The sequence below is a fragment of the Aquimarina discodermiae genome (genome assembly GCF_040786235.1).
Classification (GTDB): Bacteria; Bacteroidota; Bacteroidia; order Flavobacteriales; family Flavobacteriaceae; genus Aquimarina.
Genome location: NZ_JBFMKP010000025.1, coordinates 1 through 57671, shown reverse-complemented (window position 1 = coordinate 57671; position 57671 = coordinate 1). Strand labels below are relative to the sequence as shown.

Below are 57671 nucleotides of genomic sequence, written 5' to 3'. Positions count from 1 at the left end.
ACAGTCAATACATATGAGAAATGTATTAGTAGTTGGTGGAAGTAAGGGTATCGGAAATGCCATTATCAAAAGTATAGTTGAAAAAGATAAAGTCATTAATATCAGTAGAACCTCTCCTGATTTTAGTCATGCTAATTTGACTCACTATGATTGTGACGTTATCCATGATGAGCTACCAGAAATTGAAAGCCTGGATAGTTTGGTATATTGTCCCGGTAGTATCAACCTAAAACCAATTTCTAGATTAAATTTAGAGGACTTTAGAAAAGATTTTGAAATTAATGTCATTGGTGCTGTAAAAACAATTCAAACGTATCTAAATGTTTTAAAAAAAGGAACTTCTCCTTCTATAGTGCTATTTAGTAGTGTCGCTTCAAAACTTGGAATGCCATTTCATGCTAGTATCGCGACATCAAAATCAGGAATAGAGGGATTGGTAAAATCCCTGGGAGCAGAATTGGCGCCCGTTATACGTATTAATGCCATAGCACCCACGGTTACCGATACAGAATTGGCTTCCAAATTATTGAGAAATGATAAAATGATACAAACTATCAAAGATAGGCACCCTTTAAAAAAAATATTAAACCCCCAGGAAGTAGCTGATATGGCAGTGTTTCTTCTATCTGATAAAACAAATGCCATCTCTGGGCAAATTTTTGAAATGGATTGTGGTATTGTAACCTTTAAAATGTAAAAAATGAAACTCATTAAAAAAGCAAAAACGATTTCTCGAGATATCAAAACAGCTCCAGCAAACAGTTCTATATATGATATAAAAATCAATAGTATAGAAGGCAATGAGATTAATTTGTCTGATTTTGAGGGGAAATTTTTATTGTTTGTTAATGTAGCCTCCAAATGTGGATTTACAAAACAATATGAAGATTTAGAAAAATTAAGTAATCAATATAAAGAAGATTTGGTGGTTATAGGAGCTCCTTGTAATCAGTTTGGAAATCAAGAACCAGGAATTCGAAACAAATACTATCTTTTTGTCAAAAAAACTACGGAGTTACTTTTTTGATCACCGAAAAAATTGAAGTTAAAGGTAAAAATCAACACCCCCTATTTAATTGGTTAACGAACAAAAAATTAAATAGAAAAAAAGACTCTTCTATACGATGGAACTTTCAAAAATATTTGATCGATAGAAACGGAGCACTGATAGACTATTATTTCTCTATTACCAATCCACTAAGTACCAAAATAACAAAGCATATCAAATGAATATAACTTAAATTCACTATTGAATCATGATTAGATTATTTAAAAAAAGAAGTCAAACGGAAATACTTAGAGATAAGTTTGAAAAATTAATGAGCCAATGGCACAAATTATCCAGTGTCAATCGCAAAGAAAGTGATAAAAAATATGCAGAAGCTCAAGAAATATTAGCAAAGTTAGAGCTACTACAAAAAAATGAATCTCTAAAACAGAACCCAACATAATGGTTGTGATGACATTAATATTCTAACCCTTTAGACGTTATTCCCAAAAGACCGTTAGCAGTTCGACATTTTGTTACGGAATTAGCTTTTGGCGCTTATCTTTAATTTTTCTTTTTCAAAGCTTTACTTTTTGGCGTGTTTGTCTTTACAAACTTGTACTTTTTATCTATACTATACTCTATAACTAAAAGTTTTTATTTGTTTAACCTGCTATGCTGTTGTTAGCACCTCATAATAAAGTTTGAAAGCATCATAAGTACAAAACAACATCGATTTTCTATCTTATAAAAGTAAACTTCATTGAACAATTCTCCTTTTATGGGTGTTTTAGACTTACCTATCTATTTTTAACCGTTAGTTTATCTATTTAACAATTGATTTACATCGTAAAATAGTTAATTTTTGTTTAATATTTTTAATTATTCATTAAACATTTTGTATTTTTATATAAAGTATTTAAAAATATAGAAATACAAGTTCTATTTGATAGCACTTATTATCTTTTTATAAAGATATCTATAAAAATAAAGTTGTAATGATTGATTGGTTAGTTTCTTAAAATGGAGAATACCCTGTTTATTTACCTTTTTAACAGGGTATTCTTTTTTTTTACTCTTATAGATGTATTACAAATAAAATACATCGCTTAATATGTAGTTTTATTAGTGTTTTTATCAAATACGTAAATACAAACAAATTCTTAAGGTTTTATACACTACGATCATCTAATCTTAGTTACCCAACTAACAGGGGTACTCTACATAGTTTCTTGGTGTTTCGTACAACGTTATTTTAATTTCCAAGTTTTGGTCTATATGTACTCTTAAAATATTATAGATCACCGTTGCTATATTTTCGGCTGTAGGATTTACTTTCTTAAATTCAGCTACATCCAAATTAAGATTCTTATGATCAAAGCGTTCTGTTATCTGGTTTTTAATAAGATCAGATAATACCTTGGCATCCATAACATACCCCGTTTCTGGCTGTATATACCCTATTACTTTCACTTCTAAGTCATAATTATGACCATGGTAGTTGGGGTTGTTACATTTTCCAAAAACACGTTTATTCTTCTCATCACTCCAATCTGGGTTATGAAGTCTATGTGCTGCATTAAAATGCTCTCTTCTAATAATAGCAGTTTTCTTTTTTATAGATCCGTCTATATTATTATTCATAAATGAAAAGTATTGTTAGCTAGGTTAAACTTTTACAAAGGTAGCACATATTATAATTTTGTTTAACAAATTACACATTTTAATTAAACAATAAATTAAATTTAAGAAAAATATAAATCCATATAACTGCTACTTAAAGGACATCATAATATCCATCATACATAACTGAGTCCTATTGAGAGTTTCGAATTTGGAAATTCGATTATTGGTATAACTTATCAATTAAGTTTTAAAATAAATCCTTATTGAATTTATCTATTTTCTAATGATTCTATTACTCCCAATGCCGCTTTTTCTCCAGAAACCATAGCTGCATTGAGCGAACCATTAAGCTGTTGATCCCCTGCAATAAATATGGTAGATGTCAATTTAGTTTCAGACGGAAGCATTTCATACTGTATATTAGTCAAGTCCGGAAGTGCTTTATTGATTGAGTATCGTTTAAGAAAACGATTCGTACTGATTTTACAGTACCTTTTTAGTTCGTCTTTGACCTGTTCAATCAAAGTTTGCTCATCCAAATTATGTTTTTTTATGATAGTGACAGAGAGTAGTTCTTTTTTCGAATGAGAAGCAGTTTGAAGCGCAGTATGGTAACAAATATTGTTGATAAGAGCTCCTTTAGCCGCAAGTAACCCTATAAGAGGTTTATTTATAACACGTGTTTCAGTTTCAAAATACAACGTGTCACAACTTTTCCAGCTTAACTGTTGATTTTTCAAGTTTGCTTTGATCAAATCAGGATTTGTAGCTATTATGGTAAAATGACTTTCTATTTTTTCCTCTTTCTCTAATACAATAACACCTTCTTCTACAGTACTTACTCTAGTGTTGTAATGAAAAGCAGTGTGATTTAACTTACTTATCAATTCATTTGGAATTCCTGCAATACCTGATTTTGGAATAGCAGCACTTCCTTCACCAAACATTTTATATACAAACTTGAACATTCTTGATGATGTCTGAAGATGTTGTTCTAAAATATTCCGCTAAAAAAAGGCCTGAAAAACTGTTCAATAATAGCATTAGAAAAACCAAATGTTTTTAAAAATGAAAGTGTAGACTCTTCTTGTTCTTCGAAAATCTCTTCGATTGCTACTTTCTTTAAAATTCGGTTTAGCTTTAGAACCTTTACTTTGTCTGAAAAACTACCAATATTGGATAAAAGCGTTGGAAATAATAAAGAAAAATTCCTTAATGGATCTCCTAAAATTTTTTGCCTTCCATTAATAAAAAATTTCCTGAAACCAACTATCCCAAGGGCAGAGCCTCAGGGGTATTTCGCTGGTTTCATTTTGACCTGAAGATCAAAAACCGAAATTTTTATTTCCCCCACACCCCAACCCTCTCCCCCAAAGGGAGATGGAGAAAATTGAAACCCCGAGGCAGAGCCTCGAGGAATTTTTAGATTAAAAACAACGGCTCCAGGTAAAAATTTTTGTAATCCTAATTTTTTAAAATTTAAATATTTTTGAGCCATTGGATAAGCTGTAAGTAACACCTGAAATCCATGATCTAATTGATTCCCCTCTACATTATCCGTTTTCACCCTTCCTCCTGCCATGTTTCCAGATTCTATAATAACAGGATGATAACCATGTTCTTCTAAAACTGTTGCTGCTATTAATCCACTTATCCCCGCCCCTACAATGTGAATTTTACAATCCTTCTTTTTCATTCTTTATTTATTAATGGATGATTGATTCATTCTTAAGTTGAATTCTAATATTTGGCGAACTTGCCTTTTGTACTTCTTAGGGCAGTTTTCGATAATTCTACGTTTTATGATATTATTTAATTCACCGGGTTTTAACCATTTTATAAAACTATAAGTAAACGTACTTTTACTATACCTATGCCTTATCATACCATTACTATAAAATATATAATCATTTAACAAATAATCCATACCTATAGTAATGGTGCAAAGTTTTTTCAAATTACTTTTCATATTATTTGATTTAGAAATTATCTATTGTCTTTTCATATATATTTACAAATTGTCAAAACACTCAGATTGTATATTTTTTTAAGTACAACTATTTTTTCGTTAACAAATTCATTAATACTTGTTTTGTAACATACTTATACTTTTTCCCAAATTTTATCACCCTTTAATCTAAAACTTCCTACATGGTTGAAGCTACATTCTGAAGGATCAATAATCGAAAGAAAAGGTCGTTCAGCTTTGTTTTTATATAAATGATAAACCTCTCCAATTACTGGCTCAAAACTATACTTTGCACTATACACTAAGTTATTGTACTCAAATTCTTTAATCAAAGTATCATACTGAATTTTAAGCTCATCATACTTAGCTTTGATTAGTTTATTTACTCTATTGATACCGTCATTTTTCCATGCAGAGGTATCATTTATAGCAATTACCGGTGCGCCAAGATTTGTTGCATATGGTTTTAAAGCAGCATCATACTTCCCCTCTTTTTCATTAAACACGACATCATCTGGCTTTTCCCCTTTTTCTCTCATCTTTTTGAAATTTTATTGTTGGTAATTTGTCTCTGCCTTGCACACTTAAACTTTCCTTTCACAAATTCACGTTTCTTTAGGTGTTTCGTTTTACGTCCTTGTACTCTTTTCCTCCATAGTCTAAAACTTGAAGCTTTTATTTCTCTGCGCATTAAGCTAATTACCTCTTGTTCCTTTAGTCCAAACTGTATGACTATTGCATCAAAAGGTGTTCGATCTTCCCATGCCATTTCGATAATTCTATCAATGTCCTTTTCAGAAATTTTTTTGTCCATATTTATTGTTTTTTTTTCCTATTAGGCAAAGTATGTTTTTTAAGTATTCGTTTACTTTCTTGCTTTACTACAGGATCTTCGGTAATCATTTTCCAAAGGGTATCACTAGCTCTTTTTCGAGTGCTTTTTAGATCTACTATTGGAAGTGGATAGTCTTCTCCTAAAACGAAATTGTTAAACTTTTGATCAAGTGCTGTCATTTTGTAAGGTTCATGAATAAACTCTACAGGAATCTTACCTAATTCTGGAATCCATCTTTTTATAAACGTTCCTTCTGGATCATGCGAAATGCTATTCTTGATAGGGTTATAAATCCTAAGCATATTAATCCCTGTCTCACCTGCTTGCATTTGCAATTGAGGAAAATGAATTCCTGGCTCAAAATCTAAAAACAAACTTGATAAATAAGCACTTGCTTCTTGCCATGGCTGCCATAAATTGTGTGTAAAAAAGGAAACAACCATCGCACGCATTCTAAAATTAAGGTATCCGGTCTCTTTCAAACAGCGCATACAGGCATCGATCAAAGGATATCCTGTTTTGCCTTCACGCCATGCTTTTTGATATTCTTTAGAAATATTCTTTTTTAATGCATGAAACCCTTTGTTTACACTTTCAAACTCCATAATATCTTCCATTTCAAATTTTTGCACAAAGTGAATTTGCCACCGAAGCCTGGAAGTAAAAGCGTCTATTTGTTTCTTATTACTCGAGACTTTTCGAAACTCTTTTGCATATTGGTATACCTCTCGAATTGACACATTGCCCCAAGCTAAATAAGGAGATAATCTACTACACGCTTTTCTTGATAAGTCGGGCTTAGAAATATGAAAACTATAATTTTTATATCTCCCTTTGTAAAAAAAGGAATGTAAATATTTCATTGCCATAATGCTACCTCCCTTCTGAAAATTACTTTTACCAAACACTCTAATATCTTGAATGGTAAAGTATTTTTCGAGCTTACTAATGGTTTCTAGCGAAATAAATTTTTTGGAAGTTGCATCAAATTCGAATTGAGGTTGGGTCAAATACCTTTCACATTCTTCATTCCATAACTGTCTGTCTTTTAAGCCTCTTTTAATTCCGTTATTATTATTCTCTGCCCAGGTAATTAAATTATTTTTACAAAATTTTCTAAACAGCTTGTCGCGCTCAAATGTTTTTCTGATTCCGGTTTCCCGGTGAGAAAAAACAGTATCTATCTTCCAGAATTGAAGGAGCATTCTGAATGCAGGAACCACTTCGGAAGATAACGTTAGGATTTTAGTGTGGTGTGGTAGTAATTTTTGGTTCAGATCTACCAGAGATTGTTTGATAAACCTCCAGTGTCTGGCACTATAATGTGGATCTCTTTTAAGGGACTTTTCAAAGATATATATCAACAAAACAGGTTTATTAGAAGAAATAGCATTATAAACTGCCTCATTATCTTGCAATCGCAAATCTCTTTTAAACCAAACAATGTTAATATGTTCTTTGTTATTAATATTCATTGGGGTTATTTATAATATGATTAGCCCTTATTTTCAGTGCTTGTAAATGTTCATTATCCATTTTATCTAATAAAGTAAGCATCATTCGCATACGTTGATTAGACTCGAAGTAACTTCTTTTATCGTCTAAAAAATTCCAGTACAAGGCATTAAAAGGGCATGCATCTTCCTCGATTTTTTTAGCTACCTTAAAATGACAAGTTTTACAATAGTTACTCATTTTATTTATATAACTCCCACTGGAGACATAGGGCTTGGTTGCTACAACTCCACCATCTGCAAACTGGCTCATTCCTCTGGTGTTAGTTATCTCTACCCATTCTATAGCATCAATATAAATACCTAGATACCATTGATCAACCTCATCTGGATGTGTTTGTGTAAGTAACGCATAATTACCAGTGATCATTAATCGTTGGATATGGTGTGCATAAGCATCATCTAAACTTTGTTTGATCGTAGCATGCAAGCAGTTCATCTTCGTGTCTGCAGTCCAATAGAAATCAGGGAGCGCATTTTTGTTATCCAAATGATTCGTTTTTCGATATTCAGGCATTTTTGCCCAATACATACCTCGCATATATTCTCGCCAACCCAAAATCTGTCTTACAAATCCTTCTACCTGCGAAATATCTATATCCTTCTGATGTTCTCGCCAATATTCTACTACAGTGTTGATCACTTCTTTTGGATGTAACATCTTACTGTTCATTGCAAAGGACAATCGGCTATGAAAAAGAAATTTTTCTTCGGTGTGCATAGCGTCTTGATAATCACCAAAATGTTTCAGTAAATGATTACAAAAATAATTGAGTAAATCTAGGGATTCTTCCCTTGTTATGGGCCAATTAAAATGGTTAGAATCAATATTACCAATAGTATCAACACCTTGATTTCTGATTAGCTCGACAATAGTTGTTACCTGGTGTTTATATGTTTTTGCCGAAAGAATTTCAGGTTTTCCCTTCCATTTTTTACGATTAGATTGATCAAAATTCCATTTACCTCCTTCTGGGTTTTTAGTATCTATCATCATGATATCATATCTTTTACGCATGTAGCGATAAAAGTATTCCATCATGTATTGCTTTTTCCCTTTAAAAAAATTGGCAAGATCAGTTCTTGATGTTAAAAAATGTTCGGTATCAAATACTTTGGTTGGAATAGTTAATTGATCACACAGCGTTCTAAGCTGCATATCTAAGCGATATTCATCGGGTAATTGGTATTCGAACTTGGTAATCCCTTTTTTTTGAATCAGATCGTTTAAATTAGCTACTAAATCTTGTTGGTTATCTGGATCGTCTAAAGTATAATATATAATGTTAAACCCTTCTTTTTTCAACCATTTTGAAAAATTACGCATGCCTAAAAAGAAAGCAACAACTTTTTGTATATGATGCTTGACATAATCCGTTTCTTGTCGCATCTCTGCCATAAAATAGCATACCTCATCATTTGCCCCCTGATACCAGGAATGTTGATGATTCAATTGATCGCCAAGTATAAGTCGTAATATCATAACTTAAAATAATGTAGGTTGAAGCCAAATAGTTTGGTATTTTTGATTAGGGTCATATCGCTCGGATTGTAATTTAATATTGAATTTTCTATCCCTGGGGTCATTACCAACTCCTGAAACATATAGCCAGTTTCCATAATTGCTATGCACATCATAATCCATCAATAAAGATTCGAAATAAGCGGCCCCTATACGCCAGTCGAGTTTTTGTTCTTTCGCAAAAAAGGAGGCTACATTTTGTCGACCTCGATTACTCATCCACCCGGTATGTTTTAACTCTAGCATATTGGCATTTACAAAAGGTTCGTGTGTCATGCCATTTATCCAATCATAAATCAAATTTTGATCCGTAGACCATGTATATTCTTTATTTAGAATTCCTTTTGTTCTAAAAATTGTGTTTCCATGTTTGAGTGAAATATATTTAAAGAAATCACGCCAAATTAATTCAAAAATCAACCAATAGGTATCATCATTTTTCAAGATTTCTTGTTCATATCTTTTGACTTCATGATAAATTGTTCTGGGAGAAATACTACCATTGGCCAGCCATGCAGAAAGTTTAGAGCTATAGTTTTTGCCAATAAGTCCGTTTCTTGTCTTTTTGTAATAAGAGAGTTTATGGGTATTCCAAAAGTACTCCTCAATTCGCTTTAGGGCTTCATTTTCTCCTCCTTCAAAAGGAAAAGCAGTTCGAGAATCCACCTCAAAACTCTCAAAACCAAGCTCCTGTAATGTAGGAGCATGCTGTTCATCATCAATTCTATTTTCGAGAGTTAAAGTCGATATGTTACATTCATATCTTACAGGCGCGTATTTTTCGCACTTTTTCCTAAAGTTGGCAAATACTTGTGGGATGTTTTCGACAGTAAAAGGTATATCTTCTGGATGAAATAAAAACTGGTCAAAAGATGATATCCAATTTAAGTGCTTACATACCTCGATTTTTTTCACATTTTGAACAACCTTAATCTCTTCGGATGTCCACTCTTTTTGAAAGTATATTGAAGTTATTGTATAGTCTTTTATAAGTAACGGCAGTATTTCTTCTGGTGTATTCTTATAAATAAAAAGCGAGATGTTGAGTTTGTTTAGATTTCTTTTCAGGTCAGTAACAGTCTCTATCAAAAATTTAGCTCGATATTTTTCCATTTTCTTAAACCCGAAACGATCTTTTTTAAAACTCCTTGGATCAAAACAGAAAAGACCAACTACTTTTTCATTTTCAGAAACTGCTCTATGCAATGAAGTATTATCGTGCACTCTAAGATTATTTCGAAACCAAACCAAACCTGTTTTACTCATGCAATTATTTTTTTATTGCTTCTACATCGTTTACTACAATATTTAACATCACTCCAAACTTTTTCCCATTTTTTTCTCCAGATGAATGGCCGTTTGCAAACAACACATATTTTTTCGGGAAGCTGTTTCTTTTTCACGAATGACATTTTGTTTAACAAATTTAGTAAATCATTAAACAAAAAAGAAATATCTAATACATCTTTAACAGATAAAAATCAAGATTCAGATTTTAATTACCTCATTTTTGGTATTTACAAATATCTGATCTTCCAAGTTTGGAATTATCATATGTTTTCTGGTAAAAACACCGGAAGAAGGTAATATCATTTGGTTAGGTCGCTTGTGAAATATTCATACATCAAAAACTGGTATAATCCATTTTCCTTATTTTATTAAGTACTTATAAAATGTTCTGCTAGTTCATTGATTTTTAATTATTCTTTTCAAAAGGTTTCTATACATGTCTTGTAGAGATCATGAATATTGCAAAAACCTGTAATTTAAATAATCAAAGGTTTTTTTATTTTAACGTGGGAGGATCAATAATCATGCAGCACTTATTTTTATATATTTATAAGCTTGAATTTTGAATCATCGAGGTCACAAAGTACTAAAAGCCAGACATTATTGTCTGGCTTTTGAAGTAACCAATGGAAAAACCACTTGTCAAAAAACAAAGATCACTCTTTATCGTACGGCTATAGGATAATTTTCACCTCTATTGTTAACCGATCCAGCAGTTCTTGGACCACTTCCTCTGGCATGCATAATTCCTGCTACGTGCGGAGAGGCCATAGACGTACCGCTAAGCGTAGCATAGCCTCCATTCAGATATGTACTTCGCACACTACTTCCTGTAGCGATCACATCAATCGGATTCATATTATAGTTAGAAAATGATGAGAATCCTCTGTTACACGTCATAGAGGCAACTGTATATATGTTATTCCCATTTACACAAGCGGGCTGATAGACATCGGCATTAGAGCTATCATTTCCTGCAGCAATAGCAACAAATGTTCCTGCATTCGCTAGTGCAAATAATGAATTGCGATATGGTGAACTATTTGCACAATCAGAACCAAAAAAACCTCTTAAACTCAAATTGGCAACATCTCCAGCAAGATCATATTGACCTACATGATCCACCCCCGCAAGTATGGTAGACGTACTACTACCACCGCTACATCCAAAAACTCTTACCGGCACTACACGCGCTCCTGCAGAAACGCCTACAACCCCGATACCATTATTAATAGCTGCGGCAGTACCGGCAACATGTGTGCCATGGCCGTTACAATCATCGGCAGAACCACCTACAAAAGATCTGGCATATCTTGTATCTGTAACTACATTAAGATCTGGATGATCTAAATCGATCCCACTATCTATAACCCAAATCCATGTATTCTTCCCAGAACCATCTGCAAAACCTCCTGCATTAGAGATTCCGCAAGGTGTTTCCTGTGCCATTTTTTGGGATGCATCACCAGAAGTCATAGCTTCTATTTCATATTTTGGCAATTCTACTACTCTATCCAATTCTATAGCTGCTACATTAGGATCATTAAATAGCTTTTGATATTCATCCCTTTCTAATTTAATAGTCATCCCAGAAATTTTGGTTGTGTAATAATCTATTACGTTGGTTTGATCTAAATCATTATCAGATAAAATAGAATTCATCTTTTTAATAGAAACTTCAGAAATACCTCTAACCGATTTGGCTTTTGATTCTCTATTGGTAAACGATGATTTTTCAAGAGCTTTTGAGGCAGGTAAAATTTTAGAATTTTTAAAAACAACTATGTACTGACCTGGAATAATTTTCCCTTCGGCACTTGTTGGTTCTACACCAGATGCTACATTGCTATCCGAAACATTTTCTTTCTGACAAGAAGTAATGAGTAATGCTGTAAGTATTGTACCTAAAGCAAGTTGATTTAGTTTTTTCATATTAGTAAAAAATTTGTGTTAAAGCCCAAAACTAAGAATTCGAACAAAAAATCTACATGTGGTAAAACCCTAACACATATTACTAAAAAACAGACATTAACAAGAATTCAAAAATGAAATAAGCGTATTTTTTGCAACACTATTGCTTTAGTAAAAAAGCCCAACAGAAACAAAATTAACAGGAAAAATCTGTCACACAAAAATTGTAGGAAAAAACCATAAATTTAACTAGTGAATTGTACGTAAGTTTTAACGTCAGTTTAACTAAAAACAGTTATAATTGTCCGTTAATCGATTCTTTTATTTATGTTTTTCTATGTAAAACTTTATTTTCATCTAATGAATAACGGAAATCCCGTACATTATGAGCATACTTCTTTATAAAGCCTCATTTCATTGAATAAAAGACCTGTCAAAGACATAAAACTTATAAACGACTTTTAGCACACCATTACAAAATACCATTATAATACATTTACAATTTTATTGAACTTCATATGAGAAAAGTTTATTTATAAAAAACAGAAGAAAGAAAAAAAAATAAAAATGATGTAACATTTTTTGATTTCTGCATCTAAAGCAAAAATTAAATACAAAAATCATGAAAAACATCATTTTATTTTTAGCCATCTTTCTTTCTTTAACAATCCAGGCACAAGAAGACCATCAACCCATTCATGTAAAAGTTACCGGTGAAGGAGCACCGGTAATGTTAATCCCCGGCTTTGCGGTACCTGGTGATAGTTGGGACACAACAGTTAATCAATTAGAAAAAAAATACGAGTGCCATGTGGTTACGATTGCAGGTTTTGGAGGTAAAGAGCCTATAAGTTTTCCCTGGCTTCCAAAAGTTAATAAAGCTCTTGAAGATTATATTAATGAACAAAAACTAGAAAATTTAACCATTATTGGTCATAGCCTAGGAGGAACTATAGCCACATGGCTCGCAAGTAAAGAAAATAATAAGCTATCAAAAATTATCCTTGTAGATGCACTACCAGCCGCTGGGGCAATTATGATTCCTAATTTTAATCCTGAACACTTAGTATATGACAGTCCTTTTAACAAACAACTATTAGCAATGAATGAAGCTGACTTCGAAAAAATTGCGGCAGGTATATCGCAAAGTATGAGTCTTAACCAAGTAAGCCAACAAAAAATAAAAAACTGGATGATTAAGGCAGATCGAAAAACCTATGCATATGGATATACCGATTATCTGAAACTAGATGTAAGGAACTATTTGAAAAAAATTACTATCCCGGTAACCATACTTGCAGCCGATAAACCTTTTGGTAAAGAAATGGTTACACAGACCTATAAAAATCAATACGCCAATTTATCACAATATGATTTGATTATTGCTGATAATGCTGCGCACTTTATTATGTTTGACCAACCCAATTGGTTCATAGAACAAGTTCAACATATTTTATTAGCAAACTAAATGAACATAGAAAAAGAATTTACTGAAATCTATAACACACATACCCCAAAAGTGTATCGATTATGTTTGGGGTATGCCTCTGGTGATGAAGATCGGGCAAAAGAGTGGCAGCAAGAAACTTTTATCAAAGTTTGGAAGCATAGAAAATCTTTTAAACAAGAATCCTCTATAGGTACCTGGATTTATAGAATAGCCGTAAATATATGTTTGGGTGATTTGAGGGAATTGAAGAAACACACCCATATTAACGAAAATATATTGGCATCGAATATAGTTGATACAGACGAAAAAAAACATGATGATCAGATTGCAAAAATGTACCATTGCATTAATCAACTTACAAAAAATAACAAGTCCATTGTTTTACTAGAACTAGAAGAAGTACCTCAAGCCACTATTGCAGAAACATTAGGTGTAGCTCACGGTGCTTTAAGAACACGCTTGAGCAGAATTAGAAAAGCACTTTTAAAATGTATTACCAATGAAAAATGATCAATTAACCCAAATATGGAATAGTCAAAAAAACGACGTACCGTATGAAAGCCCTGAGCAAATTATCAGGAAAGCCAAAAAACAACGTAATAACCAATATATATCGATCGCAGTAATGTCAACTACCGTCTTGATATTGGTTCTATACGCAGGATATTATGCATTCCATCGATGGAATAATTTTACTCTCGGATTGGTTTTAATGATCTCTAGCCTCGCATTTCGTGTAGTTTTAGAATTCATTTCTCTTTATCAAAAAGAAAGCCAGCTTATTTCATTAGATAGTACAGCATTTCAGTCTTACCTAAAAAAACATTATACATTGCGGTTAAAAATAAACTATATTATCACGCCTATATGTTTTGCTATATATGTGTTTGGTTTTACAAAGTTACTCCCCTATTTTAAGCAAGAATTTTCAGAAGGTTTTTATACGTATATCTTAATTTCTGGATTTGCATCATTTCTTGTATTGCCCATAATTATAGTTAATAGTATATTGAAAGAAAGCCGTTTCCTAAAACAATCCAGAAAAAATGATCTAAAGAAATCATCTCAAAACTAATGATAGAAGTAAAATATATAAAAGCATATCGTAGAAAATGGACAATAGCATTTATGACACTATTTATCGTATAGATTTTAAGTCCCGTTACCATGCTTATATTAAACTTTTAACAAGTAATCAATACAATCTCTTTAAAAAGAGTTATTCTCTCAACATATGCTATCAAAATTTAAACTGTAAAAATTGGTCATCATATTTAAAAGCCAGATATATAGTATTATCTGGCTTTTTTACTGGTTATTGTTACTTTTATGTTCAATAAATAGTAAATCATAGTATAATAAAGTCTCAGTCAATGAAAAAAGTGAATTGTGAACACCTCTTGAATGAAATTGGAGAAACATATACTCCATTATCTACTGCATGTCAACAAGATTTTATTGCTCATTCAAAAATTACCTCTTTCAAAAAAGGAGAAATTGTGGTTCGCGAAGGACAGTTTTCTAAAACCGCATATCTAATGGTACAAGGGTGTGCAAGGGCTTATTATATAAAAGACGGAAAAGATATTTCTGACTGGTTTACGTTCGAAAATCAGTTTATGGCGGCAATCATCAGCTTTTTTAGTGAAGAGCCAAGTCCGCATTATGTCGAATTTGTGGAAGACTCGATAGTCCTGGAGTTTTCAAAAGACACCGTAGACAAGCTTTCTGATAAACACCATGATTTTGAACGGTTCATTAGTAAAGTAGTGACCGAAACTATGTTGGGACTATGCGAAAGGTTATATACCATCCAGTTCAACAAAGCAAAAGAAAGATATAAGCACCTTATAAGCATCCACCCCACAATAACCAATAGAATTGCCCTAACCCATATTGCTTCGTATTTAGGGATTACACTCGAGACGTTGAGCAGGATACGAAGTCCTAAGCAACGAATTTGATTTATATCAAATGATTCTTCTTCCATTAACCGGAATTTTGTAAAAAAGAAATACAGCATGGAAAAAAACAACAAACAACTACAATCAATTTGGGGAACATGGTGGGAACCTATTAGAAAATGGTTTTATCCGGCATGGTTACTCTATGAAACTTTGGTACGTTTTTATGAGTATACACAATCTGTTTATCATTATTTTTTAATGGAACAAGAGTATACCACACCTTATATTGGTGAAATTGGTACTCAAACCTTAGCTATTTTTTACAGCGTCGCGACTTTCGTTATTTGTACTGCCTTTTTAACCGTACCTACTTGCTTTATTTTATACAAATTCTTCAATACTGATAATTTAACAGGTACCCGGTTTGAGTTAAAAATGAAAAGAGTGTTCTAAATACAAAACCATCAATTATAAACCTCTTACAAACAGATGAAAAAAATACTAATTATAAATGGTCATCCAGACAAAGAAAGCTTCAATTTTGGACTTTCTGAAGCTTATAAAACGGGAGCAAAAAAATCGGATGCCGAAATAAAGGAAATTCATATTAGAGAATTACATTTTAACCCCAACCTACAATTTGGATATAGAAAACGAACCGAACTAGAACCAGATTTACTAGATGCACAAGTCAAATTAAAGTGGGCAGATCATTTGGTTTGGGTATATCCTGTTTGGTGGGGTTCTGTACCAGCCATTATGAAAGGTTTTCTCGACAGAGTTTTACTTCCTGGATTTGCTTTTAACAAAAAAGAAAACTCTTTGCGGTGGAATAAATACTTTACTGGCAAAACAGCTCGAATCATTTGCACGCTGGACCAACCTGCCTGGTATTACAAATGGTTTTATGGAAACCCAAGTCATAATGCCATGAAAAAGTTAACTCTAAATTTTATTGGAGTAAAAAAAGTACGAACTACGACCGTTGGCCCAATACGACTTTCTAAGGAAGAGTTTAGAGCAAAATGGCTAAAAAAAGTTGAAAAAATGGGATTACTAAACCACTAAAAGAAAAAGACTTAAGAAACAAGCCTAAGAAAAACACCCCTCGAGAAGTAACGAAGTATAACAAATCGTCGTCTTCTAACCACAGGTAATCGCCTGTTACAAAAATCATTCAATCAATCAAAAAAATAATCAAAATGAAAAACAATCTACTAAAACAAGCGATCTATTTACCCATAGTATATTTTGGCTCTATCATCCTGGCAAGCGTTTTTGCCGAGGAGTATAGTCAAATCGGACAACATGTGAGCGAATTAGCGATTAATAAAAATGAAACTGCCGGAACCATTTTTAACATAGGAATATTTGGCACAGGGATTTCGCTAATCCTATATGGCATTGGATTATGGGCGAGCTTTAAAAGACAATTTTCTATCACAAGTTTTCTAATCATCGTATTTGGTATTACATTTTTATTTGGAGCCATCTACAAAATTGGTTCTCCATGGCACGGACTATACGGAATCGGAATTTCTGTGATGATGTTACCGTTGGCATTTTTGTACGAAATGAAAGAAAGGAATACCAACAGTTTTACCAAAAACATCTCTATTCTGGTTGCAGCACTAACGTTCATTTATTTTTGGGCGATGATTGCTGGGTTAGATCCTAGTGAACACAGAGGATTAACGCAAAGAACATTTGGTTTTATACTTTTTGGCTTTGTATCCTACACAGCTTATGTCACCAGTAAACAAAGGATAGCTTAGTAAAACCTCAACAGCTAAATTAACCGTTGCACAATTTGAAGGAAATGCTTCTACCATTGTGCAACGGTTTTTAATATCATAGTATAAAAGCCTATTCTAATTGATGTTATTGATAAATTAACAGCGCACTATTACTTTTATATATCCAATATTTGTTTAGCAACGAATACAATTATTCGGTATAATTATAAAAAATTAAGGCAGCATGAAACTAATTTTTTCGATAATCACTTGTATAGTCTTTTTTTCTTTAAGTTATGGACAAAAAGACATAAAGGATATCAAAGTGTTTAATATGTGGTCTAGTTATAATCATGGTAAATGGAGTGAATGGAAGCCGAATGATGAAGTGTTTATTCTTAATTATATTGGATCCAATAATGTTGCTCGCTGCAGGTTAAATGATAAAATAATGGTTTTAAAAATGCATCCAGATATTGCCTTACAAACAGGAAAGACTTCTGATGGGTATAGCTACAAGCTTCTCACGGTTTATGAATGGATATCTTCGATCAAAATGGAACTCAAATTTTTTGATAACAATCCAAACTACGGAATGGAATTAACGTATGGAGCGCCAATTTACGTTTCAAAAAAAATAACCATACATAAAACATCTATAGCTCATTATGGAAGAGGTATTCATAACTAAAAGTTGAATACATTCTGTTATCTTAGGCAACAACAAAATACCTGCACACTTTATTAGAAGCCATCTTACAAATATTGCATTAAAACATAGAAGCTAAATGAAGATTTTCGAAACTGAGAGACTAACAATTAATGTATTAAAAGAGAAAGACCAAGACATCTTTGTAGAATTACTTTCTGACCCCAGAATTATTGATCCAGCACCTCACCAAACCGTTGATATGGAGAACATACTAAAGAAATTCCGATCAAATTTAAAGCTTTGCACCGTTCCTATAAAAAATCAAGACAATATTTGGGGAGTATTCGAGAAAGGAAATTCGGAAATGATAGGCATAACTGCAATACTAACTAATGCTGAAGGAGATTGGGAATTAGGGTATAGATTTAGGATAAAACATTGGGGACATGGATTCGGAACCGAAGTAGCAAGTGGAACAGTAAAGTATTGTTTTGAAAAACTAAATTTTGAAAAAATAACCGCAGATGTTGATATTGAAAATATTGCATCGGTTAAAATTCTTGAAAAAACTATGTTTCCTGTAAAAGAGTTTTATAATGAAGAGGATCAATGTACCGATAGACGATACGAAATAAAAAGGAAAGATTGGCCACAATACAAATAGCTATTTGTTATACAACAGCCATACTTTGGCTAATCAAATTAGTTAAATATTCATTTTGCATCAAAAAATAAATCTTATTCATGTATTTCAAATGCAACCCTATGATGTATGAATTGTCTATGTTAAAAAAGAGTCAACCAACCAACTATTTTTTTTATAATTATGTACCATTCATGTTTTTCTAACGAATGCAACTAAATTTTTTATTTTCATATATTGATTTTAACCATCTTTCTTAATATAGCTATTTTTCAAGGGGTAGTATTAGGGACTATTATATTAAAATCCCCTATATTCAGAAACAATGCAAATAAGTACTTAGCTTACGCTATATTTTCATTGTCTGCTTCATTATTAAATCAAGTTTTTGATGATATGGAGGTGTATCACAACTTCCCATTTTTGCAGTTTGTAGATAGTATGGATCCGGGCTTGCTTTTTCCCGCTTTGATTTATATATATATAGTTTATCAGGCTAATCATCCCATTAAAAATTCAAAAAAAAAGTTCTTCTTGTTCGGGCCTTACCTGCTCTCATTGATTTTAAATATTATAGATGAGTTACTCATTAATTTACAAGAAACCGCACTACTATTTCAATTTGCCATGAATCTTATGCAAATGGTAAGCGTATTTATAGTACTCGTATATGTTTTTGGTGTTTTTATTTTTTCTTATAGAATTATTAAACATGCTAAAATCGGGCAAGAAAAAAGATGGCTCATCCAACTTTGGTACTTATCTTCCGTTTTATTTGTTTCATGGATTTTGATCATACTTTCTGCTATACCTTTCGATTATGATTTTACATCTGTTATGAAGGGAGTGATTATACTGGCTACATTTCTAATTCATTGGACTGCTTATACCGGTATTTTCAAATTTAGATTAGCCAATGACAGAAAAGAGATTAAAACCTTACTTAACAAACTAAAACCAAATCACACTACTAATCACAGCATTACTGAGATTACCACACACAAAGCTTCTAATGAACAAAAAGTAGAAACCTTTACCAAAGAAAATACTTACTTTCAAAAATTAGAAGATCTCTGTATCCATAAGCATATCTATAAAGACAGTACTCTGGATCGTGATAAAGTAGCAGTGATGTTAGGCATAAGTAATGGTTATGTTTCTCAACTTGTAAATACTGTAACGGGAGGCAATTTTAGCACCTATATTAACCGTTATCGCGTTCAAGCAGTAAAGGATATTATTTTAAATGCTGAGTTCGACAATTATAGTCTTTTGGCTATAGGACTCGAATGTGGGTTTTCTTCAAAATCTACTTTTCATACTGCTTTTAAAAAAATAACGGGGATGACGCCAAATGCGTATCGAAAAAAGCATCAATAAGTGCGGATTTATTCAATCTTAATGACTTTACCGATGGAACACCAGAAGATATTGCTTTTGTAAATCAATTTTTACAAAGAAGACCCGACGCAGGAAACATAAATGGTTCACCAGCAACAGCCGCTGCAAAGTTTCTTGTAAATAGTGATATAAATATTTTCGATAAAACAAACCTCTATTTTAATGCTGCCTATGTTTACAAAAGTATCAATAGCTTCGCGAACTATAGAACTCCTTATTGGAGAACACTAGCCGATTTTCCTTATTTATCAGATTTCTTTCCTGCAACCGGGGTTCCCAATAATTATGATGGGTATGTCCCCACATTCGATGGTATTTTAAATGATTATAACGGAACCATTGGTTTTAAATCTAACAAAAATGGATGGATATATGATCTAAGTTTCACCGTTGGTAGTAACCTTCAAAAATATACGGTTAGAAATTCACATAACAGAAACTTTGTATACTCCCCTTCTACATGGGTTGACACAAATAATAACGGCATTGTTGATGACGGAGAGATTACAGAAGGTTCTAATTTATATCGTGAAAACAGCCCCATTTCATTTGACTCGGGAGGAACTAGGTTTACACATAAAGTGGGTAATATTGATATTTCAAAAATACTGACAGATCAAATAAGTATTGCTTTTGGTACAGAGTTTAGAAGCGAAGACTATGAAGTAATTCCTGGCGAATTGGCATCCTATGATGGTGGTGGCACAGATTCTTTTGCTGGTAGCAGACCTGAAAATTCTGGAAATTTTAATCGTTATAATTTTGGAGGATACTTTGATATTTCTTACGATGTCACAGAAAATTTATTGTTTAATGGTACTGTGAGAGCAGAAACATACTCTGATTTTGGTGATGCTTTGGTTTGGAAATTAAGCTCCAGGTATAAGTTTAATGATAAAATTACCTTAAGAGGATCTGCATCGACTGGCTTTAGAGCTCCTACGCTTCATCAAATATACTCTCAAAAATTACAATATAGTTTTGTGGCTGGGCAAGGTATTCAGGTAACAGGGCTTATTAACAATGTGTCTCCCCAAGCTAAGTTTCTTGAGATACCTCAATTAGATAGTGAAAAATCAACAAATTTCACCATAGGATTAGGAGCCAAGATCACCAATAACCTTAATCTAACAGTAGACTATTACAACATTGCAATAGAAGACCGTATTATATTAAGTACCGATATTAATGGGACCAATATTAACGATCAAGGTATTAATATTGGTACAACTCCTCTTGATGATATATTAAGAAACAATAACTTAAATAGCGCTAGTTTTTTTATTAATGGTTTAGATACCAGAACATCGGGTATAGATGTCGTAATTGGATATAAGAATTTAGTTATTGGCAATGGGAAATTAGATTTTAACTTATCAGGAAATTATACGATACAAAACGAACGAGAGGGAAATGTAAAAAATCCTTCATTAGTAGAAAGTGGTGGGCAATCTGTTTTCGATTTAACTTCAGAAAGTTCTGTCTTTACCTCTAGACCAGAGACCAAATGGATATTAGGAGTTAATTATACAATCAACGACTTTAATTTTTCTGCAAACAACACTTATTTTGGGAAAGCAATTTTTAAAGATCCGGGGCTAAACGATAATTTAAGAACCGAATTTATTCCGAAAATCGTTACTGACCTAGGTATTAATTATGCAATATCAGAGAAATTTAACCTTTCTATAAATATCAATAATATATTGAATGTGTTACCCGAATGGAAATTTACTGCAGAAAATCAGGCAGGTCAAAACCTGATAAATGATACAACTCTAAATGGACTGGGTATTACCCCTATACAGGAACAATCAAATCTTGTAACGTTTAATCAACGATATCCGCAAACCACCTATTTTGGTTATCATTTTAGTCAATTAGGAACTTTATTTAATCTATCCCTTAATTACAAATTTTAATTTAGATCTGAATAAATATAGGATGTATTGAAAATAAAAAAAGCCTTAGAAAAGGCTTTTTTTATTTTATTATATGATTTCTGCGCTTAAGCCGGCATCTAATAACTTAGAACATCTCGGCACCAGTTCTTCATAGACTCCTGTTTTTACAGTACATTTTCCTTTGTAATGAACCAATAACGCACATTGTTCTGCTTGTACAGGGGTATGCTCACAAGTATATATCAAAGTTTCTATTACATGATCGAATGTATTCACATCATCATTGTACAAAACAATCTCACTATTACTTTGTTCTACTGGTTTTTCAAGAACTTCTTCTAAAACTTTTTCCCGGGTACTCATATGAGATAACTTTTTTATGCAAATATAGTAAATTAGAGCATTTGCGTTAACTATTAAAACATTATTTTAAACGATAAGACGCTGCTATCCAGTTATTTCTACTCAAATTACTAATAAACTCCAGATTTTGTTTCTCACATTCTGAAGTAATCTTATCGAGATCTTCTTCATAAAAACCACTCAAAAACAATATTCCGTTAGTGTTTAAACACTTTGCATAATACTTTATATCATTTAATAATATATTTCGATTAATATTTGCTATAACAACATCATAATTTTGTCCGGATAAAAGAGAAACATCTCCTTCATACACTGATATTTGTTTACACTTATTTCGTTCTACATTTTCTTGAGTATTTAAAAAACACCAATTATCAATATCTATTGCATCAATAGGTTGGGCACCTCTCATTTCTGATAGAATTGCCAGTACTCCTGTACCACATCCCATGTCTAGTACCGATTTATTAGTAAGGTCTGCTTTTAAAAGGTATTGAATCATCATATGAGTGGTCTCATGATGACCTGTGCCAAAAGACATTTTGGGTTCTATTATGATATCATACTTTGTATTAGCTTCGTCATGAAAAGGAGCCCTTACACTACAAATATCATCTACAAGTATAGGAGCAAAATTCTTTTCCCATTCCTTATTCCAATTTACCTGTTTTATTTCTTCAAAACTATAATCAATAGTAAACTCTCCCGATCCTAAAACATATACTCCTTCTAAAATATCATCATCCCAATCTTCTTTCTGGATGTATGCACTCACGCCGTCATCTGTTTCTACAAAACTTTCAAATCCAACATAGCCCAATTCTGCTATTAGTATTTCTGTACCTGGTTGAACTGGTGATACCTTAAAAGTATAACCAATATATTTTGTATTTGACATATTTAGTCCTTTATCTTTTATAAAAACGTTTTAATAGCTAAACAAAGTACCTCTATTAAAGAGATACTTTGTTAAGTTTTTCATAAAACATGTATCCATTTTTTATTTAAAACAAAAAATAGAATGTTTTGATTATTAAGAAATTGCGTTTGCAATAGTTGTAAAGCTTTCAGCATCTAATGAAGCACCTCCTATTAAACCTCCATCTACATCTGGTTTTGCAAAAATTTCTTCTGCATTATTGGGCTTAACGCTACCACCGTATAAAATAGAAACCTCATCTGCAATACTCTGTCCATAGTTATCGGCAATAGTCTCTCGTATAAATTCATGCATTTCTTGAGCTTGTTCTGGCGAAGCGGTTTCTCCTGTTCCTATCGCCCATACTGGTTCGTATGCCAAAACGACATTTTTCCAATCTCCTTCTTTTATATGAAAAAGACCTTTTGTAAGTTGTTTTGCTACAATAGAAAAGTGATTGCTATTTTTACGATCTTTTAATTCTTCTCCAAAACAAAAAATAATTGTCATTTTATTCTGTAAAGCTGCATTTACCTTTTGCGATAACAACTCGTCTGTTTCTCCAAAATAAGCTCGGCGCTCACTATGTCCCAAGATGACGGTATCTATCCCAATACTTTTAAGCATATTTGCCGAAATCTCTCCGGTATAAGCTCCATTTGTTGCTTGATGCATATTTTGAGCCGCTACAGTAATTTCTGAAGAATCTAATATTTCTATTGCACTTTGTAAATTGGTAAACGTAGGTGCTACAATAACTTCTGTTTGAGACGAGTTACTAAGTTTGGTTTTTAACTCAGAAAGTAATGTTCTAGTCTCTGCCAGATTGTTATTCATTTTCCAGTTTCCTGCTACGATTTTTTTTCTCATTAATTTAAAATTTTATAATTGGTTAAAAGTGTGGTTATCGAACTATCTCCTGACGAAACAATCATTGTTTTTATTCTTCACCGCAAAATTATCATTTTTAGACTGATATTTCACTTCTTTATTTTACTTATCGTATCTATTTTGGTAAAAAAAATACAATTTTAAAAGGTATCTTTTTTATACTTTTTTTCACCACAGTTTTGTACTATCCAGTATTATCATGTTCGAATTCTAGGATCAAGCCATCCATAGATAATATCCACAAGAATATTGATGACTATAAACATAGTAGCAATAATCAATACGGCTCCCATAATTACGGGAAGATCTAATGTGTTAAGTGCATCTACAATTTCTTTACCTAGTCCATTCCATCCAAAAATGTACTCTACAAAAACAGCACCTGCAAGCATGGATGCAAACCATCCAGATATTGCAGTAACAACTGGATTAAGTGAATTTTTTAAAGCGTGTCTTTTTATAACCATAAACATAGAAAGTCCTTTGGCTTTTGCGGTTCTTATATAATCTTGAGTCATCACTTCGAGCAACGAGTTACGCATTAACTGGGTAACAACCGCTAGAGGCCGTATCCCTAAAACAACTGCTGGTAACAATAAATTTTTCCATTGTATATATCTTCCCTCTCCAAAATCATCTACTTCATACAAACTACCTGACATATTCAATCCTGTAAATTCGTGCAATACATAACCAAATAACCATGCAAATATAATAGCGCTAAAAAAAGATGGTACACTCATTCCTAAAGTACTTAACAACTGAATTATTTTATCGGGCCATGCGTCTTTTGTCAATGCGCTTATAACACCCAGCAAAATACCAAACAAAATGGCTATACAAATTGCCACTATCGCCAATATAGCAGTATTGGGTAATGTCTCTTTGATTACAGCGCTTACTTTTTTTCCGTTTTTCTGAAAAGATTCTCTTAAATATGGAAGCTTGAAAATGGTAACCGTTTTCTTTGTCTTAAACAATTGAATGGCAGTATATTTCTCCTTATCATAAAAAGTAAAATCATCGTTATTGGTACTATGAAATGAGAGCGGTGAAAGATCATTAATGTAAAACAAATATTGTTTATACACGGGTTGATCAAAACCATACTTCTTTCGTACATTTTTTATCTGTTCTTCTGTTTCATTTTGGCCTAACATCATTTGCGCCGGATCTCCTGGCAAAAGAGTGAACAATAAAAAAATGACAGTAACTACTCCTATCAATGTGAGTATAGCATATCCTATTTTACCAATCAGATAACTACCCATATTACTATTTAGAACTTTCCTGTAGGTTTTCTATTTCTTTTAGTGTATATGTCTTGTAAGGGACTCCAAAAAGTCGTTCACAATATTCTTCTATACTTTCTTCGAGCCCTATTTCTTTTCTTCGTTTATTAACAGACTCTGGATTTTTAATAGGCCAGATAAACGATATCGAAGTTTTGTCAGAAGCAGTAATTGTTTTTCCTTGTGTACCATATATTTGTTCTAGTCCTTGATTCATAAGATACCTGTCTTCCATCATCGCTACTAAGTCTTTTCCTAGTTCACCTTTTTCTCCTGCCTCTTTGATCATAGGTAAATATTTCTCTATTTTATTAGAGTGTTGGATCACTAACCAAGCTGCCATACTCGTTTCTTCTCCTACCAAAGACTTGCCTGGATATCCATGTTTTTCAAGAATTTGTGTTACAAACTCGGTATTTGTACTATCAATCTTATGTTGTTCTTCCCAAGAGATTTCTTTTTTCATTCTTCCCTCCTGATCCAATTTCATAATACTATCTAATTGTGCCTTTAATTTCTTATCGATAACCGGTACCGGTGGCCCTACATTTTCAACTTTTAACTCATCTGCATCGTTCCAATGTAATTTATCGACTATTGTACCTTTTTTTAGCTGTACAATTCCTGGGTTAGAACGCAAGATTGTTTTTAAAGCAGTCTCATCGGTTGTATAAAAATCAAAGTTCAAATCAAATCTTTGTTGTACCTCTGCTATATCCTTTGGCGTAGAAGCTGTTAGACCTATAACTTCATATCCTTGGGCCAATGCCTTATCTGTTATTTCTTTTACTTTATGAAATCCTTCAGCCTCACTTTTAGATAAATTATAGGTAATTATAGCTATCAGATTTTCTTTTTCTAAAAACTCTACAGTGTAATCAACATCATTTTTTTCAATTGCAAAATCATGAATAGGCGGTTCATACCCTTTATCTATCATTTCAGTTTCAACTTCTATAAAATTACCATCAACTTTTGGATAGTCTCCACTAGTGGTAATAATTTTTTCTTCTCCGTTTACATTAAATTTCCAGTTATATGCAAATTTTGCCTTGGGTGCTCCTTCTGGAAACTCCATTCCTTTTTGAATATTAACCCCTTCTTTATAGGCTCTAAAATCAAAAACAGGTAAATGCATTAATACATGATAAGCAAAACCTAGACATGCTGTAAAAGCAGCAAAAACAACCCATTTGTGCATGGCCAAAGGCTTAATTGGCTTGATATACTTTTTTCCAAAGAATAAGAAAAGTATTAAAACTAATAAAATGACATCTTTGGTAAAGGATTCCCATGGGGTTAACGGTAATGCGTCTCCAAAACAACCACAATCTGTAACTTTATTAAAATAGGCCGAATAAAATGTTAGAAATGTAAAGAAAACTATCATTCCTAATAATGACCAAAGCGTAAATTTCTTTAAATATCCCAATAACAGTGTAATCCCTAATATGATCTCAAAAATTACTATAAACACTGCTAAAAGCAATGCATATGGTATTAAAAACTCTAAATTAAGTACACCTTCGCCAAAGTACTCCTGTAGCTTGTACGAAAACCCTAATGGGTCATTTAGTTTTATAAAACCTGAGAATAAAAAAAGTGCTGCGACAAATATTCTGGAAATGGTAACGAGAATCTTCATTTTATATCAAATTACTTTACTTAGTTGTTCACAATATACTAGGAAAAATGATAACATTTTTAATAGAACAATATTATATCTTAAATCATTTTGGATCTTGCAAATGAATCATGGCAAACACCGCATAATTTATCATATCCTGATAATTAGCATCGATTCCTTCACTCACCAACGTTTTTCCTTTATTATCTTCTATTTGTTTTACCCGTAGTAGTTTTTGGATAATCAAATCTGTAAGAGAACTTACTCTCATATCTCTCCAAGCTTCTCCATAATCATGATTCTTATTGAGCATTAACGTTTTTGTAGCATCTATATGTTTATCGTATAACTTTTCTGTTTCTTCAAAAGATAGATCTGGTTGATCTGCTACTCCTTTTTCAACCTGTATTAGAGCCATAATACAATAATTAATAATCCCAATAAATTCTGGTTCTTCTCCTTCGTCTACCTTACGTACTTCATTTTCCTGAAGACTTCTTATTCGTTGTGCTTTAATAAAAATTTGATCGGTTAACGAAGGGAGTCTCAATATTCTCCATGCCGTACCGTAATCCTTCATTTTTTTTATAAATAAATCACGACATAGTGTGATGATTTCATCATATTGTGTAGCCGTATCTTGCATAAAACTGTTGAATTTTGCGTAAATTTCGCTTTAAAATGGGAATTAAAAAAATCCTATCTCAAGTTTAGGAATAAAAACCGTGAAATATTAAAGATGACTATTAATTGTAAAGGTTCTTTAATCGACCTATCATACCCAAAAGTAATGGGTATTCTTAATTTAACCCCTGATTCTTTTTATGACGGTGGTACGTATAAAAATGAAACAGAAATACTTAAAAAAGTGGCATCTATGATTGAAGAAGGAGCTACTTTTATTGATTTAGGTGCTTATTCTTCAAGACCCGGAGCAGAGCACATTTCTATTGAAGAAGAGAAAAAAAGAATACTTCCGATCGTTTCATTATTAGTTAAAGAGTTTCCAAATATTTTACTTTCTATAGATACTTTTAGAAGTGAAATAGCAAGAGTATGTATCGAAGCAGGAGCAGCTCTTATCAATGATATTTCTGCAGGAAATTTAGACACAAATATGTTTCAAACAGTAGGAAAATTAGCTGTACCCTATATAATGATGCACATGAAGGGAAATCCGAAAACAATGAAAACCTTAGATACATATGATAATCTACTATTAGAGATCAACACCTATTTTGCACAAAAAATTGCGGAAGCCAGAAAATACGGAATTAATGATATTATCATAGACCCTGGGTTTGGATTTGCGAAGAACACAGCACAAAATTTCGAGCTGCTAAAAAATCTACAATTACTAAGTTTTCATGATACTCCGATTTTGGCAGGACTTTCAAGAAAATCAATGATCTACAAAACCTTAAACCTGACTCCCAAAGACGCTTTGAATGGCACTACTGCAATGAACACCGTTGCTTTGCTAAATGGTAGTAATATTCTTAGGGTGCACGATGTAAAAGAAGCTATAGAATGTATTCGTTTGGTAACACAAGTAAAAACAAATAATGATATTAAGAACGAAACCGTTCTATAAACAATAATCACTTTGGTATTTCAAAGAAATTGAAATCTAAGTTTCTTTAATTTTTCTATTTTTACAAAAACACCAGACATTTGGATTTAATCAACCTTAGAATATTAGACGTCCTAGATATTGTACTTGTAGCTTTCCTACTGTATTATATCTATAAGTTGGTTAAAGGAACTGCTGCTATCAACATTTTTATTGGAATTGTAATCATTTACCTGGTATGGAAACTAACTCAATTCCTTGATATGGAAATGTTAAGCAGTGTTTTGGGTGAATTTATTGGTGTTGGAATGTTTGCTTTAATTGTAGTTTTTCAACAAGAAATACGTAAATTTCTTTTAATGATCGGTTCTACTAATTTTGGGCAAAGACGTAAGTTTTTGAGACAATTAAAATTTATTAGAGATACCCCTGAAGACGACATTACAAATGTTAATGCCCTGGTTACAGCTTGCAATGAAATGGGGAAATCCAGAACGGGAGCTCTTATCATTATCAAACGAAATACGGCTTTGGATTTTGTAAAGACTTCTGGTGACAATATGAACATTCTGGTAAACACTCCTATTATTGAAAGTATTTTCTACAAAAACAGTCCGCTACACGATGGAGCTATGATTATCGAAGATAATTACATCGTAGCGACTCGTGCTATTTTACCTTTAACAAACGACAATAACATCCCTTTGCGATTTGGATTACGACATAGAGCTGCTGTGGGTATTACCGAAAAAACAGATGCTTTGGCATTAGTAGTAAGTGAGGAAACAGGTAAAGTTTCTTATATCAAAAATGGTGAGTTTGTTATTTTTAAAACAAACGAAGAATTAGTAGAAAAAATAAAAAGAGATTTAATATAACTCTTCAAAAATTGGCACTCTGAAAAATATCATTCAGAAACATCAGCAAACTGTACTTCGTAAAGGTTTTTATAGTATCCACCTGCAATCTCTAGTAACTCGTTATGACTACCATACTCTACTATATTCCCTTTATCCATTACAATAATTTTATCTGCATTTTTTATAGTTGCCAATCTATGTGCTATTACAATCGATGTTCTTCCTTTAGTTATTTTATTGGTAGCATCTTGTATTAATTGTTCGCTATGTGAATCTACAGACGAAGTTGCTTCATCAAGCACCAAAATACTTGGATTTGTTACATATGCTCTTAAAAAAGAAAGCAATTGCCTTTGTCCAGAAGAGAGCATTGCCCCTCTTTCTTTTACGTTGTACTGATACCCCCCAGGAAGACTCATAATAAAGTCATGAATTCCTATTTCTTTTGCTGCCATATGAACCTCTTCTTCGGGTATTGCGGGATTATTGAGCGTAATATTATTTAGGATCGTGTCTGCAAACAAAAATACATCTTGCAATACGGTAGCTATATGACTTCGTAAAGATTGCACATCGATTGTCTTAATATCAAAATTATCAACAGATATGGTACCGCTATCAATTTCATAAAATCTTTCTAACAAATTAATTATCGTAGATTTTCCCGCCCCTGTAGCCCCAACAATAGCGATTGTTTCTCCTGGTTTGGCTACAAAAGACACTCCTTTAAGCACTTCTTCTCCTTCTACATAACTAAATCTTACCTGATCAAAAGTGATTTTTCCTTTAACATCATTTAATTCAAGTGTCCCTTGATTCTCAATTTTAGAATCTGTATCTAAAATGGCAAAAACTCTATTTGCCGCTACCATTCCCATTTGAAGGGTATTAAACTTATCTGCTATTTGTCTAAGTGGTCTAAACAGTATTTGAGATAACTGTATAAATTCTATAACAAGCCCCAGAGAAACCCCATCATATTGAGCTGCTTTTAGTCCTCCAAACCAAACAATAAGTCCCACCGTTATAGAGCTTGACATTTCTGCAATAGGAAAAAAAATAGAGTTATACCAAACTGTTTTAATCCAAGCTTTTTTATGCCTATTATTTATTTCTTTAAACTTATCATACTCTGTTTGTTCTCTTGCAAAAAGCTGAACAATTTTCATTCCTGTAAGGCGCTCCTGCACAAAAGAATTAAGATTTGAAACCTGTGTTCTAACTTCTTCAAACGCTGCCTTCATTTTCTTTTGGAAAACTCTGGTTGCATATACCACCAAAGGCAGCACTACAAAAACCAACAAACCAAGTTGCCAGCTCTGATAGAGCATATAGCACAATATTGCCAGCATTTTTAACAAGTCACTAATAATCATAAACAGACCTTGACTAAAAATACTTGCAATTGTTTCAATATCACTAACTGCCCTAGTAACCAACCTCCCAACAGAAGAACGGTCATAATATTGTTTTTTAAAACCTAGCATATGACCAAAAAGAGCAACTCTAATATCTCGTATTACATGTTGACCCAACCAATTTGCAAAAAAGATGAATAAAAACTGAGTAACAACATCGATCACCAAAACCCCTAACATTAAGCTAACAAAATAAACTAATAGCTCAGCATCCTGAGGAATAATAGTCCTATCAATCGTTTGCCTCAAAAGATAAGGGCTCACAATCGACAATGCAGCCAACAGAATAGCCGAAAATGCTACAAAATAAAAAGTTAGCCGGTAAGGATTCGTATACGTAATCAGCCGTCTAAAAAGTTTAAAATCAAAAGCTTTACCGCTCTTATCTGCCATGAATTTATTCTACTATTTTTTGGGGATACTCTACAGCTGTCAAATACAATCCATGAGCAGGAACAGAATATCCTGCCTTACTTCGATCTTCACTTTTAATGATAGCTAGCAATCCTTCTTTATTTAACTTATTTTCACCTATTTCGATCAAGGTACCTACGATAGCCCTTACCATATTACGTAAAAAACGATTGGCCGAAATTTTAAAAACCAATTGATCTCCACAATTTTCCCAAACGGCATTCGTAATGGTACAATTATACGTTTTTACATCGGTTTTTGACTTACTAAAACATTTAAAATTCGTATAGTTTAACAGTAATTTAGCAGCTTCGTTCATTGCATCAACATTCAATGTTTTTTTATAGTAATAGGATTTATCTACACCAAAAGGATCTTTACTTAGGTTGACATAATATTCATAGGATCTGCTAATTGCATCAAATCGAGCATGCGCATCCTCTCTAACTAAATAAACTTTATGTATTGCAATATCAACAGGAAGAATTGAATTTAGTTTATACCGCAACTGTGCTGTATCTAACTCTTCAAAATGATCAAAGTGCGCCATAATTTGTTTGGCATGTACCCCAGTATCTGTTCTTCCTGCCCCAACAATAGCTACATTACCTCTTAATAAAGTAGACAAAGAATCTTCTAAAACTTCTTGAATAGAAATTGCGTTGGGTTGCCTTTGCCAACCGTGATAATTGGTTCCATCATAAGAAAGTTCTAAAAAGTATCTCATTTTAAGGTACGCTATTTATTTTCTATGTTTAAATTTAATTGGATCATGAACACCTGTTTTCTTACACACAAAACTCATCTTTTATATTGCTATGTATTAAACAGAATATCCTATTTTTACAAAATCCAGGGAACAAATATAACTCATATAAAAAGTAAGTACTATATCATATAGTTTTTATTATTATTCCCTCTCATAATTTTGTTAAAAACCACTAACCAAAGCTTTACCAAAAGCCCCTACCTATTGTGAAAAAAATACTTTTACTTAGTGATACGCATAGCTATATAGATGACCGCATACTACACTATGTTAAGGATGCCGATGAAGTCTGGCATGCAGGAGACATTGGTCACCTTAATGTAACTGATTCTATAGAAGCATTAAAACCTCTTAGAGCAGTTTATGGAAATATCGATGACGATAAAATTAGAACCACCCACCCTCTTCATCAACGTTTTGTTTGTGAAGGCGTCTCTGTATGGATTACACATATTGGAGGATATCCTCCCAAATACAATATAAATACTCGAGAAGAAATCAAAACAAACCCTCCTCAATTATTTATTTGCGGACACTCTCATATCCTAAAGGTCATCCCAGACAAAAAAAATGGAGTCTTACATATGAATCCTGGTGCCGCCGGTAAACATGGATTTCATAAAGTTCGTACAATGCTAAGATTTACTCTTGATAAAGGAAACATTGAAAACCTTGAAGTAATTGAACTAGGAAAAAAATAAAACCCGAAGTTGGCATACTTCGGGTTTTAACGCACTAATACTACTAAGATTTTAGGTTTATCGTAATCGATCTACAGATTTTACAAGATTCTCATCCCTTTTAATAGCCTTATTGGCCATCACTAATAAAACGATAGAAATAATAGGAATGATCATCCCAATACCTTTCTCAGAAACGTGAGTTTCTCCAGATACCGTTAGAGACCAATAAACAAATACTCCTAGTAAAATAAAGTTTAATAAGATATTGATACGCCCCAATACAAATTGAAGCTTTCTATTTTTGAACATAAAAATTGAAATCAACGACAAAGCCGAAGATCCCAGAAACAATCCTAAAAGAAATAATTTTTCGTTGGCGTAATGTGCTACTCCTTCAGAATCTATACCATATGGCAAATATATAGACAACACCCCAGAAACTAGAGCTACTAATAATAAATATATGGTTTGTATTCGTTGTAACATTATTATTTTTCCCTTAGAGGAAGCAAAAATAAGAGTTTCTTTTTAGAAATAAGTGTAAAAAATTAAAAATAAAGTTGTATACTTGCACCACAAAACCTGTAATCTTCTCAACCAAGGTTACTTACCTTCGAAATAAAATTTTCCTAGAATTCTTCTTTAGAAAATTTACACCTAAAACGTAAAATATACAACAATACACTTAAATGTTAGAGATTTCTGAATTAAAAGCGAAAAAGCTTCCTGAACTGCAAGATATTGCAAAAAACCTTAATGTACCGAAATACCGTACTTTAAAAAAGTTAGATCTTGTTTATCAAATCCTGGATCATCAAGCTGCAAACCCTAACAAGGTAAAAACTGTAGTTGCAGGAAATCCTGACGTTTCAGAAGAACCTAAGGCAGATAAACCCAAACCAAGCCGACAAAAAAGACCGCGTGCTAGAAAACCAGAAGCAAGTGGGACACCTGCCAGCAAAGAAGCTAACACTCCTAAAGAAAAGAAAAAGGAAGAGAGCACTTCAGGTTCAGAAAAAAAAGCCTCAAAAGACAATGAAGTAAAAACAACTTCTAACAACACCAACAGGCCTCCTCAAAACAAAAAAGAAGATACCAAAGAAAATACTCGTAATAGAAACAACGACAATAAACAACAAAACAAATCTCGAAACAATACCAATAACCATAAGAAGGAAAATGGAAATCGAGATAACAGAAATCGTTACAAAGAACCAGATTTTGAGTTTGACGCAATCATAGAAAGCGAAGGAGTTTTAGACACAATGCAAGATGGATACGGTTTTTTAAGATCTAGTGATTACAACTATCTCTCTTCTCCCGATGACATTTACGTATCTCAATCTCAAATCAGACTTTTTGGGCTTAAAACAGGGGATACTGTTTTAGGACAGGTAAGACCTCCTAAAGAAGGAGAAAAATACTTCCCTCTTATTAAGGTAAATAAAATTAATGGAATGGACCCTCAAGTGGTTCGAGACAGAGTTTCTTTTGAACACTTGACCCCTCTATTTCCTCAAGAAAAATTTAAATTAGCAGAAAGACAAAGTACCATATCAACTAGAATCATGGATCTGTTTGCCCCTATAGGTAAAGGACAAAGAGGAATGATTGTATCACAACCCAAAACTGGTAAAACAATGCTCCTTAAAGACGTTGCCAACGCCATTGCTGCCAATCATCCAGAAGTTTATCAAATGATTCTACTTATAGATGAAAGACCAGAAGAAGTAACAGACATGCAACGTAATGTTAAAGGAGAAGTAATTGCTTCTACTTTTGATAAAGAAGCTAATGAACATGTAAAAGTTGCAAATATTGTACTTGAAAAAGCTAAAAGACTTGTAGAATGTGGCCATGATGTTGTCATTTTACTTGATTCTATAACCCGCTTAGCTCGTGCTTACAATACAGTACAACCTGCAAGTGGAAAAATATTAAGTGGTGGGGTAGATGCAAATGCATTACACAAACCGAAACGATTCTTTGGTGCCGCTCGTAATATTGAAAATGGAGGATCTTTATCTATTATTGCAACCGCATTAACAGAAACAGGCTCTAAGATGGATGAAGTTATCTTTGAAGAATTTAAAGGAACGGGTAACATGGAATTACAATTAGATAGACGTATTGCTAACAAACGTATATTCCCAGCAATCGACCTTATATCTAGTAGTACTCGTCGAGATGATATATTATTAGATGATACAACCATACAACGTATGTGGATCATGCGTAAGTACTTGGCAGATATGAACCCAGTAGAAGCAATGGAATTTATCAACGACCGTTTTAAACAAACAAGGAATAATGACGAATTTCTCATTTCTATGAATGGCTAATAAACACAAAACAATATTAATTACAGGCAGTTACCTATTATAGATAACTGCCTGTTTTATTATATATTTATAAGAAAAACCAAATCTAAAACGTTTACTATTTTACCCCCATGAAAGTTTTCCTGTCATAAAAGGACTAAGCATAAAAAATTATACTATCATGAAGAACACATTCTATTTATTATCTTTTCTAATCATATCATTATCTAGTTGTCAAGGAAATAGCCAAACAACTGAAAACACAGAACACTCAGAAAAGCAAAACATAACTCCCGTAAGCGTTGCACCAGTTAATGGATTAGAAAGAGCTTATTTTGCAAGCGGATGTTTTTGGTGTGTTGAAGCCATTTATGAAAGTGTTAACGGAGTAAAAGAATCTATATCAGGTTATTCGGGAGGTCATACTTCGAATCCTACATACCAATCCAGCAATACTGGACGCACTGGTCATGCCGAAGCCGTTGAAATCATTTATGACCCAAAAGTTGTTTCTTTTGCAACATTAGTAGATGTATACTTTGGCTCACAAAACCCTACTCAAATCAATGGTCAAGGACCTGATCATGGCTCTCAGTATCGATCTATTATTTTTTACCAAAATGAGGAACAGAAAAAGATAATACAAGAAAAAAAAGAAGGACTATCCAAAAAACTTAATCGAAGAATTGCAGCAGAAATACTTCCTTTTCAAAAATTCTGGAAAGGAGAAGCATACCATCAAGATTATGAAAAAAGAAACCCAGGCAACCCATACATACGCAATATATCTATCCCTAGATTAAAAAAATTTCAAGCAAAATTCCCTCACCTGATTAAGAAAAAACATTAGTTTTCATATCCTTAAGCTCCTTTAAATAAAATAAAAAGCATTCTGCTTAGAGGGGTTGTAAAGTTAAGTTTATCGCATTAACCAATTAACAATTCATAAAATACACACAAAGCTTCATGTCCTAACATTTACCGCAAGCCTTAACATCAATATCTACATCATTACACCGGATTCTAAATCACTCGACACATTATAATAAATTCTATCTCCATAGCATTATCAAAAAACGCATTTCCAAAACCCAATCATCACTAAATAAAACAAAGAGAACAAATTAGTACTCATTTTTTGTTTTCTTTAACAAAAAAAACATCCTATAAAAAAGCGCTTAACCTCTTCAAAGAGCAGAACCGACTAATCATTTATCACGATTCTTAAAAACCAGTTATAAAACAATAAAAATCCGACGAAAAGCACAAATCAATAAAAACAATTCGTTTTTTTTATGCAAATAATATGAAAACAAGTTGTGTTTTTCATAATAAAACATTACTTTTGAGTCTGATTTAATAGTTTTCGTTTCAGCTGTTTAGTCGAAAATGTTCAAGTTTAGCTAAAGCATAAAACACCTAAAAAACTGATTACAAGCACATTAGATCAAGGAAGTTCTTTAAAAAACATGTATCAAACGTAAGTTTTACTTCCCATATGGCAAGTATAGATTTACCCCAAAAATATCTTTGGCATCTTTTTTGAAGTCCAAATTATTGACAAAAAATCTATTATTTGAATTAATTTTTACAAAAAAATAGCATTATTTAAAATTTATATTATAACCCAATCTACTTAAAACAAGCGATATGAAGTCATTTTTTACATTTATTCTGCTTTTGGTGATTACCTTCTCGTCCGCTCATGCTCAAAAAGATGGAGCATACTCTATGTCTTCTCAAAAACTAGAGGTTCGTAGTGGTCCAGGTCTTAACTTTAATACTATTGCCGAGGTTCCTCAAGGGACTCAAGTATATGTTATGAGTACTAATTACGGAGACTGGAGTGCCATACAGTACAAAAGTATGAACGGTTTTGTTATTACAAAACACCTTACAGAAGATAGTCGAATTGCAGATGCAGAAAGAGCTGCCAAAGAAGCAGCAGCAAAAAGAGAAGCAGCAAAGTTAGCTGCAGAACAAGCAATTGCTAAAGCCGAAGCAGCAAAAAGAGCTGCCGAAGAAGCTGCAAGAAAAGCAATTGCAGATGCAGAACGTCTAAAAAGAGAAGCTGAAGCAGCTGCAGCAAAAGCAATTGCAGATGCAGACGCAGCTAGAAAATCAAAAGAAGCTGCTGCCAGAAAAGCTCTTGCTGACACAGAAGAAACAAGAAAAGCTTTAGAAGAAGCAAACAGAAGAGCCGCTCGTGGTACAGATGTTGCTACTTCAAACCCTATAGAATCAACAACTGCCTCTGCAGGATCTAATTCTGGAGGGTCTACAAATTCTCCTGAAGCAGCCTCGATAGAAGTAGAGAGAGAAAACAAATACTCTTCTTGGGAGAAAAAGACTTACAAATCTGGTGCAACACCAAAGTCATATAACTTTAAAGGTAAGTTTGACTATAAGTTAGACAACTACTTAAAAATCAAAGTAGGTAAAAACACTCAAGTTGTTGTTAAAATGTACAAAATGGGTAAAACAAAGGCAGATGATCAGTTAACCCGTGTTACATTTATTAATAGAAACACCACTCAATTTATTAGAAATGTACCCGAAGGTGAGTACTACTTAAAAATTGCCTATGGTAGTGACTGGAGAGAAACTGATAGAAACGGTAAAAAGTATGGTAAATTTACTAAAAATGAATTGTACGAAAAAAGTGAACAAATCTTAAACTTTAATACTGTTAAAACATCTAAAGGAATTAACGTTCCTTCTTATAACCTAGCTTTAGACCTTCTTCCTGGAGGAAGTAAAGGATATAAAACGGGTAGTGATGAAAATATCTCTGCTGATGATTTTAACGAAAACTAAAATAATTAAAATACTACATCTATAATCACCAAAATATAAATGTAACAAAGCAACAGAATTCTTCGAATTCTGTTGCTTTCTTTTTTTACATCTCCATCCATCACCTTCTTATCATTATCTAAATAAAACCAAACCTAGCCGCTTGGCAATTTTGTAAAACATCTTATCAAAAGGAAATATTACTAGAATGCACAGTTTTTAAATCCTCTACACTTATTTTTATTGAAATCAACGCAAAAATTAGTTAATCCGATTACATTACAATCTAATAAAGAGGATACAGGGATCTAACGCTTATTATTTTAAGCAAAATCTCTGAATTTTTAACACAATCACAAAAAAAACAGCTTTAAGGAAGCTGTTTTTAATATTTATTGTTCTATGAATCTAAATTCATTAATCATTACGATGTCTCTCACGTGCTAATAATGTATTTTTCAACAACATTGCTATCGTCATTGGACCAACTCCTCCTGGAACAGGTGTAATAAAAGACGCTTTTTTACTCACTTTATCAAAATCTACATCTCCAACAATTTTATAACCTTTTGGCGAAGTCTCATCGGGTACTCTAGTAATACCAACATCTATGACCACTGCATCATCTCTTACCATTTCAGCCTTTAAGAAATCAGGCACCCCCAATGCAGAGATAACAATATCTGCCTGAGAAATAATTTGAGTTATATTTTTTGTGTGGCTATGAGTTAGTGTAACCGTAGAATTACCCGGCCATCCTTTTCTTCCCATCAAAATACTCATAGGCCTCCCTACAATATGGCTTCTACCAATAACTACTGTATGTTTTCCTTTGGTATCTACATCATAACGCTCTAACAATTCTAAGATTCCAAACGGAGTAGCAGGAATAAAAGTAGACATATCCAAGGCCATTTTCCCAAAATTCATAGGATGAAAACCATCTACATCTTTATCTGGATCTATAGCCAATAATACTTTTTGAGTATCGATTTGAGGAGGTAATGGCAACTGTACAATAAAACCATCTATTTCATCATCTACGTTTAATTCCTTGATCTTCGCTAACAACTCAACTTCACTAGTAGTACTGGGCATTTTTACCAAAGTAGATTCAAAACCTACTCGCTCACAAGCCCTTACTTTACTACCAACATATGTCAAACTTGCTCCATCATTTCCAACAATAACCGCAGCCAAATGAGGGACTTTCTCCCCTCTCTCCTTCATTTTTAAAACCTCGGCAGCAATTTCATCTTTAATATCGTTGCTAACTTTTTTTCCGTCTAATATTTTCATTCCCAATAATTACTTTATAAGTGTTCGAGTTAGTTACCTAATAAATTTATCTCATTTTACCCATCATTTGCATCATTCGTTTTCCGCCACCGCCTTGCATCATTTTCATCATTTTACTCATCTGATCGAACTGCTTAAGTAATTGGTTTACTTGCTGTATGGATGTTCCCGAACCTTTACCGATTCGCTTTTTTCTACTAGAATTTATGATTTGAGGTTTTGATCGTTCTTCTGGTGTCATTGAGTGTATGATCGCTTCGATATGTTTAAAAGCATCATCATCAATATCCATGTTTTTCATCATTTTTCCAGCACCAGGTATCATTCCAACAAGATCTTTCATGTTACCCATTTTCTTGATTTGCTGGATTTGTTTTAAAAAGTCATCAAATCCAAATTGATTTTTAGCTATTTTCTTTTGTAATTTTCTAGCTTCTTCTTCATCAAATTGTTCTTGAGCTCTTTCTACAAGAGACACAACATCTCCCATTCCTAAAATACGATCAGCCATACGAGATGGATAGAAAACATCAATTGCTTCCATCTTTTCTCCTGTACCGATAAACTTGATTGGTTTATTTACAACAGATTTTATCGAAATTGCTGCTCCACCTCGAGTATCTCCATCTAATTTGGTTAAGATAACCCCATCAAAATTTAAAACATCATTAAAAGCTTTTGCTGTATTAACAGCATCTTGCCCTGTCATAGAATCTACCACAAACAATGTTTCATTAGGAGTTATTGCTTTATGGATATTCGCAATCTCTGTCATCATTGCTTCATCTACAGCCAAACGTCCCGCAGTATCCACGATCACAACATTAAATCCGTTTGCCTTTGCATGGGCAACTCCAGCTTTTGCAATTGCTACTGGGTCATTATTTCCTCTATCGCTAAAAACCTCGACATTAATCTGTTCTCCTACTACATGTAGCTGATCGATTGCCGCTGGTCTATATACATCACAAGCAACAAGAAGTGGTTTCTTTGTTTTCTTGGTAGCAAGAAAGTTTGCTAATTTTCCTGAAAAAGTCGTTTTACCAGAACCCTGTAACCCTGACATTAAGATAACAGAAGGCTTACCAGACAAATCTACTCCTGCAACATCACCTCCCATCAACTCGGTCAACTCGTCTTTAACAAGTTTCACCATTAGTTGTCCTGGCTTTAAGCTTTTTAATACATTCTGCCCTAATGCTTTCTCTTTTACAGTTGCTGTAAACTCCTTTGCAATTTTATAATTTACATCAGCATCAACCAAGGCTCTACGCACCTCTTTGAGTGTTTCGGCAACATTTACTTCTGTAATTTGTCCATGCCCTTTTAAGATATGTAAGGCTTTATCTAACTTATCACTTAAATTATCAAACATATATTCTTTGTTTTGAAAATCTACCCTTTATTGATAGATGGGTGCAAATTTAAGGATTTGAAGCGTATTTATAAAGGAAGATGAATTGAATTATAAAAAGATTAAAGACAAAAGGTTGCAATTTAAAAAAGTAACTCCCTATTATAACAAAAAAGCTATTGAAAAATATACCGAAGCATGTATATTATCAATAGCTTATAAATTTAGTTAAGTTGTAATACATTAACTAAATACTCACTTTTTTTAGTTAACTTCTAAAAAGAACATGTAGAAGGAATCAAAATACCTTTAATAATATGTACAATACCATTTGAGGCTTCGATATCTGCCATGGCGACCTCAATATTTCCGTTAATAAATACTTTACCATCCATCATTTCTATGGTAACTTTTTCTCCCTGAAGGGTTGTTATCTCCTGTTTTTCCAGTAAATCTTCTGCCGTATATTTACCCGAAACCACATGATATAATAATACTTCTTTAAGCGTATCTCCCATAGGCAGTTCATCTAATGCTGCAAAAGCATCATTGGTGGGAGCAAAAACAGTGAACGGACCTTCTCCAGAAAGCGCATCGACCAATCCCGCTGATTGTACTGCACTAACCAAAGTTGATAACTCTGGAGTAGCTATAGCAAGTTCTACAATCGTGGGTAAAGGTTTCGGAGGCAGTAATACACCGCTGATCACATGTACAATACCATTAGAAGCTTCGATATCTGCAATTGCAACCTCAACATTTCCGTTAAGAAATACTTTGTCATCTATCATTTCTATAGTAACTTTCTCTCCCTGAAGCGTTGTAATCTCTTGTTTTGCAAGTAAATCTTCTGCTGTATATTTTCCAGAAACTACGTGATACAACAATACTTCTTTAAGAGTATCTCCTCCTGGTATGGATTCTAACGCGTCGAAAGCAGCATTGGTTGGAGCAAAAACAGTAAACGGACCTTCACCAGATAATGCCTCTACCAATCCTGCAGATTGTACAGCACCTACCAAAGTCGACAATTCTGGTGTCGCGATTGCTATTTCCAAAATACTTGGAGTCGGTTGTAATGAAGGTGGTAAAAGTACGGCTTCTATAATATGAATTATCCCATTGCCCCCCCCTATATTTGCTGAAATTACTTTGACTGTGTCATTAATTACAATTTCGTTATTTTCATTAAAGCTCACCTTTATATTTTCTCCTTGTAATGTTTCTGTTAGTTCTTCTTCTAGTAATTTTGAAGAGTTAAACCTTCCTGCTGCTACGTGATATAATAAAATTTCTTTTAACACCTCTCCTCCAGGAATCTCTTCTAATGCTTCAAATGCTGTATCTGTAGGAGCAAATACCGTAAAGGGACCTTCTCCTGATAATGCTGTGACCAAATCTGCTGATTGTAATGCAGCTACCAAAGTTGTAAACCTTCCATCTTCTACGATCAATTCTACAATGTTTTTATTAGGAAGTACAACTTCTGTCAGTTCGGCTTTCCAATTACCTTTCCCTACACCAGAGCCAAAAATTCTAAAACTCCCTTCTAAATTTTCATTTTCGTCTACTTTTCCGACTCCAAAAATTAAGCCCCCCTCAGGTAAGCGTATAACCAAATAAACAATTCCATCACAAACAACAGCACCTCTAACCCTTGCTTTTGTTCCGTCTGGAAGTGTTAACTTTCCTCTTACAATAGCAAAGCTTGCGTGGTACAACGTGTAATTTAATTTTAATTCGCCAGAGATTTCTGACCCCTCTCCAGCTCCACTATTCACTGTTGCTGAAAAATCATAAATTCTTTTTTCTCTACTGATCGTATTTACAGATTTTGATGCTACCGAAGTTTCTTCGGGGATGGTTAACTCTCCTTCAATAATGTTTTGAGTCATTTTCTCAATTTCATCAAAACTAATAACAGGCGATTCTTCAAAATCAATTTGTAGTGTTTCTTTACCAATACTTTCGTTATCATCATTTTGACATGACAATACCAATATCATACTCAATATGCATAAAAAAGACATAGAAGTTTTATTGAATAACTTTTTCATAATATTCATTTTTTTAGAGTTAGTAATTAAGATATAGTGTGAAATAACCCCATGATATTTGGTGATGATATATTAAATATCATGGGCGTTATATTGCGCTGGAGGGTTTATTTATGGTTATAGTGCAGGTAATATCACCTTGTCGATAGCATGAATAACACCATTAGCCGCCTGTACATCGGTCACAATGATATTACTCACTCTATTATTAGCATCGGTAAGCGTTGCTTGAGGCGCATCTGCCGTAATATCACCTCCTAATGTGGTTATGGTTCCACTAGAAAGATCTTCAGCTCTAACATTTGCACCAGCAACTACATGAAGGTTTAATGTAGCTGTAAGAGTAGCCTCATCTATATCGGCCAATGAACCCGCACTCAATTCTGTTAATAAGCTTGCAAATGCATCATCGGTGGGTGCAAAAACCGTAAATGGTGCAGGAGATGTTCCGTTTGCAGTGCTTAAAGTAGCCACATAGTTCTCATCTAACTGATCATCTCTTGTAAGGGCCGCTACCAAATTGCTAAAAGTAGCATCTGCTGTTGCAAAAGTTACAATAGTAGGTAAAGGGATTACTTTATCTACTGCATGAATCACTCCGTTATCTGTACTTATGTCTGCAGTGGTCACAGTAGATTCTCCATTAATCACCACGCCACCAGCTGTATTAATATACATACTTAGGTTTGCCATAGTGGTCGATTCTTGTGCCAAATTCTTGACATAACCAGTCGTTAGCATATTCGAAGTTACCCTATCCCCTATCACATGATTTAACAATAATTGCCTTAATGTTTCTGTTGGCACATCATCTAACGCAGTACCATCTAGAAAAGTTTCAAAAGCATTATTATTAGGTGCGAAAACGGTAAAAGAACCATCTCCTGCTAGTGTTTTATCTAATTCTGTTCTTTGTAAGGCAGCCAGTAGTGAACTATAATTAGCATTATTAGTTACAAAATCGGCAATTGTATTTGATACCGGAAGAGTCGTTGTTGAATCATCATCGTTATTACATGAAGTAAAACATACTATAAATGCAATAAAAATTAGGGTAAGTTGTCTTGTAAGTTTCATCATTCTAAATTTTTGATTATTTATTTTGATGATTAAACAACTCACAAAAAAAATCTCTAACCCAAGAATATGATTTTAGCATTTTTTTAACTTTTTGTTTAACAAATCATAGTTTTTATCAAACAAAAAGCGACTACCTAATCCAAAAACCTTTAATTTGAAGGATTATTATCATTTTCATCACAGGAAACGGCATACTCCAAAATTGTAGAAAGTAAATCGGTATTATGAGCTGCTTCTGTATTTTGCCCATTATGCAACTCCATGATTATAGGATATTTTATTGATATAGACATTTCTTCATTAAGATCACTCATAAATACGAACAGTTGAGCATCATGAATTGCGTCTATAGTTTTAAAAACATTTGTATTAGTATTAAAAGTAGAAAGTTTAAAAGGGTAATTAAAATCAATACATTCTATATCATCATCTTCATTAGAACACAAAGCAGCCAAAATTGTTAACTGCTCCTTATTATTAATACTTTTTTCTATATAGTCATGCATTGTAATAGTTATAGGGTATTGTATTTCTATAAAATCAGTTGTATGTATATCTATATAATCACTTAATTTAGTTATTTCTTTTTCTTTTCCATTAAGCAAAATAGTATACGGTAAATTAATGCTGTAACAATTACCGCCATCTACTAGATCATCATAAGAACCATCGTGTGTTGTAATATCTCGCATTAACTTCGCCAACCTAGAATCCTTTGGAATCGTATTATCCTGAGATTCATCAATAAATTCTCTTTCCTCTTTTTGGCATGCAATTGCACTTAATAGCACTAAACTTAACCATACCATTATGAAACCCCTTGCTTTCATTTTGTTCTATTTATTTATATAGTAACAATTTAAACGCAAAAATTCCTAATACCATCATGTTTTTTTTAATTTTAGACAAATTTACCAAGAATGTCCAAAGATTTGTTTGAGAATGTTTGCAACGAAAAGTTATTTTCTGAGGTTTTCAAAAAGTACTCAGAAAATCTTCACAACTTTATTTATTACAAATATGGTGATCACATAAATCCTAGAGATCAAGTACAGGAAGCTTTTATAAAACTCTGGAAAAACTGCAAAAAAGTACCGATTACAAAAGCAAAAAGTTTCTTATTTACAATTGCAAACAACTTAACGTTAAATGAAATAAAACACAACAAGGTTAAGCTAAACTATCAATTACAAAGCGGTAGTCAAAAAAATAAAACAGAAGAAAACCCTCAATACATCTTAGAAGAAAAAGAATATTTTGAAAAATATCAAAGAGCATTGGCCAAATTAACCGAACCCCAACGCGTAGCTTTTCTAATGAATAGAGCAGAAGGGAAAAAACACAAAGAGATCGCAGCATTACTTGGTATTTCTAGAAAAGCGGTTGAAAAAAGAATCTATGGTGCTCTCGAAAAGCTAAGAAAAGAAATAGAAGGGATATAAAAAATGTAATCATGACTGGGAATTTTTCTCATACGATTGTTATATAACTGAAATGTTGTTATGAAAAAGAAAAAAATCATATTAAAATGGTTGAATAACACAGAGCTCAACAAGGAAGAATTGAAGGCATTTGAGCAATTAGATGCCTTTGATTCTTATTGTAAAATATCCGAAGTAGCTAAAAGTTTTAAGGCACCTAATTATGATATTGAAGAAAACCTTAATGACTTAAAGAAACAATTACCTGAGCAAAGTTATCAAACAAAAACACCTCTTTCTATACCATCGATACTTATAAGAGTAGCTGCCATTTTTGTTATAGGAATTGTAACCTACTTTGCATTTTTTAATAAAAAAGACACATATATTTCTACTCTGGCGAATGAAAAAACTCATATTAATTTACCAGATTCTTCATTCGTTTATCTTAATGCGTTATCATCTTTAAGTTTCTCAAAAGACAATTGGATAAAGCAACGTAAAGTCTCTTTAACGGGTGAAGCATTTTTTAAGGTTGCAAAAGGGAAAAAATTTGATGTATTTACCAGTTCTGGAAGGGTGAGTGTTCTAGGCACTCAATTTAATGTAAAAAATAGAGAAAATTTTTTCGAAGTAACTTGCTATGAAGGTTCTGTAAAGGTTACCTATAACAAAAAGGTTACGACTTTGACCAAAGGAAATATTTTTTCGGTAATAAACAACACATTACATTACACCCAAACAACTACCCTATTACCAGATTGGCAAGAGAACAAAAGTTCTTTCAAAAGCTTACCCTATGCTTATATACTTAAAGAATTCGAAAGACAATACGATGTAACAATCCTAACAAAAGACATTAATTTAACCACCTTATTTACAGGAAGCTTTGTACATTATGATATTGAGACTGCATTACAATCTATTACCATACCTATGCGTTTAAACTATACAATTAATGATAAAAATATAACATTGTATAAAGAGTGATCAAAACTAAAACCATTGTTTTATTTATTTTATTACTTTTTACTTTTGTTTCTGGCAAAGCACAGGTAACAAACGAGAAGATTAGTCTTAAAATAGTTTTGAATGATATCCAAAAAAAATTCGGATATCATTTTTCCTATCTCGATAATGATGTAAAAGATATCACAGTCATAAAGCCATCAGATTCATTAGATTTTGACAGCATAATCATCTACCTAGAAAAAAGGACTCCATTTATTTACACAACTTTAAATGATCTGACCATTGCCCTAAGTCTAAAACAAAATCTTATAGAAGTTTGCGGAACCCTTTTAGATACGGATAAGCAAGTTATTGGTAGTGCAACAATTCAAACACAAAATTTTTCTACAATTAGTGATTCATCTGGTGAATTTAGGATCAAGGTTAATTCTGATACCGAATTAATAACTATTAATCATTTAGGCTATTACCCAATAAAAATAGACGTCAAAGATTTTGACATAAATACATGTAACGAAATTATCTTAACCCCACAAGTTGAGTACTTAAATGAAATTCTTCTAAGGGATTATTTGATTAAAGGAATTAATAAACAAACAGATGGTTCTATAGCCATAAACTATGATAATTTTGGTGTTCTTCCGGGTTTGCTCGAACCCAATTTATTACAAACTATCCAGGCTTTACCGGGAATTCTAAGCGTTAACGAGACAATTTCTGATATTAATGTTAGAGGAGGCACCAACGATCAAAATTTAATCTTGTGGGATGGTATAAAAATGTATCAAACAAGTCACTTTTTTGGTTTAATCTCTGCTTTTAACCCCTATTTAACCAAAAATGTAAAACTTTTCAAAAACGGATCTAGTGCTGCTTATGGAGATGGGGTATCCAGTGTTATTGCAATGAATACCAGTAATAAAATCTCTAAGGATACCAACACTAGTATCGGGGTAAATCTAATTAGTGTAGATGGATACACAGACACTCCCATAGGTAAAAAGTCCTCGTTACAATTTGCGGTACGACATTCTATAAATGGAATAATCGAAACCCCTACTTATCAAAAATACTTTGATAAAACTTTTCAAAACTCAGAGGTAATTGATGTTAGAAGCTCTGATGATCAATTCTCTTTTTATGATACCAGTATTCGATGGATCTATAAAGTAACATCTAAAGATTTTATTAAGATAAATGCTTTGATCATGCATAATGATCTAAGGTTTCAGGAAAATTCTATTATAAATCAATTAAATATTGCCAGAGAAAGTAGCTTAGAACAAAACAATAATGCAGGAGGTATTTTATACTTTAAGGAGTGGAGTTCTACTTTTCAAAGCAAAATATTGGCATATGGGACCGACTATAAATTAAAAGCTATCAACTCTGATATTGAAAATAATCAGCGTCTTTTACAGGAAAATCATGTATTAGAAAATGGCATAAAGCTGGATGCTCTATATAAACCGAGCACTCGTTACAATTTTAAAACTGGCTATCAATTTAATGAAACTGGTATTTCGAATCTTCAGGACCTAAACAATCCTGTTTTTAGGGATCGTATTAAGGAGGTATTAAGAACACATAGCATTTTTTCTGAAATCGAATATAGATCTTCTTCTGAAAAAGATCTTTTACATGTTGGAGTACGGTTAAACTATTTTGAAAAATTTGACAAGTATGTTATCGAACCAAGGATAAGCTTTCACAAAAGGTTTGCAAATCATTTTACGTTAGAGTTTTTGGGCGAAATTAAAAATCAAACTACCTCACAGGTTATTGACCTTCAAAACGATTTTTTGGGAGTAGAAAATAGAAGGTGGATTTTATCTAACAATCAGGATATACCAATACTAAGAAGCGTACAAGGTTCGATGGGTTTAAGTTTTAAAAATAATAGTTGGTTAATTAATACTGATTTTTATTATAAAGATGTAAATGGTATTATTACCAGAAGCCAAGGTTTCCAAAACCAATTCGAATTTATACAAGACCACGGTAGTTACAACGTATATGGTATTGATTTTTTAATTAACAAGAGATTTAAAAGCATTAGTACCTGGCTAAGTTATTCTTATGCAGACAATGAGTATACTTTTCTTAATTTAAACGAAACAAAATTTCCTAATAATATTGATGTTAGACACAATTTGAATGTTGCTGTAGCCTATTCTATTAACGATTTTAAATTGTCTGGAGGTATCAATTGGCATAGTGGAAAACCTATTACCGAACCACAATCAGATAACGCAATCGAAAACAGTATTATCAACTATAAAAAACCAAATAGTTCGCGTACCACCGATTACTTACGCATCGACTTTTCTACTACTTATAAATTTAAAATAACAAAAAAAATTAGAGCACTTGGAGGGGTCTCTATTTGGAATGCCTTAAATGAAGAAAATATTTCAAATAAATTTTACAAAATACATAATAGTGACGAAAACGCTATAGACGAAGTAAAACAGTTTGGATTGTCTTTTATTCCAAACATCGTATTTAGATTAAATTTCTGAAATATTTTTTATTCCGGTATGCACAATTATTTCCTTACCATTTTTTGATTTTACTACATTTTCTAAAATTGTAAAGCCCTTTTTTTCAAAAAAAGGTTTTGTAATTGCGTTTATTTTGGTTGTCAGTGTTTGTATTCCAGATTCTTTTGCAACTTTTTCTAATGTCTTATAAAGTTCCATCGCTATCCCATGCCCCTGATAGTTCTGATGAACAAAGATATAATCAATGGTACCATCTCTATTTAACAAAAAAGAACCTATTATTTCTCCATTTAATTTGGCATTATATATATAATCGGTTACAAACTTCTTTTTCCAGTATTCTTTATTTCTCGCCAACTTCGAATACTCTTTAATTTCGGATTTTGTAAATATTTTAGACCCGTAAATCGTTACAGTTTGATAAAATAAACGCTGCATTAAAGATAAATCCAACGTGGTAGCTCTCTCTATTCGAAATTTCATTATACTAAAATAGAAAACAGATCTTTACTACCCAACTAATCGTAAATAGTATTTATAAAAATGAGAGATTAAAAGACAAAAAAAATGGTTACTCTTGAAAGAATAACCATTTTAACAAACTGAATTCACATAAATTATTGGCAACCCCCCAGCTGCTCAATAAATTCTTCAATATTTTAGTAATACAAATATGTTACGTTAGAAACATCTGTATTTTTAAAAATCTTTAAATAAACTTTTAACAATTAAAAACATATAGTAAATATACTACACAACCTTATTTCTTTGCTATCATACTGTATGAACGGTATGTTTGACTGTATAAAGTGTCATTTTCATTACATAAAGTGAATCTCTATGTATATACTTCGCTTATTAACTGTTTTCAATGAACTAAAGCATTTATTATTGCTTCTATATATAAAACGATCCTAACATCATATACCCTATCATTTTTTCAAAAAAAATATCTCTTGATCTCCAAAAAACCAACAAACACCTGAAAAACAACACTTAATAAAACAAAAAAAAGCACAGTTATTTAAAAAAAAATAAAAAAGCCTCAAAACTGAGGCTTTATCTGAGTAAAATTTAATACAAATTTTAGATAGGTATATAATGATATGTTTTTACAAATTCGAAAAACAGATTTTGACAAACATCTTTTTGGCTTATATTTTTTATGAAGTTTAGCCAAAATTAGATAACAGAAACAACCGTTACATCTTAAAGGTGAATTACTCTATATTATCTAATTTTAAAAGAGATCGTTATCAACCATTACATTCTCTCGGGAACACTAATCCCCAATAACCCTAGTGCAGATTTTATGGTAGTTCCTACTATTTCTGAAATCTGAACTCTAAATATTTTTTCTTCTTCTTTTTCAGCTCCAAATATGGATACATTTTGAAAAAATGAGTTGTAGTTCTTTACCAACTCATAGATATAATTTGCCACCAACGCTGGACTAAGTTCATTTGATGCATTTTGAATAACATCTGGATACAATTCTAAAAGCTTAATAAGTTCCTTTTCTTTTGGATCCAATTTTACTTCTGTTACTATTATAGAACGATCAAAATCTGCTTTGCGTAAAATTGCTTGAATACGAGCATAAGTATATTGTATAAAAGGCCCTGTATTACCCTGAAAATCTACAGACTCCTCTGGATTAAAGAGAATACGTTTCTTAGGATCAACTTTTAAGATGTAATATTTTAAAGCTCCAAGTCCTATAACACGATACACCTCTGCTTTTTCTTCATCTGTATAACCATCTAACTTACCTAAATCCTGAGATATCTCTTCTGCAGTTCTAGCCATTTCGATAATCAAATCATCTGCATCTACAACGGTACCTTCTCTGCTTTTCATTTTTCCGCTTGGCAAATCTACCATACCATAACTCAAGTGGTGTAGGTTTTCTGCCCAATCATACCCTAATTTCTTCAAAATAAGAAATAGTACCTTAAAATGATAATCTTGTTCATTACCAACTGTGTAGATCATCCCGCCAACGCTCGGATTATCTGTAACTCTTTGTATTGCTGTACCAATATCTTGCGTCATATAAACTGATGTACCGTCACTACGTAATACCAATTTTTCATCCAATCCTTCATCGGTAAGGTCACACCAGACAGAGCCATCTTCTTTTTTAAAGAAAACACCTTTAGCCAAACCTTCTTCGATATTGTTTTTACCTAACAAATAGGTATTACTCTCATAATAATAACTATCAAAATCAACTCCCAAAGCTTTGTATGTCTGATCGAATCCTTCATACACCCAACCGTTCATTGTTTTCCATAATTGAACTACTTCGCTATCACCCGACTCCCATTTTCTAAGCATTTCTTGAGCCTCTACAATAATTGGAGCTTCTTTCTTTGCTTCGTCTTCGGTTTTGCCTTGATCTATTAATGCTGCTATTTGTTCTTTATATTTTTGATCAAACTTTACATAATAATTACCTACTAATTTATCTCCTTTTAAACCAGTAGATTTGGGAGTAGCTCCATTTCCAAACTTTTGCCAAGCAATCATCGATTTGCAAATATGAATCCCTCTGTCATTAATAATCTGGGTTTTAAACACTTCTTTACCACTAGCCTTTAAAATCTCTGCTACCGCAAACCCTAATAAATTATTTCGAATATGCCCTAGGTGTAATGGCTTATTCGTATTAGGAGAAGAGTATTCTACCATAACAGCTTTTCCATCTTTTGAAGGTGTTACAAAACCAAAATTTTTGCGGTCTTTAATTTGGGCAAAGAAATCAAGATAATATGAGTCAGAAATTACCAAGTTTAAAAAACCCTTTACTACATTATAACCTTCAATTTCATTTACATTATCTACCAAATACTTTCCAATAGTCTCTCCTATTTGCATAGGGTTTCCTTTAACTTGTCTAAGCATCGGAAAAACTACTACTGTTATATCCCCTTCAAATTCTTTACGAGTTATTTGTAATTCTACAGACTCGAGAGCCACGCTAAATACTTCTTGTATTGCTTCTTTTACTTTATCTGATATGATTTGATGTATACTCATCTTCTAAAATTAAGGCGTAAAGATAATAGAATTTACAGAGTCTCACTAAGTGTTTTCTTATCATTTCCTTACGATCATATTAAAAACATAATTATCCTAAAGAATTTAAAATTATTTGTATCTTTTAAATAAAAATGAAAATTCTTCTTACCGGAGCCAATGGTTATATTGGAATGAGATTACTGCCTGTTCTATTAAATTCTGGTTACGAAGTTATTTGTTGTGTAAGGGATAAAAGCAGGTTATCAATCCCCGATGAAATAAAAGAAAGAGTTCACATCATAGAAATTGATTTCTTGAAACCGATTAATATATCAATCCTTCCTAAGTGTATCGATGCTGCTTATTACTTAATCCATTCTATGAGTTCCTCGACACAAGATTTTGACAAAAAAGAAGAACTTTCTGCTCAAAATTTTAACAAGTACTTAGAACATACTCAAATAAAGCAAGTAATTTACCTTAGTGGCATTGTAAATGAAAATATATTATCAAAACATTTACGATCAAGAAAGCATGTTGAAGAAATACTTTATCAAGGTAATTACAACCTTACAGTATTACGTTCTGGTATTATTGTTGGTTCTGGTAGTTCCTCTTTCGAAATTATTCGAGATCTCTGTGAAAAATTACCAATCATGATTACTCCTAAATGGGTAAATACACCCACACAACCTATAGCTATTAGAGATGTACTTAGTTTTATGGTTGAGGTATTAGGAAATAAGGATTGTTTTAATAAATCCTGGGATATTGGAGGGCCCGATATTCTTACCTACAAAAAAATGCTTAAATCGTATTCTAAAGTAAGAGGTCTCAAATTATTTATCATAACACTACCTTTAATGACTCCTAAATTATCATCATACTGGTTATATTTTGTAACATCTACCTCATATAAACTTGCTTTAAATCTTGTAGACAGCATGAAAATACCTGTAATTGCCAAAGATGCAAAACTACAATCATTATTAGGTATTTATCCTTCTACTTACCAAAAGGCTGTTGAGTTAGCTTTGATAAAAATAGAGCAAAACCAAGTAGTTTCTAGCTGGAAAGATTCTATGATAAGCGGCCGTTTTAAACAAAGTATTCAAAAATATATAACAGTACCTAAGCGTGGATGTTATAAAGATTATAAAAAACTACATGTGTTAAATGTAAAAACTTCCTTGGATAAAATATGGGCCATAGGTGGTGAAACGGGGTGGTATTACGGAAATTGGCTATGGAAAATCAGAGGGTATTTCGACAAATTATTTGGAGGTGTAGGCCTAAGAAGAGGTAGAACTCATCCCTATGAGATTTCTTCTGGAGATGTTATAGACTTTTGGAGGGTTTTGGTAGCTGACAAAAATAACAAGCGATTATTATTATTTGCTGAAATGCGTATTCCGGGAGAAGCATGGTTAGAGTTCGACATTGATACAAACGACACTTTACATCAAACAGCTACTTTTAGACCCAAAGGAATTTGGGGAAGAATATACTGGCATTTACTAACTCCTTTTCACTACTTTATCTTTCGGGGTATGATTCGAAAAATTGGTCTCTAAAGTTTTTCTCCCAAGATAAAATACACAATTCATCGATAAGTAACGATATTTTTTGTATTTTAAATATAAAATGTATTTAACCGATATATGAAGCAACTTTTACTCTCTATTTTTTTATGTATCCCTATTTTATTTTCATCATGTAATTCTGATTTTACAAAGGATCCAGAACTCTATAATCTTGTAATGCTTCTTACCGGTGAATTTTCTAATGAGATTCAAGCAGAAAACGACATTAACTTTCCACATCTTACCCTAAAAAACACTCGTATTTGGGAAAATAGATCTGGATATTGGATGTTTTCAGAAATTTCTGATATTCGACAAAACGGCCGCGTCTATTTTCAAAGAATAATACATTATGACAGGCTAGATTCGGTAACCCTTAGGAGTACTAGTTATAAAATACCGAACCTCAAAAAGCATCAAAACATTAGTTCTAATATAGATTTTCTCAATCAATTACGTTTAGAGGATTTAGAAATAGTTATGGGGTGTCAAATGTATTTTAAAAAAGAAACTTCTACTATATATTCTGGAAAGACTAAAAAAGGGGCTTGCACCAGTAGCATCCCCAATGTTGATTATATCCTAAGTACATTAATTGTAAGTAATGGAAAAATTTCTTCCTGGACCAAAGGTTTTAACAAAGAAGGTGACCATATATGGGGTAAAATAAAAGGTCCCTATAAATACATTAAAGTATTTGATAATTAAAAAATGTTCTTTTATAACTATTCAACAAAATCTGCAAGCGTCTTATTCTCTAAAACCTTTAAGGTATTATCTCGTACTTCTATCATTACACTATGTACAGCACAAGCGCCTTCATCTGGACAATCGCTACATTTTTCATAAAAATTAAGACTCACACAAGGTACCATCGCAATAGGGCCTTCTAAAACTCTAATTACAGAAGCTATGGTAATATCTTTTGGGTCCTTAATCATATAATAGCCCCCTCCTTTTCCCTTTTTAGAGCCTAAAACACCTGTTTTTCTTAATGTTAGTAATATACTTTCCAAAAATTTCTGAGAAATATTCTCACTCGTTGCTATTTCAGAAATCAATACAGGATGATCACACCTTTTACGCGCTATATAGGTAAGCGCCTTTAATCCATATTTTGTTTTCTTAGAAAGCATATTTACTATATTACAAATTTGTACAGGTCATTTTGTCAAAAATGGTAGTTATTCTAAAAAAAGAAAAACTCGAGATTCACATTACAAACTTTTAGGAAGAAAAACTTCGGCCATCATACAACGTGCACTCCCACCACCTAATGTTTCAATGGTTGCAAGATCACTATAAAGAATGGCGCAATGCTTTTCTATTTTTGTAATTTGATCTTTTGTTAAACTCTTGAATGCAGATTGAGACATTACAAGATAACGTTTATCTTCGAAACCTACAACTTGAAGTACATTACCTGCAAAACGACTCACTTGATCCTCTGTAATCTCAATCACTTCTTTTCTATCGTTTTTTAGATGATTTATCAAATTTTTACGTTCTTTTTTATCATCTATACATGCTAGGCATACGATTGCAAAAGTTTCTCCAATTCCCATCATCACGTTTGTATGGTATATCGGTAATCTTTCACTTTGTACGGTTTGATATGCTGTAAAAATAACAGGTGTATATTCAAAATCTTCGCAGAACTCTATCACCAACTCTTCGCTAGCTCGTGGTGATAAAGCACAATATGCTTTTTTATGAATACGATCCAAAACAAGGCTACCTGTACCTTCTAAGTACAATTCTTGAAGCTCTGCATCTGTATAATCGATACAGTTATTTATTTTATAACCTGCTAGTTCTATTTGCTCTAATACTTCTAACCTACGTTCCTTCCTTCTATTTACCGCAAACATAGGATACAATCCTACATCGCCATTTTCATGAAATGAGATCCAATTATTAGGAAAAATTGAATCAGGAGTATCCTCATCCAGAGTATCTTCATTTACAACTACCTGTATTCCAGCACTCCTAAGTACGGCAATAAATTTATCAAACTCACCTAAAGCAATCTCATTGACATTAGAGTGATTCACATTCTTCTGGTAATAATTATTGATTGCAGTCTGTTCATTCATCCTAAAATGCCTAGGACGAATCATTAAAATAGTATTTGTTACTTGCGCTTCCAAAAGATTAGTTTATCATTTTTTCTGTTATTGATGCTGTAGTCTCTTTTAAAACTTTAAATGCTGCTTCAGCCATTTTATTACCTTTATTATCAAGGGTGGGGTTTACTTCAACCACCTCAAAACAACTCGTTTTACCCGTACTAACAAATGCTTTAATAATTTGTATTGCTTCATCGATATCAAATCCTTTAGAAACAGGGGTTCCTGTTCCTTTAGATATCATATCGCAGTCCATACTATCAACATCAAATGAGATATAAATCATATCACATGTATCTAATTTTTGAACTGCTTCTTGCAAACATTTTTCAAACCCTCTATACCTCATTTCTTCTACGGTATAGTTCTTAATTTGTTTTTCTTCAATCGATTTATCTTCGGCTTCTTCTGTATCTCTTACCCCAAAATATATTACATTTTGAGCTTCTACCTTTTGCCCTTGAACACCAATATTCTTCATTCTATCCCATAAAGCCGCAGTCTCCTGAGATATTTCATTCGTTTTATAGTTTAAATTATCTCTGTTTAACGCCGCCGCCAGTGGCATCCCATGGATATTTCCAGATGGAGAGGTATATGGAGAATGTAAATCTGCATGTGCATCTACCCAGACAACACCAAGTACTTTATCTGGATAAGCTGCCTTGATACCACTTATAGTTCCTAATGCAGAAGAATGATCCCCAGACAATACGATTGGATAGGTATCATTTTTAAGATTGCTTGCCACACTATCACTTAATCGAGTACATACATTAATCACACTACCGATTCGTTTAGCAAAGGAATTATTGACTTTATTATATATTGTTTCATTTTCTGTTTCTACATCTTCGAACGCATATAGATTGAAGTAATCATCATGACCATTAATAGCTGCGATCTCTATTGCATCAATCCCAAGATCAGAACCCCTGGTTCCTGCTCCAATATCTGACCTATTCTTTATTAACTTAATTTCTTTCATGTATATATTCACTTATTAAGGTAAGCAACTTAGGTTTTCTTAATTCACTGCAAAAGTAGCATTTTACATTTATACTTTACCATTTTTATGATTATCCGTTTTGTGTAATAATGATATTTTCAATGTCATTCCGAATTTATTTCGGAATCTTATTACACTAATATGTGCTAGTTTATAACAAGAACCTGAAATCAGGTTGACAATGATGAATTATTATTCATTCCGGACATTCAAACTATTTTTCACAAAAACACAAAAGCCTTACAATGGCACAAACATTATAAGGCTTTATTTTATAAAAAATTATATATTATTTGCGCTTTTCAACAGCTACAAACGGTCTATTTCTTTCTCCTATATAAATTTGTCTTGGTCTTCCTATAGGTTCTTTACGAAGTCTCATTTCTCTCCATTGCGCGATCCAACCTGGTAACCTACCTAATGCAAACATTACAGTAAACATATCTGTTGGGACTCCTAGTGCTCTATATATAATACCTGAATAGAAATCTACATTTGGATATAATTTTCTTTGCACAAAATATTCATCTTCTAACGCTACTTTTGCAAGTTTTTTGGCAATATCTAATACAGGGTCTTCTATACCAAGGTCCCCTAAAACTTCCTCTGCCGCAGATTTAATTATTTTTGCTCTTGGATCAAAGTTTTTATATACTCTATGTCCAAATCCCATTAAACGGAAAGGATCATTTTTATCTTTGGCTTTTGCGATATATTTTCCGACATCGCCACCATCTCTTTTTATCGCCTCTAACATTTCTATAACTGCCTGATTCGCTCCACCATGAAGAGGTCCCCATAATGCAGAAATACCTGCAGACAATGATGCAAATAAACCTGCATGAGAAGAGCCCACTATACGTACTGTAGAAGTCGAACAGTTTTGCTCGTGATCTGCATGTAAAATGAGTAATTTATCTAAAGCATCATTTACTATCTTATTTGCTCTATAGGTTCTATTTGGCCTAGCAAACATCATTTTATGTAAATTCTCTACATACCCCAATGAGTCATTACCATAATCAAGGGGAAGGCCTTGTCGCTTTCTCATTGTCCAGGCTGCCAATACCGGAAATTTTGATAATATCTTAACAATTGCATCGTACATTGCTTCTTCTGATGCAACGTCTACTGATCCCGGATTAAATGCTATTAATGCATTGGTCAATGAAGAAAGTACTCCCATTGGGTGTGCACTTTTAGGAAATCCATCAAGGATTTTTTTCATATCCTCATCTACATGAGATTCTTCTTTGATATCATTACTAAATTTTTCCAATTCGACCGCAGTAGGAAGATCTCCAAAAATCAACAAATAAGCTACTTCTAAAAAATCCGCTTTCTCAGCCAGTTCTTCGATAGCATATCCTCGGTATCTAAGAATTCCTTTTTCTCCATCCAAAAAAGTAATAGCACTCTCACAGCTTCCTGTGTTTTTATATCCAGGATCGATAGTGGTAATACCACCAGTAGCTCCTCTTAATGCTTTTATATCAATTCCTAATTCACTCTCTGTTCCCTGAATAATAGGAAACTCGTATTTGTTACCGTCGATTTCTAACGTGGCTATTTTTGACATATGATTGTTTTAGATTTTTGCAATTATTGTAGGATTGCTAATTTACGAAATATAGTGTTAACAGAATATTAATCGTAATATCAATTACTGCCTTACAACCTATTTTATGAAATCTTTAAAAAACACCTTTCCAAAATAGTATTTTCACAATCAGGGTTTTTCTTGAAGACCTAATTACTAGTAAATTGCTACATAAATTAACGTTTTTTCAATTAGAGAATGTAATAGTATTACTTATGCCTGAAATCATCTAGGGTATAGTACTAACCTGAGTTCGATTAATATTTAGAGGATTTTTTGTAGCAAAAAAGATAAGTTTTTAGTAAATTAAAGTACTGAATTTCAATTTATTAATCTAAAAACCTATCTATGATATCTTATGC

At 32.7% G+C, this 57671-nt stretch carries 53 protein-coding genes and 3 pseudogenes (1 of these 56 running past the window's edge); 26 read left to right on the top strand and 30 right to left on the bottom strand.

The features are described 5' to 3' along the window. The 4 genes and pseudogenes from folE to ABW636_RS16340 all read left to right on the top strand — a co-directional run. Positions 1 to 17 (top strand): annotated as a pseudogene (folE, locus tag ABW636_RS16355) (GTP cyclohydrolase I FolE); it begins 692 nt to the left of the window's first position. Then, entirely contained in the window at positions 14 to 697 is a 684-nt protein-coding gene (locus ABW636_RS16350; RefSeq protein ID WP_367591138.1) for an SDR family NAD(P)-dependent oxidoreductase, read from the top strand. Before folE ends, ABW636_RS16350 begins: the two are co-directional and overlap by 4 nt. Positions 698 to 700: 3 nt before the next feature. After that, positions 701 to 1230, top strand: a pseudogene (locus tag ABW636_RS16345) (glutathione peroxidase). Positions 1231 to 1256: 26 nt separating this feature from the next. Beyond that, positions 1257 to 1451, top strand: coding sequence for a Lacal_2735 family protein (locus ABW636_RS16340; RefSeq protein WP_367591137.1), 195 nt, complete (start codon positions 1257 to 1259; stop codon positions 1449 to 1451). 743 nt (positions 1452 to 2194) lie between these two features. Here the strand turns inward: ABW636_RS16340 and ABW636_RS16335 are convergent. The 10 genes and pseudogenes from ABW636_RS16335 to ABW636_RS16290 all read right to left on the bottom strand — a co-directional run bounded on the left by ABW636_RS16335 (position 2195) and on the right by ABW636_RS16290 (position 11676). Next, positions 2195 to 2632: a 6-pyruvoyl trahydropterin synthase family protein gene (locus ABW636_RS16335; RefSeq protein ID WP_367591136.1), complete on the bottom strand. Its 438-nt coding sequence runs from the start codon at positions 2630 to 2632 to the stop codon at positions 2195 to 2197. A 251-nt stretch (positions 2633 to 2883) separates the two neighbouring features. Continuing rightward, complete coding sequence (locus tag ABW636_RS16330) at positions 2884 to 3582, bottom strand: FAD-dependent oxidoreductase (protein ID WP_367591135.1); 699 nt, start codon at positions 3580 to 3582, stop codon at positions 2884 to 2886. Positions 3583 to 4040: 458 nt separating this feature from the next. Further along, positions 4041 to 4310, bottom strand: a pseudogene (locus ABW636_RS16325) (NAD(P)-binding protein); the annotation flags it as partial. A gap of 407 nt (positions 4311 to 4717) precedes the next feature. Then, positions 4718 to 5122 (bottom strand): DUF2452 domain-containing protein, encoded by a 405-nt coding sequence (locus ABW636_RS16320; RefSeq protein WP_367591133.1) that lies wholly within the window; start codon positions 5120 to 5122, stop codon positions 4718 to 4720. Continuing rightward, positions 5119 to 5397, bottom strand: coding sequence for a TIGR03643 family protein (locus ABW636_RS16315; RefSeq protein WP_367591132.1), 279 nt, complete (start codon positions 5395 to 5397; stop codon positions 5119 to 5121). Before ABW636_RS16315 ends, ABW636_RS16320 begins: the two co-directional genes overlap by 4 nt. 2 nt (positions 5398 to 5399) lie before the next feature. Beyond that, positions 5400 to 6893 (bottom strand): cryptochrome/deoxyribodipyrimidine photo-lyase family protein, encoded by a 1494-nt coding sequence (locus ABW636_RS16310; protein WP_367591131.1) that lies wholly within the window; start codon positions 6891 to 6893, stop codon positions 5400 to 5402. Continuing rightward, positions 6883 to 8415, bottom strand: coding sequence for a cryptochrome/photolyase family protein (locus ABW636_RS16305; protein ID WP_367591130.1), 1533 nt, complete (start codon positions 8413 to 8415; stop codon positions 6883 to 6885). Before ABW636_RS16305 ends, ABW636_RS16310 begins: the two co-directional genes overlap by 11 nt. A gap of 3 nt (positions 8416 to 8418) precedes the next feature. Next, positions 8419 to 9720 (bottom strand): DASH family cryptochrome, encoded by a 1302-nt coding sequence (locus ABW636_RS16300; RefSeq protein WP_367591129.1) that lies wholly within the window; start codon positions 9718 to 9720, stop codon positions 8419 to 8421. After that, complete coding sequence (locus ABW636_RS16295; protein ID WP_445012695.1) at positions 9717 to 9866, bottom strand: DUF2256 domain-containing protein; 150 nt, start codon at positions 9864 to 9866, stop codon at positions 9717 to 9719. The genes ABW636_RS16300 and ABW636_RS16295 overlap by 4 nt, the downstream gene beginning before the upstream one ends. 541 nt (positions 9867 to 10407) lie before the next feature. Further along, entirely contained in the window at positions 10408 to 11676 is a 1269-nt protein-coding gene (locus ABW636_RS16290; protein ID WP_367591127.1) for a S8 family serine peptidase, read from the bottom strand. 601 nt (positions 11677 to 12277) lie between these two features. Here ABW636_RS16290 and ABW636_RS16285 point away from each other — a divergent pair. From ABW636_RS16285 to ABW636_RS16235, 11 genes are all read left to right on the top strand, one after another. Beyond that, positions 12278 to 13123, top strand: a complete 846-nt coding sequence (locus ABW636_RS16285; protein WP_367591126.1) for an alpha/beta fold hydrolase — start codon at positions 12278 to 12280, stop codon at positions 13121 to 13123. Beyond that, positions 13124 to 13615, top strand: coding sequence for an RNA polymerase sigma factor (locus ABW636_RS16280; protein WP_367591125.1), 492 nt, complete (start codon positions 13124 to 13126; stop codon positions 13613 to 13615). After that, positions 13605 to 14180, top strand: a complete 576-nt coding sequence (locus ABW636_RS16275) for a hypothetical protein (RefSeq protein ID WP_367591124.1) — start codon at positions 13605 to 13607, stop codon at positions 14178 to 14180. The genes ABW636_RS16280 and ABW636_RS16275 overlap by 11 nt, the downstream gene beginning before the upstream one ends. 298 nt (positions 14181 to 14478) lie before the next feature. Continuing rightward, positions 14479 to 15069: a Crp/Fnr family transcriptional regulator gene (locus ABW636_RS16270; protein WP_367591123.1), complete on the top strand. Its 591-nt coding sequence runs from the start codon at positions 14479 to 14481 to the stop codon at positions 15067 to 15069. Positions 15070 to 15126: 57 nt separating this feature from the next. Further along, entirely contained in the window at positions 15127 to 15465 is a 339-nt protein-coding gene (locus tag ABW636_RS16265; RefSeq protein WP_367591122.1) for a hypothetical protein, read from the top strand. Positions 15466 to 15501: 36 nt separating this feature from the next. Continuing rightward, complete coding sequence (locus ABW636_RS16260) at positions 15502 to 16080, top strand: NAD(P)H-dependent oxidoreductase (protein ID WP_367591121.1); 579 nt, start codon at positions 15502 to 15504, stop codon at positions 16078 to 16080. Between the two features lie 134 nt (positions 16081 to 16214). After that, positions 16215 to 16787: a DUF998 domain-containing protein gene (locus ABW636_RS16255; RefSeq protein WP_367591120.1), complete on the top strand. Its 573-nt coding sequence runs from the start codon at positions 16215 to 16217 to the stop codon at positions 16785 to 16787. A gap of 205 nt (positions 16788 to 16992) precedes the next feature. Further along, a complete protein-coding gene (locus tag ABW636_RS16250; RefSeq protein WP_367591119.1) occupies positions 16993 to 17439 on the top strand; it encodes a hypothetical protein in 447 nt (148 codons plus the stop codon). A gap of 97 nt (positions 17440 to 17536) precedes the next feature. Beyond that, complete coding sequence (locus ABW636_RS16245) at positions 17537 to 18064, top strand: GNAT family N-acetyltransferase (RefSeq protein ID WP_367591118.1); 528 nt, start codon at positions 17537 to 17539, stop codon at positions 18062 to 18064. A gap of 537 nt (positions 18065 to 18601) precedes the next feature. After that, complete coding sequence (locus ABW636_RS16240) at positions 18602 to 19423, top strand: helix-turn-helix domain-containing protein (protein ID WP_367591117.1); 822 nt, start codon at positions 18602 to 18604, stop codon at positions 19421 to 19423. Then, entirely contained in the window at positions 19420 to 21366 is a 1947-nt protein-coding gene (locus ABW636_RS16235; RefSeq protein WP_367591160.1) for a TonB-dependent receptor plug domain-containing protein, read from the top strand. Before ABW636_RS16240 ends, ABW636_RS16235 begins: the two co-directional genes overlap by 4 nt. Positions 21367 to 21435: 69 nt before the next feature. On the opposite strand, the gene ABW636_RS16230 is transcribed toward ABW636_RS16235, so the two are convergent. The 6 genes from ABW636_RS16230 to ABW636_RS16205 form a co-directional block, all read right to left on the bottom strand. Then, positions 21436 to 21711: an ATP-dependent Clp protease adaptor ClpS gene (locus ABW636_RS16230; protein ID WP_367591116.1), complete on the bottom strand. Its 276-nt coding sequence runs from the start codon at positions 21709 to 21711 to the stop codon at positions 21436 to 21438. 61 nt (positions 21712 to 21772) lie between these two features. After that, a complete protein-coding gene (gene prmA / locus ABW636_RS16225) occupies positions 21773 to 22612 on the bottom strand; it encodes a 50S ribosomal protein L11 methyltransferase (RefSeq protein WP_367591115.1) in 840 nt (279 codons plus the stop codon). A gap of 135 nt (positions 22613 to 22747) precedes the next feature. Beyond that, entirely contained in the window at positions 22748 to 23503 is a 756-nt protein-coding gene (gene tpiA, locus ABW636_RS16220) for a triose-phosphate isomerase (RefSeq protein ID WP_367591114.1), read from the bottom strand. A 218-nt stretch (positions 23504 to 23721) separates the two neighbouring features. Continuing rightward, the gene (locus tag ABW636_RS16215) at positions 23722 to 24795 is read right to left on the bottom strand and encodes an ABC transporter permease (protein ID WP_367591113.1); all 1074 of its coding nucleotides are present in this window, start codon (positions 24793 to 24795) and stop codon (positions 23722 to 23724) included. 4 nt (positions 24796 to 24799) lie between these two features. Next, positions 24800 to 26461: a BT_3928 family protein gene (locus tag ABW636_RS16210; protein WP_367591112.1), complete on the bottom strand. Its 1662-nt coding sequence runs from the start codon at positions 26459 to 26461 to the stop codon at positions 24800 to 24802. An 85-nt stretch (positions 26462 to 26546) separates the two neighbouring features. After that, positions 26547 to 27089, bottom strand: a complete 543-nt coding sequence (locus tag ABW636_RS16205) for a DUF1599 domain-containing protein (RefSeq protein ID WP_367591111.1) — start codon at positions 27087 to 27089, stop codon at positions 26547 to 26549. A 93-nt stretch (positions 27090 to 27182) separates the two neighbouring features. Here ABW636_RS16205 and folP point away from each other — a divergent pair, with 93 nt between their 5' ends. After that, positions 27183 to 28037 carry a dihydropteroate synthase gene (gene folP, locus ABW636_RS16200; RefSeq protein WP_367591110.1) on the top strand — a complete coding sequence of 285 codons (855 nt, stop codon included), beginning with the start codon at positions 27183 to 27185 and terminating at the stop codon, positions 28035 to 28037. 80 nt (positions 28038 to 28117) lie between these two features. Next, positions 28118 to 28894: a diadenylate cyclase CdaA gene (gene cdaA / locus ABW636_RS16195; RefSeq protein WP_367591109.1), complete on the top strand. Its 777-nt coding sequence runs from the start codon at positions 28118 to 28120 to the stop codon at positions 28892 to 28894. Positions 28895 to 28923: 29 nt separating this feature from the next. On the opposite strand, the gene ABW636_RS16190 is transcribed toward cdaA, so the two are convergent. Continuing rightward, positions 28924 to 30687: an ABC transporter ATP-binding protein gene (locus tag ABW636_RS16190; RefSeq protein WP_367591108.1), complete on the bottom strand. Its 1764-nt coding sequence runs from the start codon at positions 30685 to 30687 to the stop codon at positions 28924 to 28926. 4 nt (positions 30688 to 30691) lie between these two features. After that, complete coding sequence (truA, locus tag ABW636_RS16185) at positions 30692 to 31435, bottom strand: tRNA pseudouridine(38-40) synthase TruA (RefSeq protein ID WP_367591107.1); 744 nt, start codon at positions 31433 to 31435, stop codon at positions 30692 to 30694. A gap of 248 nt (positions 31436 to 31683) precedes the next feature. Here truA and ABW636_RS16180 point away from each other — a divergent pair, with 248 nt between their 5' ends. After that, a complete protein-coding gene (locus ABW636_RS16180) occupies positions 31684 to 32178 on the top strand; it encodes a metallophosphoesterase family protein (RefSeq protein WP_367591106.1) in 495 nt (164 codons plus the stop codon). A 57-nt stretch (positions 32179 to 32235) separates the two neighbouring features. On the opposite strand, the gene ABW636_RS16175 is transcribed toward ABW636_RS16180, so the two are convergent. Continuing rightward, positions 32236 to 32646, bottom strand: coding sequence for a DUF4293 domain-containing protein (locus tag ABW636_RS16175; RefSeq protein WP_367591105.1), 411 nt, complete (start codon positions 32644 to 32646; stop codon positions 32236 to 32238). A 203-nt stretch (positions 32647 to 32849) separates the two neighbouring features. Here ABW636_RS16175 and rho point away from each other — a divergent pair, with 203 nt between their 5' ends. The 3 genes from rho to ABW636_RS16160 all read left to right on the top strand — a co-directional run bounded on the left by rho (position 32850) and on the right by ABW636_RS16160 (position 37298). Continuing rightward, on the top strand, positions 32850 to 34502 hold the full coding sequence (rho, locus tag ABW636_RS16170; protein WP_367591104.1) for a transcription termination factor Rho: 1653 nt from the start codon (positions 32850 to 32852) through the stop codon (positions 34500 to 34502). A gap of 160 nt (positions 34503 to 34662) precedes the next feature. Beyond that, complete coding sequence (gene msrA, locus ABW636_RS16165; protein WP_367591103.1) at positions 34663 to 35331, top strand: peptide-methionine (S)-S-oxide reductase MsrA; 669 nt, start codon at positions 34663 to 34665, stop codon at positions 35329 to 35331. Positions 35332 to 36131: 800 nt separating this feature from the next. Further along, positions 36132 to 37298 (top strand): SH3 domain-containing protein, encoded by a 1167-nt coding sequence (locus ABW636_RS16160; RefSeq protein ID WP_367591102.1) that lies wholly within the window; start codon positions 36132 to 36134, stop codon positions 37296 to 37298. Between the two features lie 396 nt (positions 37299 to 37694). Here the strand turns inward: ABW636_RS16160 and ABW636_RS16155 are convergent, their stop codons facing one another. The 5 genes from ABW636_RS16155 to ABW636_RS16135 all read right to left on the bottom strand — a co-directional run bounded on the left by ABW636_RS16155 (position 37695) and on the right by ABW636_RS16135 (position 43897). Next, positions 37695 to 38576 (bottom strand): bifunctional 5,10-methylenetetrahydrofolate dehydrogenase/5,10-methenyltetrahydrofolate cyclohydrolase, encoded by an 882-nt coding sequence (locus tag ABW636_RS16155; RefSeq protein WP_367591101.1) that lies wholly within the window; start codon positions 38574 to 38576, stop codon positions 37695 to 37697. A 46-nt stretch (positions 38577 to 38622) separates the two neighbouring features. Beyond that, a complete protein-coding gene (gene ffh, locus ABW636_RS16150) occupies positions 38623 to 39951 on the bottom strand; it encodes a signal recognition particle protein (protein ID WP_367591100.1) in 1329 nt (442 codons plus the stop codon). A gap of 254 nt (positions 39952 to 40205) precedes the next feature. After that, positions 40206 to 41987, bottom strand: coding sequence for a fasciclin domain-containing protein (locus ABW636_RS16145; protein ID WP_367591099.1), 1782 nt, complete (start codon positions 41985 to 41987; stop codon positions 40206 to 40208). Positions 41988 to 42104: 117 nt separating this feature from the next. Continuing rightward, entirely contained in the window at positions 42105 to 43067 is a 963-nt protein-coding gene (locus ABW636_RS16140) for a fasciclin domain-containing protein (protein ID WP_367591098.1), read from the bottom strand. A gap of 149 nt (positions 43068 to 43216) precedes the next feature. Continuing rightward, positions 43217 to 43897 carry a hypothetical protein gene (locus ABW636_RS16135; protein ID WP_367591097.1) on the bottom strand — a complete coding sequence of 227 codons (681 nt, stop codon included), beginning with the start codon at positions 43895 to 43897 and terminating at the stop codon, positions 43217 to 43219. Positions 43898 to 43987: 90 nt separating this feature from the next. On the opposite strand from ABW636_RS16135, the gene ABW636_RS16130 reads away from it, so the two are divergent. The 3 genes from ABW636_RS16130 to ABW636_RS16120 are packed head-to-tail and all read left to right on the top strand — an operon-like array spanning position 43988 to position 47982. Next, positions 43988 to 44509, top strand: a complete 522-nt coding sequence (locus ABW636_RS16130; RefSeq protein ID WP_367591096.1) for an RNA polymerase sigma factor — start codon at positions 43988 to 43990, stop codon at positions 44507 to 44509. Between the two features lie 60 nt (positions 44510 to 44569). Then, the gene (locus tag ABW636_RS16125) at positions 44570 to 45478 is read left to right on the top strand and encodes a FecR family protein (RefSeq protein ID WP_367591095.1); all 909 of its coding nucleotides are present in this window, start codon (positions 44570 to 44572) and stop codon (positions 45476 to 45478) included. Beyond that, positions 45475 to 47982: a TonB-dependent receptor plug domain-containing protein gene (locus tag ABW636_RS16120; protein WP_367591094.1), complete on the top strand. Its 2508-nt coding sequence runs from the start codon at positions 45475 to 45477 to the stop codon at positions 47980 to 47982. Before ABW636_RS16125 ends, ABW636_RS16120 begins: the two co-directional genes overlap by 4 nt. Here the strand turns inward: ABW636_RS16120 and ABW636_RS16115 are convergent. Next, positions 47971 to 48447, bottom strand: coding sequence for a GNAT family N-acetyltransferase (locus ABW636_RS16115; protein ID WP_367591093.1), 477 nt, complete (start codon positions 48445 to 48447; stop codon positions 47971 to 47973). The genes ABW636_RS16120 and ABW636_RS16115 overlap by 12 nt on opposite strands. A 780-nt stretch (positions 48448 to 49227) precedes the next feature. Then, positions 49228 to 51006 carry an arginine--tRNA ligase gene (gene argS, locus ABW636_RS16110; protein ID WP_367591092.1) on the bottom strand — a complete coding sequence of 593 codons (1779 nt, stop codon included), beginning with the start codon at positions 51004 to 51006 and terminating at the stop codon, positions 49228 to 49230. A 134-nt stretch (positions 51007 to 51140) separates the two neighbouring features. On the opposite strand from argS, the gene ABW636_RS16105 reads away from it, so the two are divergent. Beyond that, positions 51141 to 52562: an SDR family oxidoreductase gene (locus ABW636_RS16105; protein ID WP_367591091.1), complete on the top strand. Its 1422-nt coding sequence runs from the start codon at positions 51141 to 51143 to the stop codon at positions 52560 to 52562. Between the two features lie 87 nt (positions 52563 to 52649). Further along, a complete protein-coding gene (locus tag ABW636_RS16100) occupies positions 52650 to 53279 on the top strand; it encodes a chromophore lyase CpcT/CpeT (RefSeq protein WP_367591090.1) in 630 nt (209 codons plus the stop codon). Positions 53280 to 53296: 17 nt separating this feature from the next. Here ABW636_RS16100 and ABW636_RS16095 read toward each other — a convergent pair whose 3' ends face one another. The 4 genes from ABW636_RS16095 to ABW636_RS16080 form a co-directional block, all read right to left on the bottom strand. Then, complete coding sequence (locus ABW636_RS16095) at positions 53297 to 53707, bottom strand: RrF2 family transcriptional regulator (protein ID WP_367591089.1); 411 nt, start codon at positions 53705 to 53707, stop codon at positions 53297 to 53299. An 81-nt stretch (positions 53708 to 53788) separates the two neighbouring features. Next, positions 53789 to 54691: a citrulline utilization hydrolase CtlX gene (gene ctlX, locus ABW636_RS16090; RefSeq protein ID WP_367591159.1), complete on the bottom strand. Its 903-nt coding sequence runs from the start codon at positions 54689 to 54691 to the stop codon at positions 53789 to 53791. 34 nt (positions 54692 to 54725) lie between these two features. Then, the gene (locus ABW636_RS16085) at positions 54726 to 55688 is read right to left on the bottom strand and encodes an arginase (RefSeq protein WP_367591088.1); all 963 of its coding nucleotides are present in this window, start codon (positions 55686 to 55688) and stop codon (positions 54726 to 54728) included. 310 nt (positions 55689 to 55998) lie between these two features. Then, complete coding sequence (locus tag ABW636_RS16080; protein ID WP_367591087.1) at positions 55999 to 57288, bottom strand: citrate synthase; 1290 nt, start codon at positions 57286 to 57288, stop codon at positions 55999 to 56001. Between the last annotated feature and the right edge of the window lie 383 nt (positions 57289 to 57671).

What these genes read in the sequence shown, in the direction of transcription:
- ABW636_RS16245 (WP_367591118.1), top strand. Translation starts at nt 17,537, where the DNA reads ATGAAGATTTTCGAAACTGAGAGACTAACAATTAATGTATTAAAAGAG.
- ABW636_RS16330 (WP_367591135.1), bottom strand. Translation starts at nt 3,582, where the DNA reads ATGTTCAAGTTTGTATATAAAATGTTTGGTGAAGGAAGTGCTGCTATT.
- ABW636_RS16215 (WP_367591113.1), bottom strand. Translation starts at nt 24,795, where the DNA reads ATGGGTAGTTATCTGATTGGTAAAATAGGATATGCTATACTCACATTG.
- ABW636_RS16270 (WP_367591123.1), top strand. Translation starts at nt 14,479, where the DNA reads ATGAAAAAAGTGAATTGTGAACACCTCTTGAATGAAATTGGAGAAACA.
- ABW636_RS16350 (WP_367591138.1), top strand. Translation starts at nt 14, where the DNA reads ATGAGAAATGTATTAGTAGTTGGTGGAAGTAAGGGTATCGGAAATGCC.
- truA (WP_367591107.1), bottom strand. Translation starts at nt 31,435, where the DNA reads ATGAGATACTTTTTAGAACTTTCTTATGATGGAACCAATTATCACGGT.
- ABW636_RS16280 (WP_367591125.1), top strand. Translation starts at nt 13,124, where the DNA reads ATGAACATAGAAAAAGAATTTACTGAAATCTATAACACACATACCCCA.
- ABW636_RS16300 (WP_367591129.1), bottom strand. Translation starts at nt 9,720, where the DNA reads ATGAGTAAAACAGGTTTGGTTTGGTTTCGAAATAATCTTAGAGTGCAC.
- ABW636_RS16155 (WP_367591101.1), bottom strand. Translation starts at nt 38,576, where the DNA reads ATGAAAATATTAGACGGAAAAAAAGTTAGCAACGATATTAAAGATGAA.
- ABW636_RS16305 (WP_367591130.1), bottom strand. Translation starts at nt 8,415, where the DNA reads ATGATATTACGACTTATACTTGGCGATCAATTGAATCATCAACATTCC.
- ctlX (WP_367591159.1), bottom strand. Translation starts at nt 54,691, where the DNA reads ATGATTCGTCCTAGGCATTTTAGGATGAATGAACAGACTGCAATCAAT.
- ABW636_RS16105 (WP_367591091.1), top strand. Translation starts at nt 51,141, where the DNA reads ATGAAAATTCTTCTTACCGGAGCCAATGGTTATATTGGAATGAGATTA.
- ABW636_RS16175 (WP_367591105.1), bottom strand. Translation starts at nt 32,646, where the DNA reads ATGTTACAACGAATACAAACCATATATTTATTATTAGTAGCTCTAGTT.
- ABW636_RS16160 (WP_367591102.1), top strand. Translation starts at nt 36,132, where the DNA reads ATGAAGTCATTTTTTACATTTATTCTGCTTTTGGTGATTACCTTCTCG.
- ABW636_RS16130 (WP_367591096.1), top strand. Translation starts at nt 43,988, where the DNA reads ATGTCCAAAGATTTGTTTGAGAATGTTTGCAACGAAAAGTTATTTTCT.
- ABW636_RS16340 (WP_367591137.1), top strand. Translation starts at nt 1,257, where the DNA reads ATGATTAGATTATTTAAAAAAAGAAGTCAAACGGAAATACTTAGAGAT.
- ABW636_RS16320 (WP_367591133.1), bottom strand. Translation starts at nt 5,122, where the DNA reads ATGAGAGAAAAAGGGGAAAAGCCAGATGATGTCGTGTTTAATGAAAAA.
- ABW636_RS16250 (WP_367591119.1), top strand. Translation starts at nt 16,993, where the DNA reads ATGAAACTAATTTTTTCGATAATCACTTGTATAGTCTTTTTTTCTTTA.
- prmA (WP_367591115.1), bottom strand. Translation starts at nt 22,612, where the DNA reads ATGTCAAATACAAAATATATTGGTTATACTTTTAAGGTATCACCAGTT.
- ABW636_RS16230 (WP_367591116.1), bottom strand. Translation starts at nt 21,711, where the DNA reads ATGAGTACCCGGGAAAAAGTTTTAGAAGAAGTTCTTGAAAAACCAGTA.
- ABW636_RS16125 (WP_367591095.1), top strand. Translation starts at nt 44,570, where the DNA reads ATGAAAAAGAAAAAAATCATATTAAAATGGTTGAATAACACAGAGCTC.
- tpiA (WP_367591114.1), bottom strand. Translation starts at nt 23,503, where the DNA reads ATGAGAAAAAAAATCGTAGCAGGAAACTGGAAAATGAATAACAATCTG.
- ABW636_RS16115 (WP_367591093.1), bottom strand. Translation starts at nt 48,447, where the DNA reads ATGAAATTTCGAATAGAGAGAGCTACCACGTTGGATTTATCTTTAATG.
- ABW636_RS16135 (WP_367591097.1), bottom strand. Translation starts at nt 43,897, where the DNA reads ATGAAAGCAAGGGGTTTCATAATGGTATGGTTAAGTTTAGTGCTATTA.
- ABW636_RS16260 (WP_367591121.1), top strand. Translation starts at nt 15,502, where the DNA reads ATGAAAAAAATACTAATTATAAATGGTCATCCAGACAAAGAAAGCTTC.
- ABW636_RS16265 (WP_367591122.1), top strand. Translation starts at nt 15,127, where the DNA reads ATGGAAAAAAACAACAAACAACTACAATCAATTTGGGGAACATGGTGG.
- ABW636_RS16290 (WP_367591127.1), bottom strand. Translation starts at nt 11,676, where the DNA reads ATGAAAAAACTAAATCAACTTGCTTTAGGTACAATACTTACAGCATTA.
- ABW636_RS16205 (WP_367591111.1), bottom strand. Translation starts at nt 27,089, where the DNA reads ATGCAAGATACGGCTACACAATATGATGAAATCATCACACTATGTCGT.
- folP (WP_367591110.1), top strand. Translation starts at nt 27,183, where the DNA reads ATGACTATTAATTGTAAAGGTTCTTTAATCGACCTATCATACCCAAAA.
- ABW636_RS16310 (WP_367591131.1), bottom strand. Translation starts at nt 6,893, where the DNA reads ATGAATATTAATAACAAAGAACATATTAACATTGTTTGGTTTAAAAGA.
- msrA (WP_367591103.1), top strand. Translation starts at nt 34,663, where the DNA reads ATGAAGAACACATTCTATTTATTATCTTTTCTAATCATATCATTATCT.
- ABW636_RS16190 (WP_367591108.1), bottom strand. Translation starts at nt 30,687, where the DNA reads ATGGCAGATAAGAGCGGTAAAGCTTTTGATTTTAAACTTTTTAGACGG.
- ABW636_RS16315 (WP_367591132.1), bottom strand. Translation starts at nt 5,397, where the DNA reads ATGGACAAAAAAATTTCTGAAAAGGACATTGATAGAATTATCGAAATG.
- ABW636_RS16285 (WP_367591126.1), top strand. Translation starts at nt 12,278, where the DNA reads ATGAAAAACATCATTTTATTTTTAGCCATCTTTCTTTCTTTAACAATC.
- argS (WP_367591092.1), bottom strand. Translation starts at nt 51,006, where the DNA reads ATGAGTATACATCAAATCATATCAGATAAAGTAAAAGAAGCAATACAA.
- ABW636_RS16210 (WP_367591112.1), bottom strand. Translation starts at nt 26,461, where the DNA reads ATGAAGATTCTCGTTACCATTTCCAGAATATTTGTCGCAGCACTTTTT.
- ABW636_RS16095 (WP_367591089.1), bottom strand. Translation starts at nt 53,707, where the DNA reads ATGCTTTCTAAGAAAACAAAATATGGATTAAAGGCGCTTACCTATATA.
- rho (WP_367591104.1), top strand. Translation starts at nt 32,850, where the DNA reads ATGTTAGAGATTTCTGAATTAAAAGCGAAAAAGCTTCCTGAACTGCAA.
- ffh (WP_367591100.1), bottom strand. Translation starts at nt 39,951, where the DNA reads ATGTTTGATAATTTAAGTGATAAGTTAGATAAAGCCTTACATATCTTA.
- ABW636_RS16140 (WP_367591098.1), bottom strand. Translation starts at nt 43,067, where the DNA reads ATGATGAAACTTACAAGACAACTTACCCTAATTTTTATTGCATTTATA.
- ABW636_RS16335 (WP_367591136.1), bottom strand. Translation starts at nt 2,632, where the DNA reads ATGAATAATAATATAGACGGATCTATAAAAAAGAAAACTGCTATTATT.
- ABW636_RS16295 (WP_445012695.1), bottom strand. Translation starts at nt 9,866, where the DNA reads ATGTCATTCGTGAAAAAGAAACAGCTTCCCGAAAAAATATGTGTTGTT.
- ABW636_RS16085 (WP_367591088.1), bottom strand. Translation starts at nt 55,688, where the DNA reads ATGAAAGAAATTAAGTTAATAAAGAATAGGTCAGATATTGGAGCAGGA.
- ABW636_RS16275 (WP_367591124.1), top strand. Translation starts at nt 13,605, where the DNA reads ATGAAAAATGATCAATTAACCCAAATATGGAATAGTCAAAAAAACGAC.
- ABW636_RS16255 (WP_367591120.1), top strand. Translation starts at nt 16,215, where the DNA reads ATGAAAAACAATCTACTAAAACAAGCGATCTATTTACCCATAGTATAT.
- ABW636_RS16080 (WP_367591087.1), bottom strand. Translation starts at nt 57,288, where the DNA reads ATGTCAAAAATAGCCACGTTAGAAATCGACGGTAACAAATACGAGTTT.
- ABW636_RS16145 (WP_367591099.1), bottom strand. Translation starts at nt 41,987, where the DNA reads ATGAAAAAGTTATTCAATAAAACTTCTATGTCTTTTTTATGCATATTG.
- ABW636_RS16100 (WP_367591090.1), top strand. Translation starts at nt 52,650, where the DNA reads ATGAAGCAACTTTTACTCTCTATTTTTTTATGTATCCCTATTTTATTT.